A 57,333-nucleotide genomic window follows, 5' to 3' on the forward strand; every position below is an offset into this window, starting at 1 on the left:
CACTCGGCACCGGCAGCTGGCTCGACGCCGGGCTCGTCGCCGCGATCCTCGCGGCCGTCGCCCTCGTCTGGGCCCACCGCCACCGCCGCTACACCCGCCGGCCCGTGTCGGCCGACCTGCGCCTGGACGACCCCGACGTGGCGCCCATGCCGCCCGTGGTGAACCAGATCCGCCGCCGCCTGCGCCACGCCACCACGGCCCCCACCGATCCGGCCGGCTACGAAGGTCCGGACGACGACCTCGGGCTGTTCACCGACCCCGACGGCACCGAAGCGGACGACAACGCCTCCGTACCGGACAGCCCTGACACCTCCGATCAGGACGCCGACCTGCTCGACGACGACCGTCCGGAGATCGCCGGGCGGCACGACCAGAACGGCGCCCTCGACGACGCCGGTCTCGACGACGAGGACCACCACGAAAAGCCGGCGCCTGCCGCGGACCCGCGCGCAGGAGACGACACTGCGCTCCGCCCGGTGGTGCCGTCACTGGCGCACCCGCTCGCCGCGGTCTGGCCGCCTGCCGGCCTGGGGCTCACCGGTCCCGGCGCGGAGGCCGCCGCCCGCGGGTTCATGGCCGCCGCCCTGGCCGCCGGGGGCCTCGACGCACCAGAAGACCGCACCTGGCTGGTCATGCCATCAGCGACCGCGGCGACGCTGCTCGGCGCCGGTGCCGTCGCGCTGCCCCGCACCCCGCGGCTGACCGTCACCGGTGGCCTGGACGAGGCACTCGACCTGCTCGAGGCGCAGACCCTGCACCGCAGCCGCATCGCCTACGCCCACGAGGTCGACACCGCCGCCGAGGCCCGCGCGGCGGACCCGACCGGGGAGCCGATGCCGCCAGTCCTGCTGCTGGCCGACGCCGACACCCGCCACCAGCGCACCCGTATCGCCGCGCTCCTCGCCCAGGGCCAGCGCCTTGACATCCACGGCGTGCTGCTGGGCGCATGGCCCGACGGCGACACCGTCGTCGTCGCCGAAGACGGCACCACCAGCCGCGCCCAAGGGAAAGGCTCCCGCCACGGTGGCCACCCGGCCGACATCGGCCGACTGGCCGTCCTCACCCCGTCCGAGACCAGCGACCTGCTCGTCACCCTCGCCGAATCCCACACCGGCCAGCCGCAGGCTCCCGCCCCGATCGAACCCGTCACCACCGCCCAGGCCACGACCGCCGCACCCGATGCGCAACCTTCTCCCGACACCGAGCCGGCGCCAGCCGACGTCCCCGTCCGCGAGGGTGACCACCTGCCGGCATCCGGCCCCGAGCCCGTGCCCGCCGCCCCGACAGCAACAGCGGGCAGCGCCAGCAGCGAGACCGCCCCGGCCACCCAGGCAGCTCCGCCCACCGACGCCCATGCCGGCGGCGCGGACACTGCCCGCGACGGTGCGCCCCCGCCCGCCGTGGAGGAACCGGACACCGACGGCGCGGCCGAGAAAAGCCAGGAGACCAGCCACGGGAGGGTGCAGGTCTCCGTCCTGGGCACCGCCGCGATCGTCGACGTGCCGCCCGGGCCGACGCTGCGCAAGAAATCCCTCGAAGTGCTCGTCTACCTGGCCGTGCACGACGGCGACGCCTCCGCCGAGGCGATCCTCGACGACCTGCTCCCCGACGCCCCCGCCAACAAAGCACCCGGCCGGCTCTACACCTACGTGTCCGACCTGCGCACCATCATGCGCCGCACCGCAGGACGCGGCACCTACCTCACCCACCCCCACCAGCGGTACGTCCTCAACCGCGACGCCGTCGACGTGGACCTGTGGCGCATGCGCGCCGCGATCCGCGACGCCAACCAGGCCACCGACCCAACCGAGCGCCTCGCCGCGCTACGCCGCGCGGTCGACACCTACCGCGGACACCTGGCCGACGGCGCCGACTACGAATGGATCGAGCCCTACCGCGAAGCCGTCCGGCAGCAGGCACTCGACGCCTACCTCGCCCTCGCCGACGCCCTCGCCAACAACCCCGCCGAGCAGCTCACCGTCCTCGACGCCGCGATCGGCCACAACCCGTACGCGGAAGAGCTGTACCAGCAGGCGATGCGGGCCCGCGCCGCGCTCGGGCACCTCGACGCGATCCGCAGCCTGCGCCGTTCTCTCACCCGCGCCCTCGGCGAGATCGACGCCGAACCCAGCGATGACACCATCGCCCTGGCCGACGAGTTGGTCGCCCAGGTGCAGCGCCCCGGCCGCCGGCCCGACCTGCGGCCGGCGCCCCGGCCCGGTGACGGAGCCGCCGCGTGACCGCCACACTGCTACCCCGGCACACCTCCGCCCGTACCCCGGAGATAACAGAGGCCGACCTCCGGCACCTGACCCGGCTGCGGTGGGCCGTGCGGGCGGTGCTCGCCCTCGGCGTCGCCGCGTCGATCGCGGCGAACGTCCTACACGCCCGGCCGAACCTCATCAGCCAGGTCATCGCCGCGTGGCCGCCGCTGGCGCTGCTGCTGACCGTGGAACTCATCTCCCGCGTACCCGCGTACCGCCGCGGCCTGGCCGCCGCGCGGCTGATCGCCGCCGCCGTCATCGCCGGCATCGCCGCCTGGGTGAGTTACTGGCACATGGTCGGCGTTGCCGCCCGGTATGGCGAAACCGACGCCGCCGCCTCCTACCTCCTGCCCATCTCCGTCGACGGGCTGGTCGTCGTGGCCAGTATCAGCCTGGTCGAGATCGCGGGCCGGATCCACTCCCCCTCCGTCAGTCGGGGCGATGGCCAGCAACCCGCCACCACGCCAACGGAGACGCCGTTCCCAACGGCCGAACCCCCGAGCCTGAAGGCACCGGCCCCCGCATCAGGGCCGCCCCAAGCGCGGCAGGCCCGAGGCTTCGACGTATCGCCGACGGACAGGCCGCAGGCTGCGATCCGCGGCGACGAGGGCGAGCGTTCGAATGCGGACGCCACCGGGCACTCGCCGACCGACGCGCGCGACACCAAGGAAGTTGCACCTGAGCCCCCGCGGGACGAGGCACGGAACCACGAGGACGCTCACCTTGTCCGGACCGGTAACGACGCCTCGGCGTCGCCGCACACGGCGCCGTTGCGGGGCACTGACCTCTCTCACCACGACACGGACCGGTCCGGAAGCAGCAGGTCCCGCCCCACCGGCTCTTCAGTCGCGCCGGTCGAGAACTCCGGCGAGCAGGACAGAGTCAATACTCCGGACGCTGCCCAAGAAATTGAACCGGACCCCCTCGAGGGCCAGGGACATGACCCCGACCCGGACGACGGCACAAGCAGCACAGAGGTGCCACCCGACACCGCCGGGGCCGTGGCCTACTGGTACCGCCAGGACCCGTCCCTACACCCAGCCGACATCGCCACCAGAATCGGCCGGTCCGAGCGCACCGTCCGCCGGTACTGGCCACCCGTGCCGCGAACCGCGAACGGACACGGAACCAGCCGCGTCACCGAGGAGGTTGGAGCCTCGTAACGCCCTCTGAGCCGGCCGCAGAGGCCCTGACAAGCGCGCGAAAATGATCTTTCTACCGGCCCAGTGGCTGTGCCACGCTTCAGGGGTGGAACCGAGAGAGCGGGTTCAACGGCTAGTCATGGCCGCCGAGCTGTACGCCATCGAGGTGAGTACGGCATACGACGAGGTCATCAAGCAGGTCATCGCCCGGGTGGCTGATGCCGGGAGTCTGGGCAAGCTCGACCTGGGGGCTCTGAGCGCCTGGAAGCGATTACGCGCGGACACCCCTTGGATGGCGCGTCTGATGAGCTGCCCTGAGCAGGAGATCCGGCAGCATACCGAGCGGGCCGTCACCGCGGCACAGGACGAGTCACGAACGGTTGCGGAGGCAGCAGTGGCCGCCCGCTCCGCTCTCACACCACTGCCAGGCTTCAGCAACGGAGATGCCCTGGCATCGGTCGTGTGCTTTGTAGCGGCACCGACGCGGCTCGCCGTATACGACAGTCGAGCGCATTCAGGCCTGCAGCAGTTGGGCCTTATGCTCGACAACCGGCCGGGTCGTTACGGTCGCTACCTGGCGCTGGTGGAGCGATGTCGCGCCGAGTTAGCCGGCCAAGGTTACGAATGGTCAGCGCGTCAGGTAGACCTTGCTCTCTACCAGCTCGGTGGTCAGAAGCAACGGTAGATCTTGTCGCGGCGTGCCGTGCCTCGGCCCCGCAGCGCGGTCATCGATCGGCCGTCGACATGGCCCGCGCTTGCGCACGGTACAGGCATCAGCTGGCACCCAGCCGTACTTTGCCACCAACAAAAAGAGAGCCGCCTTCTCACTCCATGCCCGGCGAGCCGCCGGGAAAGCCGGGCATTCGCTAATGCTGAGTGACTGGCTAACGGTGTGTTGATCCCAGCGACGGCCTTGACATCGGTGACGGCACAGCACGAGCCGACGTGGGCCAGCGCATCCGGTCGTGGCCGGAATCCGAGCGCCGGTAGAGGCGCCCGGATCCCGGTGGACCGCAGTTGGCCTGCCCTGTTACAGCTGCGCGATCAGCGGCTGTGCGTGCCGGTCGAAGTTGTATCCGTCGTCCCAGGGGAACCGGCCCTCCTGGTCGGGCCACACCATCTGCTGGAGGCGGATCTGGTCGCGGCCGTAGCGGTTGATCGCCATCGCGGGTAGCAGTTCGTCGGTGGGTGGCCCGTCGATGATCATGGCGTCGTAGTCGGCGATGAGGTCGCTGATGCGTTGGCCGTGGGTGAACCGTTCGGCCTTGTCGTAGACCCGGCGGGCCAGGTCGTTGAGCAGGCTGTGGGCGACCTCGGGTGGCAGTCCGGCGGTGATCAGTTCGGGGTAGTCGTAGGCGGTGAGTCCGACGGTATAGGCGAACGGGGCGGTGGTGTCGGGGTCGTCGTCGGTGGGCAGGACGTGGGTGACGGCCCAGCCGGTGGTGTCGATGATTTGGTCTTGGCGTCGGAGGAAGTCGTTGATGTCACGCATGGTGGGTGTCTCCTGGGCATCCGGGGGTGCGGGCGGGGTCCGGGTCGGGTGGCTCGATGTCGACGAAGCCCCAGAGTCGTTCCATGACCTGGAGTTGCCAGGTGCGGTAGCGGTCGGCGAAGCCACGGCAGAGCGCGGGCGGGACCGGGCTGCCGGCGTAGGGCAGCGTCGAGTGGCAGATGATGTAGCCGGCGTCGCCGCGCGCTTCGGTCACCATCTGCTTGAGCCGGCCGGGGTCGAGGTGCATCGGGTTGCCGGGCTTGAAGATGCAGGTGTCGCACTCGCGGGCGAGTCGTCGGGTCTTGCGTAGTTCCGGGTCGCCGACGTTGAGTCGGGGTGACCGGTCGGCGTCCGGTTCGTCGGCGGGTTTGAACATGCTGTCCATAGTCAGCTCCATCTCGTTGCGGCGCGGGGCCCGCATGCGTGGATGCGGGCCCTGCGGATCCGGGTGAACGGAGTTCCTCGGTGCCGGTATGGCCTGGTCAGAGCTGACCCAGCCAGGTCAGCACTGTGGCGACGTCGGCACGGCGCAGCCCGTGGTACGGGTCGACCGGGTGCAGCAGGGTGGGTGCGCCGCTGGCGGTGCGCTGGTCGGCGGTGGTGGGGTCCTTGCCGCCGAACTCGTCGTCGAGGACGGCGAGTGGCCGTCGCGCGGCCCAGGCATACAGGTCGGTGAGTTTGTTCTGGTGGCCGAAGCGGATTCCGCCGGCGTGCACGGGGACGTGCGTCCAGGTGGTCGGTAGGCCGAGCCGTGGCGCGATCCATGTGGCGGCGAGGTGGTTCCAGCTGGTGCACCACACCGGTTGGGCGTGCTCGGCGAGTTCCCGCAGCCATGGCCCGTGGTGGGGGTTCAGCCAGACGGTGCCGGTGACGTGCCGGCCGTCGGGGGCGGGCCCGTCGTAGCGGTGTGGCCGGTAGCCGAGTGTCTCGGCGTGGGCCGGGTTGGCGGGGTTGAGGACGCCGTCGACGTCGATGGCCACGATGGGTGAGGAGGCGGGGTGTGCCAGCGGTCGGGTGTTGGTCATGGCTGGGCCTGCTCGATGGTGATCGGGTGCAGGGGCACGGTGAGCCGGTCGGCGGTGTGGCCGGGCCGGTCGGCGGGTTGCCACGTGTCGGCGGCGGCGTGGGTGGGGAACGGGCCGATGGCGGCGAGCCTGCCGTCGGTGCGGTCGAGCAGAACGAGAACGGCGGTGCGGGCGTCGTCGAGGGCCGGGCGCAGGACGTGGGCGAGGTCGGGTGGTAGGTCGACCCAACTGGTGGCGGGTAGATCCGTGACGGCGGGGTCGTGCAGCGGTACGGGCCTGGTCAGGGCTAGCGTGGTGCTGTTGAGCGTGGCGGCGTGGGAGTGGGCTGCGTCGGCGCCGCTGGTGGGGCCGTGGGCGCCGAGCTCGCCGCTGGTGTGGACCGCGAGCAGCGCGTGCGGGTCGCGGATCTCCAGGGAGTCGAGGACGGCGAGGGTGACGGTGTCTCCGGTGCGCATGTCGCGCAGGGTGAGTAGGACCGGCCGTCCGTCCGGGTCCCGGGTCCAGGTGATCGTGTCGAAGTGTTCGCTGGTGACGTCGCTGAGGCGCCGCCAGGCGCGGTTGTCGGTGTCGAAGGGGTGTTCGTCGTCGGTGCCGTAACGCATGAGAACTCCTTGTTGGGCAGCGTCGTACCGCGTCCGGACCCGGGGTCGGTCAGGACGCGATGCATGCACGCTTCGATGGCGGGGGGTGGTCAAGTCGCGGGGCAGCAGTGAGGCCGTTCGGCAGCGGCCCTCCGCGGGATGCGGGTGGGGCCGCCTGGGGCAGCCCCGCATTCCAGGCCCTGGTATGTCGTGGATCCCGGCGTGCGGCGCTGCGCGGGCCGTAGCCGGCGCGCAGCGCCGCGGCGCGGATTGGGACTGGTTGGCTGCCGGATCGGGGCCTGCTCGGCCGGGGTTCAGGCCTGAGTGAGTGCGGTGACGGCGGCGTCGGCGATCGCCGCGATGGCCTCGGTCGGGTCGGTGACGGTCAGGGTGGTGGCGTGGGTGAAGGTGTGCCCCCAGACCTGGTCCGGGTCGGTCGGCTCGCCGCCGGTGGGCGGGTCGGCGGGGTGGAGCCACAGCACGGCGCAGCCGGCGCGGTGCAGGGTGGTGACGAGTTGTTGCCCGGCGGGGATGTCGTCGAGGTAGCCGTCGGAGACGACGGCGAGCATCCGCAGGGTGCGGCCGTGGCGCAGGTCGAGGAGTTGGTCGGCGACCTTGACCGCTTCCGGGAAGGTGGCGGTGGCGAGGCCGGTGCGCATGTGCATCACCTGCCTGGGGTAGGTGCGTGGGGGCACCAGGACGGTGGTGCGGTCGCCGAACCCGATGGTGGTGGTTGTCGCCTCGGCGCGGCGTGCCGCGTTGGCGAAGATCCACGCTGCGGAGGACATCGCCTCGGTGTAGCGGCTCATCGACCCGGACAGGTCGACCAGGATCGCCAGGTGCAGGCGGGGTTTCTCGGGCGGCAGTTGTGCGCGCTGCTGCCACGGGGCGGCGGTTGGGAGTTGCCCGGCGGCGGTTTGCGCTTCGGCGGTGATGGCCTGCCGAGTCCGGAGCCGACCGGGTGGGATCGCCGAGGGGCGCCGGCCGGGTTCGGGGTGGCGGGTGCGGGCCTGCCGCAGCCGATGGGACAGGTCGCGGGCCGCGCGGTGCTCCTGCTCGGTCGGGTCGGTGCGGGTCCACTCCGCTGGTGGGCTGTGCCGGTGGGCCAGCAGCGCCGTCGCGTACTCGGTCGGGGTGACACCAGCGGCGACGGCGAGGTAGTCGACGAGGGCCGCGGCGAGCCTGCCAGGGAACAGGCCGGCGTCCGGCACGGGCGGGTCGTATTGCTGGTCGGCGTCGATGCAGAGGACCTGACACCACCGCCGGGCCAGGCAGATCATGGTGTCGGCATCGGCGTCGTCGCAGGTGTGGGCCTCCCGCCAGATGTCCCGCAGTTGCCGCAGGCGTTTGCGGCCGAGGACGCCGGTGACGGCGGCCCGGACGGGGCGGACGTCCTTGCTGGTGACGATGCGGGCGTCGACGCGGGCCAGGAGCAGGGCGGCGAGTTGCCCGGCGTGCCACGCGTCGTCGACGGCCGCGTCGCCGGGGTCGAGGAGGGTCTTCACGATGTGGCGCAACCACCGGCGGTCGCCCCGGCGGCGGGCGCGTTGGCGTCCCTCAGCCCGGGATTCCTCCAACATGTCGGCGACAGCGGCGAGGATCGGCGGGGTGCCGGGCGGGGTGGCCCAGCGGCTGTGCGCGGCGTGCGCGGCGCCGTGCACGAGCAGCCCGTAGCCGGTGGGCACGAGGCGCTTGTGCCGTGCCTTGGCCGGGTCGGTGACGTCGGGGCGCTCGGCGATGTAGGTGGCGTCGACCTCGATCCGGTTGAGGTCGGGGTAGAAGCACTCGGGCGCGTTCCCGGCGGCGCCGGGGGCGACGAGGACAGTGAGGTCGGTACGGCCGGTCAGCAGCGGGACGTGCTTGGTCCACGCCGCGGACCAGTCATGCCAGTCGCTGGCGCCGGCCGGCGTCGGCGGTGCGCCCTGCTGGAGGTGGGTGCTGGGGTGTGACACGGCTTGGCTCCTTCCAGAAATCTGAGGTGAATGGCGGTTAGCGCTTGCCGAGGGCGAGCGCGGTGATGGGCGTGCCGGTGTGTCGGGACAGGGCGGCGGTGACGTCGTCGCGGGCGTCCTCGGGGGCGATGCCGGCCAGGTTGGCCAGGGCGGCGGTTATGCCCAGGTGGTCGCGGACCTTGACGAAGCCGAGCAGTTCGCGCAGCTGCGGCGCCCACATGGTCTTGCCGGCGGCGAGGTCGGCGTTGAGGTCGATCGCTGCGGCCACGACCTGCTTGGGGACGCCGAGTTGGCGGGCGAGGTCCCAGTCGGTGGTGACGTGCAGGTGGACGGTGAACCGGGAGGCCAGGGCCTCGGTGAGGACCGCGCCGTGCACGCCCGGGTTGTGGCCGGCGACGATGTAGAACCCGTCGACGGCTTCCACGGTCTCGTTGCCGTGGGCGGGGATGGTGATGACCCCGCGGCCGTCCATGGCCGGGTACAGCACGGCCAGGACGCGGGGCGGGATGAGGGTGGCGTCGTCGACCAGCAGCACCCGCCCCTCCCGCATCGCGGTGACGAGCGGTCCGTGGATGAACTCGTAGCCGCCGCCGGGTACCGGGTTGTAGGAGCCGAGGAAGTCGTCGACGACGGTGTCGCCGGTGCCGGCGACGGTCAGCAGGTCGGGGAAGGCCGCCTCGACCATGGCGGTCTTCCCGGTGCCAGGCGGCCCGTACAGCAGCACGGGCACCTGCTGGGTGCGCAGCCGCCGGAGTTCCTCGACGTCCCAGCCCTTGCCGAGCCGGCGCGGGTGGTACAGCGTCCCGTTCGGTCGCGGTACCGGCGCGGGCCGCGCCTGCCGGCCACCACCAGCACTGCCGCTGGAGCGGGTGCGGGGTGCGGCGGGTGGGAGGGTGCCGGCGGCGTCGATGCCGGCCTGGGTGATTTGGAAGCGGTGGTGCGGGTCGCGGTGGTGGGTGGCGTGCCCGGCGGCGGCCATCTTCTTCAGCGCCTCGAACACCGCCCCGGACGACGGTGCCCCGATCGCCCGGGTGATCTCGCCGACCTTGAGAATCTGGTCGGCGTGGTCGGCCAGGTGCAGGGCGACCTTGCGGTAGAGGTAGCCGGACCGGCCGGAGCCCGCGCCGGTGGTGGGAGTGGCGGTGCCGCTGGTCGGGGCCGGATCGTTCTGCGGTGAACCTGCCGGTGGGTGTGGTGTGGTCATGGGATTGCCTCGATTCGGGGTCGGGCCCGCGCACCCGTCTCCGGGTGCGCGGGCGGTGGGTACCGCACAGCGGAGACGGGCGGGGTCAACCCCTGCCGGCCCTCATCGGGGCCGGGCAGGTCGGCGACCCCACCCCTGGTGGTGCTGAAGGGTTACGGCGACACGTCAGGTCGCCGCTGGTACGTGCTGGTCGGTGTCGAGGCCGCGCGGGCGGTGTCGGCGCCGACGATGGAACCTCCGCCAGGCCAATCGATCAAGTCGAATGGGTGCGCGGGTGCGGGAGCGCCGGCTGACTACGTGTGCACCGTGGCAGCGGGAGGTGGTGCTGGCGGCGGGCTCGTGGTCAGTCGGCGCAGCCCCGTTCGCAGCCCTGCGGGTCGCACTGCTGTCCCTCGGCCATCCGGGCCAGGGCCAGCCTGTCGTCGCCGTCGAGGTCGTCGAGGAACGGCCAGCCGAACCCGTCGGCGAACGCCTTGACCTTGGGCGCCCCGTACATCGGGTAGCCGGGGTGGTCCATCGCCGCCACGATGTCGTCGCGGCCGAGGAGCCAGGCGAGTTCGCTGAGCTTGTCCACCGACCGGCTCGCCGAGTTGCTGCGGTGGTCGAGGATCTTCCCGACGGCGAATCGCAGGTAGTCCCGGGCGTAGGTCTCGTGGTCGACCCGCTGGGTCCACTCGCCTGGGTGTCGGGGGGCGATGACCTGGCGGGCGTGGTCGAGGTCGAGTGCCTCCACGAGCACCTCCTCGCGGAAGCCGAAGATGTCCCCGCGGTCGGCCCGCAGAGCCCAGATCCGGGTGACGATCTCCTCTTGGGTACGGACGGTCACTGGGTTTCCTTCCTGTTGGTCTTGCCTGTCGTGGGGTGTGTCGGATGCCGCCGCCGAATTCGGCTCAGCCTCGGCAGGCGCGGCGGGGTCTGGTTGGGGGTGCCGGCCTATGCCTGGTCGGTGTCGGGCAGGTCGCCGACGATCCGGTCGCAGGCGTACGGGTCGACGGCCTCCCAGCACCAGCTGCGGCCCATCACCACGTACCGGCCGTCGCCGTCGGGGGTGATGCGTTCGATGGCGTCCGGGTCGTCGGACAGCGCGCGCTGGTCGGCGACGATGACGTCGCCGTCGAAGGACAGGTCGGCCAGATCCGCGTCGACCCGCCGGTCCAGGTCGTCGGCCGGCACGCCCTGCTCACGCAGGCGGTCGCGGTACCGGTCGCGGTGGCGCTGCTGGTCGGCGACGATCGCCTCCGCCACCGGGCGGGTGCAGGAGAACACCGCCCACCCGTTCCAGTGGTCGATCAGGGTGCCGACGAACCCGACCTCGATCCGGTCGTCGCCGTCGGGGCCGGTGGTGCGCGCCCAGTCGCCTGCGAACACGCCGACGTCGCCGATACGGACCCGGTCGGGGTGCAGGTGGGACACGTCGCGGCCGGTGGGGCTGGCCGCGAGGTGAGACAGGTCCGCGACGCGGTCGGTGGCGGCGGTGTCGTAGGCGTCGCGGTAGACGGCCATCGCCTCGTCGCGCTGCTGGATGCGCAGCCCGAACCAGCCCGTGGTGTCGCCGGTGGCGTCGGCGAACAGCTCCCACCCGGCGATGTCGACCGACTCTCCCGCCGAGGAGAAGTGGGGCAGGGCGTCGAGGACGGCGGGATCGCCGTCCGCAATGCCGGCGAGGATTCGGCGCGCGGCCAGGCGGGTGTCGCCGCCGACGCGGGCGCCGATGGTGTCCTGCGCCCACCACTCGGCGGCGGTGCGTCCGGCCTCGGTGCCGGCGGCGCGCATCCGCTGCAGCGCGGCGGCCCATCGGGTGGCCTCGCCGACCAGGCCGCCGGGGCGAGGCGGGGTGGTGGTGACCGGTGCGATGCGGTCGCCGGCGTCGAGGCACATCGACAGTGTCGAGCCGCTGTCCCAGGTGACCTCGACGATGTTGTGCCGCTGGTCGTGGCGGCGGACGGTGCCGGTGTCTCCGGGGCGCAGCAGGGTGTGCGGGTCGCTGGTGCGGACCAGGACGACACGCTGGCCGGCCTTATAGCTGGTCATGGTGGTCTCCGATCGGTCGTCGGGGTCGGTGGAAGGGCGGCCGTTATCGGCGGCCGGAGCGGGCATGTGGTCGGTGTTCACCTGGCGCTGCCCGTCGCGTCACCGGTGGCGGGCTGCTGCGGCGGCCAGGGCTTGCGGACGACGTGGTCGCCGAACATCGGGTCGGTGGCGACCGAGGAGCCGCAGCGGGTGCAGCTGGTGGCGGTGTCGTAGCCGTAGCCGGCCATGGACGGCACCTCGACGTGGTCGATCTCGTCGACCGCGCCGCAGACGGTGCACACCGTCATCTCCGGGCCGCCGTCGAGGGCGGGTGTGGTGACGAACAGGTCCTCGACCGGGTCGAGGTGGTGGGCGCTGTGCCGCAGCCAACGGCCGTGGACCGTCGCCTCGTACACCACCAGCCGCCGCTGGTCGAGGTGCAGCAGATACAGCCACTCGAGGAACCCGTCGAGGTGCTCCCGCAGCGAGCCCCGCCGGATCGCGTCGTCCTCGGTGACGACCGGGTAGCCCAGCCCGGGCACGGGCGGCTGCCGGTCCCAGCGCCGGGCCTTGGGGTTGATCGCAAGGGACCACCAGTCGCGGGCCAGCAGCGCGGCGGCCATGGCGTCGGTGTCACGACCGAACGTGTCGGTCCAGATCCGGCGCAGCAGCGGCACCAGAACCTCCGGACCCTCGCCGAACTGGATCAAGCGGGCGGTGTACCTGCCGCGAAACGCGGCAACGCCGATCAGCGTGGGTGTGCTCACGTGCCTTTCCTCCTCAATGTGGGGTTGCGGCGGTCGTCCCCGGGCGGGACGGCAGCCGAGCTTGGGTGCCATGGATCCGCCGGCATCGCCTCTAGGGCCTTGTGCCGAGCGGGGCGTTCTGAGCCGCCATGAAGGACACCGGGTCGATCGCGCCGTTCGGGCTGGCATCGCCGTTGTGGTGCACCTCGTAGTGCAGGTGCGGGCCGGAGCTGTGGCCGGTGGAGCCGACGACGCCGATGGGCTGGCCGGCGGCGACCGGCTGCCCGATCGTGACCATCGGGGGTTGGTCCATGTGGCAGTAGCGGGTGAGCAGGCCACCGGCGTGGTCGATGTCGACGTACCAGCCGCACCCGCGCGTGAGGTCGGGGTGGCCGTCGCGGTCGCAGCCCCATTCGGCGCCGGTGTCGGCGTGGACGGCGTTGCAGCGCACGGTGCGGACGGTCCCGGCGGACGCGGCGCGGATGACGGTGCCGCGCGGGGCGCTGAGGTCGACGCCGTCGTGGCCCGGCCGGTCACCGGTACGGAACCCTGATCCGACAGGGGCGAGGACCGGCTGCGTCCACGGGCCGGTGGCCCCGCACCCGGCCAGGCCGTCGGTGGGGAGGCCGGCGGTGTCGGCGATCGCGGTGACCAGCTGGGTGGCCGGTGTCTCCCATTTCGCGTAGGCGTCGGGGAAGGCGCTGACCTGCACGGCCTGGGCGGCCTCGGTGAGCGGCATGGTCTGCCAGCCGCTGATCGTGACCAGCTTGCCGAAGAACTTCTCCGACGCGTAGACGGGGTCCTGGAGTTGGGCGGGGCTGCCCCACCCTTGGCTGGGGCGCTGCTGGAACAGCCCGACCGAGTCGCGGTCGCCGCCGGCCAGGTTGCGTAGCGTGCTCTCCTGCATGGCGGTGGCGACCGCGATCACCCAGCCGCGGGCGGGTAGCCCGAGGCGGGCGCCGGTGGTGACTATCGCGGCGGCGTTGCCGACCTGGTCGCTGTCCCAGTCACCGATCGCCGGCCACCCGGCGGGCGGTCCGAGCGGGGACGTCGACGGTGATGGTGATGCGGCGGGCGATGCGGACGCGGGGATGCATCCGGCGGCGGCGTTGCCGCCGAGGAATCCGCCGAGGCCGCCGGCGCAGAGGATGACCACAGCGACGAGCGCGACGGCGAGCGACACCAGGGATCGGAGCTTCATCCGGGCCTCCGGCGGCCGGTACTGGGACGGCGGGTTCGGCGTGCTCGCGTGGCGGCGGTGTGGTCCGGCGTGGCTGGCTGCGGCCGGTTGCGGGGCGCGGAGCTGGGCACGGCGGTTCTCCTGGCTCGTCAGTCGAGGGGGTAGGCGCCGACTGGGTCGCCGTCGTCGCTGTGCACGGTGACGGTGTCGTCGGCGGGGTTGATCAGGTAGATCCACGAGGCGGCGAGGTCGGTGGCGCGGTGAAGTGGGAAGACGGTGGCCGGCTCCTGGCTGGTGTCGTCGAGCGTCACGCCGACTCCCGCGACCGGGTGTCGGCCAGGCACCGACGCCGGGCCGGGCGTGACGTCGGCTTCGAGGTGGTCCCAGTCGTGGGCGAGGACCGCGTTGATGAGGGCTGTGGTGTCGCGGTGGGCGGTGCTGGCCCAGATGCCGCGCAGCTGCGGGATAAGAGATGAGGGGTAGCCGTCGGCATGGACGTAGCGGGCGCGGACGATGCTCGGCTGGGCGGGGTCGGCGGCGCCGACGTAGCAGGGGGTTCCCACGGGTCTGTCTCCTCGTGCTGGGGTGGTGTCGAGGTACGGGCACGGCGACGACCGCGCGGCCGTGGTGGGCCACGCGGTCGTCGGTGTCGGTTGGGTGCTGCGGCTAGCGGGCAAGGACGGCGACTTTCTCGCCGTGCAGCAGCGGCGCGTCGCCCGGTCCCTTGATGTGGGCGTGTATCCAGATCCGGCGCGCCAGCCCGTGCTTGTCGGTCAGGCGGCGCCATAACCGCGTACGACGAACCGGACGCGGTAGTGCCACCTGGCGGGTCCGTCGGCGGGTTCGGTCAACGCTGAGGTGCGCCGCAGCATCACGACGCGTGTGTCGTGCACGATGCGGGCGCGGGCGGCGCGGCGGCGCGCGGGCCGGTCCAGTGGCGCGGGCGCGGCGACGCTGATGGGTTGGGCCTGGATGCGCCAGAACGCGTAGGCGATCGCCGCGCAGACGCGGGTGCGGGCGGCGGCGTCGGCGATCACGCACCGGCCGTCGGGTGCGGTCTCCCAGTCGCGGTCGGGCTCGTCGACGTCCGGGGGCGCGACGGCGGGCACGGGCGCCGCGATCGGCAGCCTGTCCAGGTTCGTCAGCACGTACGGACCCAGCCGGGACCGTAGCGTCGGATCCTGGTGGGCGTAGCCCTGGATGCGGGCGGCGTGGGGGTCCTCGGGGTCGTCCCGGTCGGCCCAGCCGCAGATCAGCCATGACCGTCCGCTGGGGGAGGCGATGGTGGCCCACGTGATCGCGGCGATTCCGCTGACCTGGCCGATCAGGTTGCGGTGGTAGATCGGTTCGGGCAGGAAGAGCACGCCGCTGTCGGTGGGGGCGGCGTCGGCGGTGAGCAGGTCGCCGGTGAGGTCGAGGGCTTGGGCCGCTGCCGCGACGACGGCGGTCATGGCGGGGGCGAGGACGTATGCCTCACTCTGTGCCCACACTGCGCTGTTGGCACGGTTGATGACGCCGACGAGTTCCTGGTGGGCGTAAGCGGTGTCGTCGTCGGGAAGGCTGGCGAGGAGGGTCTCGACGAAGGCTCGGGTGTACTCGCCGCCGGCGGTGCTGGCGCAGTACTCGTGCATACGGGTCTTCATCTCGACGGCGGCTCGGGCGTATCCGACGAGGCTGGTCTCGGTACGGAAGGTCATGGGGCTCCTCGTCCTGATCGGGTTCGCGTGGCGTGTGGGGGGTTGCGGCGTGGGCTGGACCTACGCGGCGTACGCGGCGGTCAGGGTCGCGCCGGGAACTCGGCGAGGCAGCCGCTGCGGAATCCGCGATCGCAGGTGCGTGGCGGTGGCGGCGAGACCGGCGGTGAACCAGCCGACGAATCCGCCGGAGTTGCGGACTGGCCGCTGTGGCGCTCGTTCCCGGCTAGGAGTCGGCTGCGGCAGGCGTGGCCGTCGCGCGGCGCGCATCGCCCGTTGTGCCTGCCGGGCGGCCGAACACGGCCCGACCTGGTCGGCGCACTGCAGGTTGGCGCACCGGTCGCCGGGCCCGGGTTGGTGGGCGGTGAGGACGTCCACGGCCAGCCGCCACAGCAGGGGGTCGGTGACGTCGCCGGGGAGCAGGGCGCGGTGAGACGGGCGGATTCGGCTGCGGTCAGGCATGGCGGGTGACCTTTCGTCGGGTTCCGGGGCAGGGTCACCGTCCGACCAAGGCCGAGCGTGTTGTGCCTGATGGCCGGCTCGAAACAGTGACCGGTGTGATCGACGCTCTTCTCTCGGCCAAGGTCAAGTCGTCTACCGGAAGTGGTGTGGAGGGCACTGCGCTCGACGCGCGGGGACAAGGTCGGGAGGGGCGGTTGTCGGCTTGGCGTCGGCGGCTGTCAGGAGGGCGTCGGCGTGGATCAGCCGGGCCGGCACGTCGTCTCGACGAGGCGCGCCAGTCCAGGGCGGATGGTCGCCGTGCCGTCGTGGTCGAGCTGATCGTCGATGCAGACCACGGGCTGCGCATCGCCCCGCAGCCTCGTGATCTGGTAGCCGCGGCGGTCGGCGTCGACCGCGTCGATGCGCCGGATCTCGTGCAGGTCGTCGGGCTCGACGAGGACGTCCTCGTAGCAGACGGCCCAGGCCAACAGTCGAAGTCCGGGAGTGGGATCGGCGAGGAGGTCCGCGATCAGGCTGATGTCGACGCAGGCGGCCAGGGCGGGCCTGGCGACCGGCTGGTTGACCTCGAGCGCGGCGGCGAGATCCGGCAGGAGATCGGCGAGTCCAGCGCGGTAGCGGCCCATGTGGGTGTCGTTCAGCGGTAGGTGCACGGCGCGCATCTGGCGCCTCGTGCCGTTAGGTGCTGCTGGCACCGGCCGGTCCTGCACGAGCAGCAGGAGAGGCGGGCGGCCCCAGCCGCGAAGGTCAGTGCCGGCCTCGATGTTCAGCAGGCACCCGGTCAGGGTGTGGACGGCGTTGAAGGACATCACGGGGATCGGCTCCTTGACGGACGCGAAGCCCCGCAGGCCGATCGGCCTGCGGGGCTCCAGGTGGTTGCGGAGGCTGAGTGCTGCGCCGGGTGCGTGTTACCGCAGGTCCCGGTAGCGGGTGACGGGACACGGCGGCGTGGCGTGGTGAGGGTCGTGGGCGCGGATGCCGCAGCGCTTGCGTTTGGCCAGGTACATGGCCTGGTCGGCGGCGTGCAGGAGGTCGCGGGGCGACATGCCGGGTTCGGCGGCGGCGTAGCCGACGCTGGCGGTGACGGTGACTTGCTGGGCGGCGATCTCGTAGGGGCGCTTCGAGATGCGCCGGTGGGCGGCCTGGGCGGCGGTCTCGACCTCGCCGTCGTCGCCGTGCACGACGAGGGCGAACTCGTCGCCAGACAGGTGCGCGGCCAGGGCGACCGACGGACCGAGAACGCTGAGGCGGCGCCCGACCTCGTGCAGCAGGTCGTTGCCGTGCTCGTGGCCGTAGGTGTCGTTGACCTGCTTGAACCGGTCGAGGTCGATGAGGACGAGCCCTAGCGGTTCCCCGAGCGAGAACGTGGCCTCGAGGTGGGTCCACAGGGCCCGCCGGTTCGGCAGGCCGGTCGTGTCGTTGCGCGTGGCCAGCCGGTGCCAGTGCGACCGGTCGCGGTCGCGGGCGGCCAGCGCCTGTCGCTGGTGATAAATGATCCGCCGCTGCCGGACGAGCAGTGCCGCTGCGACGGCGAGACCGGCGAGGACTCCGCCGGCCGCGGTCAGGTAGGAGGTCAGATGAGACACTCGATGTCGCTCCTTGTCGGTGAAGGAGCACCGGGGCGGGCGTGAGCCGCCAAGTTCGACGCCCGCCCCGGGCTACCAGATCAACGGGTTAGTTGGTTTTCGGGGCGAGTTGGAAGGCCGCTGGCTTCTCGACCACCTGGACGGCGAGGTTGTCGGCGACAAGCTTGTGCACGGCGTTGACGACCGCGCCCGCGCTGGCCTTGGCCGAGCCGCTGCCCTCATTGGCCTTGTCGATGGCCTTGCACAGCTGGCTGGTCTTGAACGCCTGGTCGGGATGAGCTTCGAGCACGTCGAGGATGGCCCCGCGCAGGCTGCCCTTGGACCGGCGTGGATTCCCGCCACCCGACGCGCTCGCAGCCTCGGCTGGGCTGCTGGGCCCGGTGGAGCCGTCGCTGCCTTCCGGGTCCGTGCTCGGCTCGGAATCTGCCTCACCAGATGTGTCGGCCGCGACCGGAGCCTCGGCGTCAGCCGGGGTGGCCTCGGCGTCGGTTGTCGCCTCGCTCAGGCCGCTGTCCGCCTGAGCCGGCTGGTCCTGTGGGGTCGGCCGATCCGCGTCGCTGTCCGGCGTTGGTGGGAGTGCGTCGTCCGGCTGGATGCCGGTTGACCCGTCGTCGGATTCCGCCGCTACGGCGGCGCCCGTCTCCTGCGCTGGTGCGGGGGGCTCGTCCGATCCCTGAGGCGCGTTCGCGTCGTCGTCGCTCGGTGCGGGTGCGTGGGGCGGGTCGCCGCTGGCGTCGGTCGTGGCGGCCGGCGGGTCGCCGCTGTCAGTGCTGGCCGCCGCGTTCGCGGTGTGCCGCCAGAGCGTGCGGCCGTCGGCGGCGCGGAACGGTTCGGCCTGGCCGTCTTCCTCCAGCTTGCGAAGCCGCTTGGTGGCCGTCGAGTAGCCGACGCCGGCGCGCTGTGCGATCGCGGCGGCCGTTTCCTGGCCGAGTTCTGCCAGAGCTGCGGCGACCTTGTCCAGGGCGCTGGGCGCCGGAGTCTGGCCGGTTGTGTGGTCCATCTGTCCTCCCCTTGGGGCTGCTGTTCGATATGCCGGGATGTGGCGTGCTTCCATGCACGCTTCGACGGCGCTTCGAGATCAAGTGCGATGACCGGATCCCGCCGACGCGTCGACGCTCGGCCGGGGCCTTGCGCGCCCCGTGGTGCTGGGTCGGGCGGCTACGGGTGGCCGAAGACGCGGTCGCAGCGGCTCGGGTCGACCGGGCGCCACGGCAGGCCCCAGCCGATCCGGTACCGCCCTGCGGTGGGCTGCACGAGGTGGACGCCGCCGCCGAGGGACACCGGCCGGGCGACGGTGAGGGTGTGCCCGTCGAAGTCGACGGTGTGCCAGTCACCGCCGACGTAGTTGCCCATCGCGGCGAACGTCTGGGCGAGGGCGGTCACCGCCTCGCGGTCGAGGGTGAGTTCGAAGGCGCCGTTCCACCAGCCGGTCACCGTCGCGAGGTAGCCCTCGTAGTAGCGGTGGAAGCCGGGGACCGGTTCGTAGCGCAGCCACCGGCCGGAGAACAGGGCCGTGCTGCCTCGCGGCGGCGTGTAGTCAGCAGTGGGCATCGGCCACCGCCACCGGCCACTCGACCGGGTCGAGCCGGGCACCCTGCGCTCGCGGGCGGCCGGGGCACCGCCACGGCGGAACCAGATCGGCTGGTCTCGGCCGGCGTGGCGCCGACCGGCCGGGGTCCGGGTCGCGGCGGCCGGCGCCCAGGTCGTCGAGGACCTGCCGCCGGCGCGGCGGGATCCCGCTAAGGTCGTAGCCTCCCCTGCGCACGCCGAAGCTGCGGTCGGTCAGTGCCGTGTCCCGCGGCGTGTCGGCGCCTTCGCCGGCGTGGGCGCTGCCGCTGGTCACTGCTGCTCCTCCGGGGGCTCAATGCCGGCGGTGGTGGCGGGCGATCCCTCCTCGCCTCTTCGCCCGGCGGAGGTGGTCAGGGCAGCGATCTTGCGTGCGCTGGACCAGGCGGCACCTGTCTCCTGCGCCGCCTGGGCGGACCAGTTGGCTGCGACCTGCAGCCACGTGCCGACGTCGATGACCTCGTCGCGTACCTCGCTGTCGTCGTCGAGGCCGGTGAAGTGTGCCTGGCTGGCCTGGTCGAGCAGGTAGGACCCGGTCTGTGCGTGCACCCGGGCGAGCAGCCGCGTGGTGCGGTGCAGGTGCCCGATCAGGGACGCGACGTCGGAGGGCGTCGGGAGGGCTAGCATCGCGCTGAATGGCCCGGTGGCCGTGTGCAGCCAGCGCATGAGGTGCTCGGCTGCGGTGATGGCGCTGCCCAGCCGGGCCGGGTTGTAGGGGCCCTCGATCGCGAACAGGTGGCCCATCGCGTCAATCCAGCTGCCGGTCTCACTGTCGACCGGGAGCCCGTCCTCGACGAAGGCCGCCTGGGCGTAGCTGCCGTCGGCAGCCGCGCAGATAGGCGTGTTGTCCGCCAGATGCCACCACGGGGCGGCGCCGCCGCGGTAGGCGCTGGTCCAGTCCTCGGCGGGCTGGTCTGTCACCGGCTCGGTGCACACGGGGCAGATCGGGAGTTGGGTCATGTTGCTTTGTCCCTTCAGACAGGGTGACGGCGGCGACCAGGGATTGGTCGCCGCTGGCTTTGGGTGGGGGTGTGACCACGACCTGGTGACAGGCGCTCGCCGGATCCGAGGCCGCGCTGGACCCGGAAGAGGGAAAGAGCGGCCGTCTCGCCCGGCCAAGTAGCGCAGTCGGCGCCCCCGCCTGGGGCGGCCGGCGGGCTCAGGCGAGGTGCGGCGCCTCGGACACGTGGATGGCCGGAACGGTTGCGCTGGTCATCGCAAGTGGCGATGGTCAAGGCACCATGGCCAGTGCTGCTTGCGGCGGAGCTGCTCGATGAGGTCGGTGCCTGGCCGGGCGCGACGGCAGGGGGCGATCAGTAGGTCGTCCCGGTCGTCGACGGGGTCGGCGTGCTGCGCCGCGGCTCGGCGAACTCCCGGACGGTGTCGGGGATGAGCGTGAACCGGGAGACCGGAGTCTCATGCTGGGCCGGTCCCCTCCCACTCCGAGAGCGGGGCGTGAAGTGGTTGGCGGAGCCGACCGGGCAGCAGCGCGCCTCCTTCGGGTACACCGATGGCGGCTGCTGGCCCGGCCGGTTCCGGCAGGTGTGTCAGCGCGGGGCGTGGAAGCGCCCGCGGCCGACGCCGGGGATGACGGTGTCGTCGAGGTAGTCGACGACGAAGGTGCTCCAGCCGGCGTCGACGCCGGACTGGATGAGGTGCAGCAGGTGGTGCTGCGGCCCGTACAGCGGGATGTCGCCGAGACGGCCCGGGTGCAGCCGTCGGTAGCGCCTGCCGGTGAGCTCACCGGCGAGCACCGGTGTCTCCCGCCAGCCAGCGAGGCTGGAAGTGACGGGACGCAGGCGGTGACTGTCGCCCGTGTAGGTGCTGGCGCCGGTCAGATAGATCTGGTGGAACTCGTCGTGCATTACGCGCAGCGCCGGTGGCGCCGGGTGGGGTGCCTCGCCGTTCGCCGCGCTGCGGCGCTGGGCGCGGACGCAGGCGTCGGCGAGGTGCTCGACCTCGTCGAGCAGGAACATGACGCGGCCCATCAGGGGTGTTTCCTTCCTGTCCGGCGGGGTCAGAGTGCGACGGCGAGCAGTCGCTGGTCGGGGTCGATGGCAGCGAGCAGGCGGTTGGCCTGGTCGAGGTAGGTCACCCGGTCGGCCATGGCGTCGCTGGCCGGGGCCAGCTTCGCCCCTTCGGCGGTGATCAGCGCGTCGCCCGCTAGGGCGGTCAGGGCGCTGTGGTGCTGGTAGGCCATGCAGCCGGCCTGGTACATCTCCAGTTCGTTGAGGGCGATTTGCCCGGCGCCGTAGGTGGCGGCGTTGTGCATCCGGATCGCGTTGACCCGGGGCTGGTTGGTGAAGTCCGCTACGGCCTTGTCCCGCGGGTACTCCTGCGGGTTCGCCAGGTGGCGGGCCTCGTAGACGTGCCACGGATTGGCGTTGCGGGTGCCGTGCACGGCGCGGTTGAACAGTTGGTGGCGGATGCCCGCCCCGACGGCGGCGGCGTGGCGCATGCCGGTCAGGTCGAGCAGTCGCGCCGGTCCGCCGGCGCAGTAGGCAGGACGGCCCTTACGCAGTCCGAACATCTGGCTGCGCTGCCACAAGTGCACCGCGGGGCTGGCCCAGAAGCGGGGCGACAGCGTGCCCTGCACGCCGAAGTTGCGGTCGAGCTGGTGTGCGGTCAGGGACTCGCGGGGCAGGTCGCTCGGCACACAGACGATCATGGTGCGGATCGTCGCCGCCGAAGTGACAGCAGGCTCGGTGACCTTGCGGGTCGCGTTCTTGGCCATGAGGTGTCCTCCTTGTGAGGTGGGCGCGTCAGGGCGCGCGGAGATGACCGGCCCACTGGGTGCGTGGGTCGGTTGCGGGGAAGGTGTGGTGCGGGTTGGTGCGGTGCGACCTGGGGTCGCCGCGCGGCGCGGCGCCGACCGGCCCCGGGTGGGGCGGGTGGGCGTGGCGCACCGGGTGGGTGCGGCGGTGGTTCCGAGGTGGGACCGGACCGGGGTGGAGATATATGAGGTGGTGTTGGTGCCGTGAACGGTAGCGGCCTGTTCTGTCAGGCCGATCCGACGAGTTGATCGCCGGAAAGGGCCGCTGGCCTGCACTGTGAGGCATTCCGGCCCGCTCGGCGATGTCGTCGGTGCGAACGCTGTGAGACTTTCCGGCTCTCACAGACGGTCTCGTTTCCTGACAGACGCGGACGGTGGCCGGCCTGTGCGCAGGTGCCCAGGCTGGCCTGTCTGCTGGCCTGCGGTGTGAGCCCTACAGGTCGTCGAAGCGCTGCGGGTTGGTGACCGTGTCGGGTCCGTGGTCGCAGGGCAGCTCGTGCAGGTACCGCCGGTGGGTGGGGTCTGAGACGAGGGTCCAGACCCGACCCGCCGGGTCCGGGCCGTGGACGGCGGTCGCGATCGGGCTGGCGGTGCGCAGCCCTGCGAGCACCCCGAGCAGGCTGGCCTCGCGGCGGTGGCTGGGGACCCAGAACAGCACGGGGTAGCGGGGGCCGAAGGTGGTGAGGCGTTCGTATCCGCGCAGCTTGGCCACGACCCGGGCGAGGTTCTCGGTGTCGTTGTCGTGCTCGAGGAAGAAGCCGGTCGAGGTGCCGCCGACGGTCCACACGCCGTGCCCGTCGGGGCGGATGCCGGCCTGGGCGTAGACGGTGGTGGCGTGCTGCTCGGACCACCAGCGCGACAGTAGGGCGTCGGGCGTGTGGCGGGCGGTGGCGATGAGGTCGGTGAAGAACTGGTTGACGCCGAGCAGGTGGTTGACCTGGCCGCTGGCGGCGATCCGCTTGGCCCGCTCCAGGGAGCTGCGGGGCGCCTTGCCGCCGAGCCCGTTCGGGTCGTGGTAGGTCGTCGGGTGCAGTTGCAGTCCGACGGGTCCGAGGGTGTAGAGCAGTGATCCGTACCGGCCGTGGGCGCCGCTGCGGCCGAAGCGGTGCAGCACGTCGAGGCGGTGCAGGATCGTCAGCCGCCGTTGGGCGGTGCGCCGGGTGTCGAAGAAGGCGTTGGTGATCTGGTCGGTGGACAGCAGGTAGTGCTCGGCGAGCAGCCCGAGGAGGGCGTGGTCGCGGGGGACGATGCGACCGAACACCGCGAGCGGATCCGGGCTGCTGGAGGCAGGAGGAACACGGGAGTACACGACGTTTGCTCCTAGGCAGGATGGGGCTCCCCTCCCGATCGGGAGGGGTGTCTGGGCAGGGGGAGGTCGGTGCGGAGGGCCTGTCAGGGGCGTGTGCGGCACTGACAGCCCAGGTCAACACTGTGCTGCGGATGTCCGACGGTCACCGGTGACGATCCCGCTGGCGAGCCGGTGCGCGACCCGGGCGACGCCACCGCCTGACAGACTCCTCAGCTGCGGTCGCCCTTCGGACGGGAGCGCCGCTTGTCGTCGGGCTTGCGGCTGAGCCGTTCGACGAGGTCGTCGACGGCGCTGGTGTCCTGGCTCGGTACCGCCGCGGCGGCGGCCTGGCGGATGGCGGTCGCCTCGCCGACTACCGGCCTCGGAGGCCGGGTCTTCATGGTGAACGCGGGCGTCTGCCGTCCGTTGACCACGAGGCGCGCGGCGGCGGTGTACGCGTCGAGGTGGGCCAGGTCGTGCTCGCCCAGTTCCGGCAGGGTGTGCCGGGCGAGCTGCCTGGCGTCCTCCGGCGCCACGGTGAAGTACACCTTGTTGCGGGCGTTGGCCGACGCCGCTGCCAGGAGGTCGCGGGGAAACTGGGCCAGGTCCTGGTGGGCGAGCACGAGCGACAGCCGGTACTTGCGGGCCTCGGCGAGCATCGTGTCCAGGCTGTTGGCCAAGGTCAGGAAGTTCTGGGCCTCGTCGATGATGAGGCTGGCGTCGCGGCGCCGGTCGGGAGCGACGCCGGCGCGGGCGGTGGCGGCCTGCCACACCTGCGCAAGGACGAGGGAGCCAAGCAGCCGGCTGGTGTCCTCGCCGAGCACGCCCTTGGGGATGCGGACGAGCAGCACCCCGCCGTCGAGCACGCGGCCCATGTCGAAGCTCGAGCGGGGGTAGCGCATGGTGCGTTTGACGAAGTCGCGCAGCAGGAACGCTCGCAGCCGGGCGAGGACCGGTCCGATGACCTGAGAGCGGAGGCTGTCGTTGAGGCTGTCGTACCACTGCCAGAAGCCGCTGAGCCCGGCCGGGTCGTCGAGGTCCACGGTCATCGCGGAGCGGAACTGGGGGCTGTTGAGTAGCGGAGGGATGTGTTGCAGGGTGACGTTGTTGTGGCGTAGCAGGGTCAGACAGGCCACCCGCATGACGTCGTCCATCCGCGGTCCCCACGCCTTGGCGAAGATGTTCCCGAAGATCGACACCAGGTTGTCGACCACCAGGTCGGGGTCGTCGCCTTCGAGGGGGTTCAGCGTCGGCGGGTTGTCCTGGTCGGGGTCGAACAGCACGACGCGGTCGGCGACGGTGGCGGGGAGCCGGTCGAGGATGTCCAGGACGAGGTCGCCGTGCGGGTCGATGACGACGGTGCCGCGGCCGGCCTTGATGTCGTCGAGGGCCATGTTGACCAGCAGGGTGGTCTTGCCGGAGCCCGTGGAGCCGATCACATGCATGTGATACCTCGCGTCCGGCACCGACAGCCCCACGCTGTGGCCGCCGATTTCGGCGTCGCCGAGCATCTTCACCCCACGCCCGCCGCCGGGGACGGCGACCGGCGCCGGCATCGACGCGGCCCGCGCGCGGTCGAGGCCGGGCACGGCGAGATCTTGTGGCAGGGCGGCCAGCGCGGCGAGTTCCGGGGCGGAGGTCAGGAATCCGGGGCCGAGCCGGCGGGCGGCCAGCACAGCCACCGCGGCGGGCATGCGGGCGCGGTGGGTGAGCCGGTTGCGGCCGGTGTGGATGGCGAACGCCGAGGCGATCGTGTCCGCGATGCCCCGCAGCCGGCCCCGCGGGTCGGCGCCGGGCCGCCGGCTGGTGCTGGCGACCGCGTACCGGATGCCGGTCTGCCACAGCGGGTGCGCTGTCTTATCCAGGATCGCCCGGACGTCGCGGTCGACGGTGGGATCCCGACGGGCGGCGGGCGCCGCGGTGCGGCCGGTGCCGCCGCTGCCGGCCAGGAACGCCTCCAGCAGCCACAGCACCGGCGCAGCCGGGTTGATCGCCGGCACGGCGCTCTTGCCGGCCCGCAGCCGCCCGGCCGCGCGGCGGGCCCGCGCCGCCCGCCGGGGGGTGGCCGGGCGGGCGAGGATCTGCACGCACGCGTGCTCGCCGGGTGTGAGCTGCGCGCCGGCCGCCATCAGCGGGCGCAGCGGGTCGGTGTCGTGGTCGGTGGCCAGCGGCAGCCACTCCGCGTACACGGGCAGCAGGTGCCCACCCGCCGCGGGACGCGCGTCCAGGGGAATGGGCGGTGGCGGGCTGTCGTCGGTGGTGGTGGCCGCGCCGGGCCACGCCGCCCGCACCGCGGCCTCGACCGCACCGGGCGGAACGCTGCCGGGCACCCAGATCGAGATGAGCAGTTGCCGGCCGGTCCACGTGTACTGCCACACGACGTGCGGGGCGCCGTGGAGCAGGCGCCGCCGCCGCGACGGGGTCAGCACGCCGGCCAGGTTCGCCCACAACGCTGGCGCGCTGTGCGGATCGACCTCCGGCGGCGGCGCGATCGTCACCAGCCGCGCGCCGCGGGCGTGGTGGCGGTGCCGCCACATCTCGACCAGGTTGCGGGCCGCGATCCACGCGATCAGCAGAGCGGCGGCGACAGCCGCCAGCCACGGCCGCTGTGTGGCCCACACGGCGGCGTCGACCAGCGCCGACGCGGGTCCGGTGGGGGGCGGGATAGGATCGGCGCCCGGGCCGATGGTGGGGCCGGGCGCCGGTGACAGGAGCACTGCTCTGAAGGCTTCGGTCGGTGGTGTCACAGGTCGTCCTCCTCCTCGTCGAGGTCGTCCAGCTCGGCCGGGTCGGTGGTGCACAGGGCGTGCTCGGCATCGGAGGAGATCGACTCGAAGCTGGTCCTGCTCACCCCGGAGATCAACAAGCCGTGGCCGCGGCGGGCCGCCAGCAGCAGCCGCCGCTCGCCGTCGGTGAGCCCGAACGCCTCGCCGACGGCGTCGATGGCCTGCGGCGCCTGCCGCAGCAGCACCTGCGTGGCGGCGTTGGACACCACGGCCTGGCCGAGGTCGGTGCCCAGCACGTCGGCGGCGTCCTGGGTGATGACGGTCAGCCCGGCGTTGCGCTTGCGTGCCGCCTTCGACATGCGGAACAGGAAGCGGGCGCCCTCGCCGTCGCGCATCAGCAGCCACGCCTCGTCGACCACCACGAGCCTCCGCCGTGACGGGCGGTGCGGGGCGTCGACCGTGCGCCAGATCGCGTCGAGGGCGAGCAGGGTGCCGACGGTGCGCAGTTCATCGGGCAGGTGCCGCAGCGACCACACGACCAGGTGTCCGACCGGGGCCTGGGTGGTCGGTGCGTCGAACAGGTCGGCGAAGCTGCCCTGCACCCACGGCGCGAGCCGGGCGGCCAGCGTCGCGGCGGCCGGGTCGTCGTCGGCGCGCAGTGTTTCGGCCAGGTCGCGCAGCAGCGGCGCGGGCCGGTGGTGGGTGGCCGGGTCCGCGGTGATGCCGGCGGCCCGATAAGTGGCGAGGATCGCCCGGTCCAGCGCGGCGCGTTCCGCCGGTGGCGGCTGGTGGCCGAGCAGCACGCTGATGAGCGTGTGCAGGAACAGCCCGCGGCGGGTCAGCGTGTCGGGACGCCGGTCGCCGGCCGGCAGGTCCAGGGGGTTGATCTTCACGCCGGGCAGACCCAACCGGACGATGCTGCCGCCGACCGCGTCGGCCAGGCGCAGGTACTCGTCCTCGGGGTCCACCACCGCGACCTGCACACCCTGGTAGAGGTTGCGCAGGACCTCCAGCTTCACGAAGTACGACTTCCCGGCCCCGGACCTCGCGAGGACGACCGAGTTGTGGTTCTCCTGCGCCCAGCGATCCCACCACACGATTCCCGAGCTGGCGGGGTTGACGCCGTAGAGGACACCGCCGGTGGCCGGCGGGTCGCCGGGCAGCGGCGCGGGCAGGTCCGGGCTCGACAACGGGAACGCGGCGGCGAGGGCCTGGGTGTCCATGGTGCGCAGCATCCGCAGCCCGTCCGTCGCCAGGGGCAGGGTGGTGGTCCAGCCGGGAAGCTGCCGCCAGGTCGCGGGCTGCACCTCCAACAGGGTCGACGCGGCGGCGGCCCGGACCTGCGCGCACGCCTGCATCAGTTCGTCTTCGGTGCGGGCGTGCACGGTCAGGTACAGGCCGACGCGGAACAGCTTCGCCGCGCCTCGAGCCAGCCGCTCGGCCAGGTCACCGGCGTCGTGCGCTGCTGCGTCGACGTAGGGGTCGGCCAGCTTGCCGCGTTCGGAGTCGGCCCGCCGCGACGACTCCAGCCGTGCGCGCTGCTTGCGCAGCCGGGACGCGGCGATCGGCGCCGGCAGCGGCTCGATGTGCACCGCGAGGTCGAGGCGGCCCGGCCAGGACAGCAGCGGCTCCAGCCACGCAGGTCCCACCTCGGCCGGGTAGCCGGTCACCACCAGGGTGGCGGCGTAGCCGTCGCCCACGCGCAGCCACCGGGGCGTGACCTCGACGGTGGCTGGCGCGACCGCCGACGCCAGCGAGCCCGGCCGCGGTGCGCCGTCGTCGCCGGACCGTCTCTTCCTGATCATGAGCTCTTCCTCCTGGTGCGGGTGCGGGTGGGTGCGGCGGCGGTGATGACGGCGTCGGGTGCGGCCAGGCCGCCGGGACGCGGCGGCCGGTACGGGTCGGCTGCGGAGGCCAGGGCGGCGGTGACCGCCGGGCCGTCCAGCACCCGTGGGGTCACTCCGAGGCCGGACAGGGCGCGGACGGTGTCGTCGGCGCGGCGCCGCGCGGCGTGGTGGCCGTGCTCGCCTGCGGCGGTGCGCGCGACGATGAGGATCTGCCGGCGCAGCGGGTCGCGGCGGGCGGCGAGGTCGCCGAGGAACTCGGCGTGGTCGGCGCACGCCGCTCGCAGTTGCGGGTGCGGCTGGGCGTGCGCGGCGGCGGCGAGGGCCCGGCTGTGGGAGGCCAGGTCGACCGGTTGCGCGGACACGACGATCTGCGTCGGGGTCGACAGGCTGTTGAGCCACCGACCCCAGCTGTCGATCAGCGCCGTCTGCTCGACGGGGGTGCGCAGCGCGAGGTTCACGGTGGTGGTGCCGACGATCGCCGCCCGGGCGCTACCGAGGCTGACCTCGCCGTCGTCGTCGATGGCGTCGGCGGGTAGCCGCAGCGGCGCCGGCAGCGGCACGCGGCCGCTCTTGGGGGTCTCGATCCAGTCCGGCGGTGCGCCGTCGGTGGAGGTGGCGGTGGACAGCGATCGGGGGGTGCGGGTGTGGCCGATGGCGTGCAGCAGCCACACATCCATGGACAGGCCGTCGCGGCGGCCGAGAGCCAGGCCGGTGACCAGCCCGCCGAGCACCACACCGGCACCGATGAGGACCGGCGCCGGCACGACGTCGTGCAGGGCGCGCCACGCGGCGTAGAAGCAGAGCGCGCCGGCGGCGACGATCGCCAGCTGGTGGAACGTCAGGCCGTAGGCGACCTTGTCGGGGGCGTCGACGTCGGCGGACATGCGTGCCCTCATCGGCGCTTCGGATTCGGGTCGGGTCATCTGATGGTCCTCCGGAGGGTGTTCAGGCCCGGGATGGTGCGGGCGATCTGCTGCACCACGACGACGCGGACGACCGCGCCGAGCATGGTGCTCGTGCCGCGTCCGGTCTGGCCCGCCCAGCGGGCCATCAGCCCGGGGATCTTGACGGTGGTCCAGAGCAGCACCACCACGACCAGGAGGTTCAGCGTGCCGCCCGGGTCGACGGGCAGGCCGAACACCGGCAGCATGGTCGCCGGGTCGAGCAGTGTCTGCTGCCCCGCGGTGAGGAAGAACGCCTGCGCCACGGGGATCGCCAGGCATCCGCCGTAGGAGCGCCACCACAGCCGGGCGAGGCCGTCGGTCTGCGGCAGCGCGTGGCAGGCCAGCGCCAGCGGCGCGATGCTCGTCATCACCAGCAGCGCCACGAACCGGCCGATCAGCTGGAACGCGGCCGTCACGACCAGGACGGTGATGATGAGGATCAGGACCAGGAACAGCAGCGGGACGGTGCGCTCCTGCGCCGCCGCGAGGTGGCTGCGGATCGCGGTGAACGCGCCGTCGCCGTCGTAGCCGCCCTCGCTGATCGCCGCGGTCAGGGCGTTGGCGAGATCGATGAGCTGGTCGCAGGCCAACTGGGAGAAGTGCGCGGCGGTGAACCCGACGACCAGCCTCGGCAGGAGGTCCTTGACCGTGTAGCGGGACTGTTCGCCGCCGCCGGCGACCATGACGAGCACGCCGGCGGCGACGAACGCCAACACGAAGACGGTGTCCACGATCCATACCGACCGGCCGGTGAGCGCCTGCACCTGCGGCAGCCCGGTGACCTTCGGTGTGGTGAGCAGAATGCCGGTGATGAGGTCGAAGATCGCGTTGAGGCAGGCCAGGATCGCCGTGGTGAGCCAGTCAAGAGCCTGGTCGAGGACCCATCCCATGACGGTCAGCCCCCGACGATGCCCTGGATGACCTGCAGCAGGATCGGCGCGAGGACGGCCAGGCCGTAGCCGATCAGCGCGTTGCGCAGGGCGAGTTTGGCTTTCTCGACCTGCGACGGGTCACCACCGGCGGTGGCCCAGTACACGCCGGCCAGGACGAGGAAGAGGGTGGCGATGGCGGCCAGGATGCCCATGACCCAGTTCTGCAGGTTGGCGATCACCACCGGCAGCGAGTTCGCCGCCAGGTAGACGGCGCCGCCCGGATCGGCGTACGCGGAGGCCGGGACAGCGAGCGACAGGCCAGCGCCGGCCAGCGGTACGGCCACACGCAGTGCGAGACGAACGGCTCGCGGGATTCGGAGAGTGCGGTGTGGAGTGCGGGACATTGCGGTTCACCTCCCGCCGCGCCCCGGCCACGAACAGGCGTGACCGGGGGCGGCGATTGCTCGAAGCGGTCCGATGGGACCGCCGCCGGGCGCAGGCGAGAAGCGCGCGAACCGCGTGAGCCCCGGGAGGAGCTCGTCCTCCCTCATGGGTGGGTTGCGGTCATCAATGTGGTGTCAGCGCATCAACGTGGCGCGGCACCCGAGGCGCGTGGATCGCGGCTCCTCGCATCGCCCGGCGGCGGGCGGGACCGGCGAGCGGTACGGCTCGCGAAAAGTCCCGCACCCCCAAACCGGGATTTGTGAGCCCTGGCGAACACTTCCCGCGCCCACACCGCTCTGGTGCGGACTCACATCGCAGGTCAAGGCTTGTTTCACCGGCGACAAGGTGGGCGGAGGGCGAGGACTCACAGCCGGATCGGAATCGGATGCCTGGGAGCGGTGTGAGCGCCGCCGACGCTCACAGCTCTTGACAGGGCCGCCTCGGTCCACCCTGAGCCGAGTGCTCCGGACAACGGCGGACAGGTCCTCACCGCGGAAGCGGACGGGCCGAGCGGCGGCCTGCAGGACGCGACCCGTGACTGCGGGGCAGGTGACTGAGAAATAGGCACCATCCCTTCCCCCGTCAATCTGCTCCAGCGCAGGCGCTGCCTGTGGAGCAGCTGCGCCGCGAGCGGCACCGGGCACACGAGAACGGCCGTGGCGCGACGTTGCACGTCGGGCCACGGCCGTTCTCGGCCAGCGGGGTCAGGCGGCTGCTGCGGCGTGCTGCCGGGCGGCTTCGCGGCGGGCAGCGGCGGCACGACCGGCTCGGCGCCGACTGCGCTGCTCCGCCCGCTGCCGCAGCCGCGCCGTGGTTTCCGGCGACGCGACCCCGGTCAGCAGCCCGTCGGCGAGGGCCTCGGCGAGGCGGCTGTCGATGCGCGACAGCCGCATGCGCAGGGCGTCGACGCTGAGGCCGTTGCTCGCGGCGATGGGCTCGATCGCCCGGCGCCCGAGCCGCACGTCGATGTAGGCCTGCTCGTCCTCGGGGTCAAGGACCCCGAGAGTCACCGCGCGGCGGACCAGCAGGTCCGGATGCCCGTACGGCACCCGGGGGGTGCGCGGGCCGGGGGCGATGTGCTCGATGTCCTCCACCGGCATGTACTCCTGCTGCTGCAGCCGCAGGTCCCGCCCGGCTCGCCACGCCGCCTTGCACAGGCTCGCGTACGGCGCGGGTTTGGTCAGGTCCGCCCGGTCGCGTATCGCGGCCAGGAACCCGGTCAGGATCTCGGCGTCGATATCCGCCGGGTCGCCGTCGTAGCCCTCGCACAGCTGGCCCGCGTACTGCTGCAGCGCCGGCATCGCCATGCCGACCGCGGCGACGACCCAGTGCGGCCCGTCGAGCCGCGCGCGGCGGATCAGCTCCCGCCACACCTCGTCACGCGCCGTGTAGGCGCGGGGGTGGCGCAGCAGCCAGTCCCGCAGCGCCGGCAGCGCCATCACCGGCTGCGGGAGCTTCGTGTCGAAGAAGAACGCCGTGCAGTCAAGGACCAGCGGCGCGGGCTCGCAGGTCAGCGCGGCGAAGGCGGTCTCCGCCGCGTCGAGGGCGGAAGTCGGCCAGTTCGTAGCGTCGGACACGCTCATGTCAACACTCCTGTGACACCGAAGGGATGGGATGCCGTCGCCGGCGATGTCACGGCGACCGGCGGCTTCGATTGCGCCACAGACGGCTCACAAGGAACTGACAGAGCTGTTCAGAGCGCCGATCACCGCCGTCGTCCCGGCCTGCTGTCAGTGGCCCCTACGCACGACGTTCCATCGCCGCTGATCGTTGGCCGGGAGTCTGACAAAGGCCGGTTGACCTGCCCTGTGACACCCCTGACAGAGCCTGTTACCGCGCGGTTCGCAGGCGGTGGCACAGCCGCGCGCCGCGACCGCGTGACACGGCGTCCACGACCTCACCGGCAACGCGCAAGGTCCCTTGTGACAATCCGGTCGCCTCACAGCGCCACTGTCACGACCCTGCCGCCGACGACCCGCGCGGGCTCGGCAGTGCCCGTGACAGTCGCAGGCGCGCTGTCACCGCTAGACATCCCGCACCCTGTGACAGGCGATGCCGCGTCGATGACATCGCCGCCGGCACGCGGCGCCCGACGCGTCTCACAGTGCTGGTCACAGCGCTTGTCCACGTCGACGTCCGAAGCGTTCTCCGCACCGGCGTCCGCACCCGTCATCACTTCTGTCAGTGACACAGCGTCACTGACAGAAGGTGGTGAAGTGACCCCCTGAAGCCGGACACCTCCTGACTTGGCATTCTGCCGAGGAGGAGGAAACGCTGTGGCTCGACAGAGCAAGTACCCCGAGGAGTTCCGGCGCCAGGCCGCGGCATTGGTGCTCGACTCCGGTCGCCCGATCCGTGACGTCGGTCGGGAGTTGGGCGTCAACCACGAGACGCTGCGCAACTGGGTCGACCGGCTGCGGCAGGAGCGCGACGGCGGCCGGCCCAGCGACCTGGCCGCTGACGAGCGGGCCGAGCTGATCCGGTTGCGGCGCCAGGTCGCCCAGCTGGAACTGGAGAAGGAGATCCTGAAAAAAGCCGCGGTCTTCTTCGCACGCGAGACGGAGCGGTGAACCGTGCCGACGTGTACCGGTTCATCGACGCGGAGAAGACCACCTACCCGGTCCGTCTGCTCTGCCGGCTCCTCGGCGTCGGCCACAGCGCCTTCTACCAGTGGTTACGCGCCGGCCGGCAACGCGCCACCGACAGAGAACGCCACGACCACGCCCGGGTCGAGCTGACCCGGCAGGCCTGGTCGGAGCACCGCGGCGTCTACGGCGCCCGCCGGCTGACCGCAGAGCTGCACGAGCGCGGCCACCGCTGGAACCGCAAAGCGGTAGCGAGGCTGATGCGCCTGGCCGGCATCGAGGGCGCCCACCGGCGCCGACGCGGCAAGCCCCGCCGCAAAGCCGCCTCGACCGCGACCGCCCCGGACCTGGTCCAGCGGCAGTTCAGCACGACCGCACCGAACCGGCTCTGGGTCGCCGACATCTCTTACCTACGCACCTGGGAAGGCTTCCTCTACCTCGCGGTCGTGGTCGACGCCTACTCCCGCCGCGTCGTCGGGTGGGCAATGGCCGATCACCTGCGCACCGAGCTGATCCTCGACGCCGTCGGCATGGCCATCCAGCACCGCCGACCCGCCCGCGAGCAGCTGGTTCACCACTCCGACCGCGGAACCCAGTACACCTCGTTCGAGTTCGGCCGCACCCTGCGCTCCTGCGGCGTCCTGGCCTCAATGGGTTCGGTCGCCGACTGCTACGACAACGCCATGGCCGAGTCGTTCTTCGCCACCCTCAAGACCGAGTTGGTCTACACCCGGGCCTGGCCATCGCGGCATGAACTGGAGATGGAGGTGTTCTCCTACATCGAGGGCTTCTACAACCCTCGCCGTCGGCACAGCCGTCTGGGTAACGTCAGCCCCGACACCTACGAGAAGCTCCACCAAGAGTCCCTGACAGACATCGAGGTGTCCGGCCGATAGGGGTCACTTCAGTGGCCGGCGTGAAGCCGGGCCCCGTCGCGGTAGGGCGGCTGCCGACGGCTCGTCACGTCGCGAGCGACCGACAACGTGACGGAAATCAGCACAAGCTGATGGCGGGTCGAGCGTTGTGAGTGCTTGTGGGTTCGGCAAGTGTTCGCAGGGGCTCACAAAACCCGGTTTGGGGGTGTCAGCGCTTCACGGCGCGGCGCGGAGCCGACAGCACATGAGCGAGCACACGCCGCACCCGCACCACCCGGCCGGCCACACCGAGCCGGCCGACTCCACACTGATCGACCTGGTCGCCGGCGATCCGCCGGTGCCGATCACGGTCTGGCGCACGGCCCGTACCGACGCCGAAACCCACACCAGCCTACCCACCCGTCTGGCCTACCGCCTCGTCGCCGCGTACAGCCGGCCGGGGGAGGCGGTCGTCGACTTCACCACCGATCACGCCCTGTCCCCGGTCTGCGCCCGAGGCGGGCGCCAGCACCACCGCGCCTGGTTCACCGACAGCTCCACCCTGGTCATCGGACCCGCCACCACCGGCCTGCCGGCGGCCACGACCGAGACCGGCCCACTCACCGCGCCCGGCGAGCCGGATGGCGGCGACGCGCAGGAGCCGCCCGAGCTGGTCGACTGGTTCGGCGACGACCTCACCGACCCCGACCTGCCCGGCGCCGACGCCGCGGTCGTCCGGCCGCCCGACGACGGTCCGCTGGACGCGGCCCCCAGCCTGGTGGTCGCCACCTGGCCGCTGCACGAGGCCGACACGACCGCCCGGGTCCGCCTCGCCTGGCTGCTGGCCGCAGGCGCGCGGCTACTGCGCCCCGGCGGCTGCCTCGTCCTCGTCGTCGGCGTGCCCGCCGGCACGCAGCCCACGCCGGAGGACTTCGGGCCGCTCGTGGCCGCCGCCTCCCGGGCCGGACTGGGCTACCTGCAGCACATCGTCGCCGTGGAGGCCGACACCGAGGGCGACCAGTTCGTCTACCACGTCGCCGACGAGGAACTGCTCACCCTGGCTCACGCCGACCCCGAGCAGTGGTCGGTCGCCCACCTGCGGGTGCACGCCGACCTGATGGTCTTCACCCCACACCCGGCTCCCGCAGCCGAGTCGCGGCGGCGCCGCGACGGCGGTGAGCGCCGTGCCTGAGCACACCACCACCGGACCATCCGACCCGAACGAGCCGGACACCCGCAGCCCCGCGGCCAGCGAGGACTACCCGGGCCGGCACCGCGACTACGAAGGCCGCCACCGCGGGTACGACGGCCGCCACCGCGCCGACCCCGAGGGTCTGTCCGTCTGGGCCACCGCCCAGTCGACCGGCCCCGTCCAGCGACGCGGACGCTACGTGCCGGAATCGGTCAAGCATCCCGCCCGGATGCTGCCCGCCATCGCCGCCCACGCCATCGCCGCCTACACCCAGCCCGGCGACCTGGTCCTAGACCCGATGTGCGGCATCGGCACCACCCTGGTCGAGGCCGTCCACGCCGGACGCGACGCCTTCGGCATCGAGTACGAGCCGCAATGGTCGAACATCGCCGACGCCAACATCCGCCACGCCCACGACCAGGGCGCCAGCGGACGCGCATCGGTCATCCGCGGCGACGCGACCCGGCTGATGTCCCTCGTTCCGAAAGCTCTCACCGGGCAGGTGGCGCTCGTGGTCACCTCGCCGCCGTATGGGCCGACCGTCCACGGCCTCGTCCGCCCCGGCGAGCACGGGGTCGTCAAGTACGACGACCGGTACAACGACGGCGAGGACCGGGGCAACCTCGCCTACCGCGACCTGACCGGCCTCGCCGACGGCTTCGCCCAGATCCTGGCCGGCTGCGCCGCCCTGCTGCGACCCGGCGGCGTCGTCGTGGTCACCGCCAGGCCGTGGCGCAAGCGCGGCGAGCTGGTCGACCTGCCCAGCGCCGTCATCGCCGCCGGGCTGCGCGCCGGGCTCGTGCCGATCGAGCGGTGCGTCGCCCTGCTAGCCGCGGTCCGTGACGGGCAGCTCGTCGCCCGCCCGTCGTTCTTCCAGCTCCAGCAGGTCCGCAAGGCCCGCTCGTCCGGGGTGCCGATGCACCTCATCGCGCACGAGGACGTCCTGATCTTCGCCAAGCAGGCGCCGCCGCAGGACGGAACCGAGGTGGTCGTGTGAGCGCACCCACCCACCGCTACCTGTCCCTGGGCGCCGGCGTGCAGAGCTCCACGCTCCTGCTGCTCGCCGCCCACGGCGCGATCCCCGGGTTCGACGCGGCGATCTTCGCCGACACCGGCTGGGAGTCGGCAGCAGTCTACCGGCATCTGGACCGCCTGACCGGCATCGCGCGGCAGGCCAGCATCGAGGTCGTGCGCGTCAGCACCGGTGACATCCGGGCTGACGCGCTCGACCCAGGCCACAGGTTCGCCTCCATGCCCCTGTTCACCCTGGGACCCAACGGTGAGCGGGGCATGGCCCGCCGGCAGTGCACCGGCGAGTACAAGATCAAACCGATCAAGGCGGAGGTGCGGCGCCGGCTGGGCTACCCGCACCCGACGCGAGTGCCGGCCGGGGTTTGGGTGGAGGTCGCGATCGGGATCAGCCTCGATGAGATCGGCCGGGCCCGTGACTCCGACGTCGCCTACATGCGCAACGTGCACCCGCTGCTCGACCTGGGCTGGCGGCGCACCGACTGCCTGCGCTTCCTGGCCGAGCACGGTCTCGCCGACACCCCGAAGTCGTCGTGCGTGGGCTGCCCGTTCCACGACGACGGCTTCTGGCTCGCCATGCGCGAGCACAGCCCGCAGGAGTGGGCCGACGCGGTCGCCTTCGACCGCGCCATCCGCAACGGCTCCGCGCGGGCCAACGCCGACGGGCACCCGCTGCGCGGGCAGTTCTTCCTGCACCGCCAGCGGGTGCCGCTCGACGAGGTGCAGCTGCGCCCACGCCCCCGACCAGGGGATGCGCCGGGCTGTGGGCCGTGGACCTGCCCCCACGACGAGCCGGCGACAGCGGACGCCGGGCGCGGGGAGGTGGCGTGAGCATTGCCCACACCACCGCCCCCCGGATCGGATCGGTCTGCACCGGCTACGGCGGGCTCGACATGGCCGTCGAACTGGTGCTCGGCGGCCAGCTCGCCTGGTACGCCGAGACTGACCGGCACGCCGCCACCGTCCTCGCCCACCACTGGCCCGACGTCGACAACCTCGGCGACATCCGCACCGTCGACTGGACGCAGGTCGCGCCCGTCGACATCGTCACCGCAGGATTTCCCTGCCAGGACATCAGCAACGCCGGAAAACGCGTCGGTATCACCGGCGAGCACTCCAGCGTCTGGAACCACGTCGCCGCAGCCGTTCGCGTCCTTCGACCGCGGCTGCTCTTCGTGGAGAACGTCGCTGCCCTCCTGCGGCGAGGACTCGACGTCGTCCACGCCGATCTGGCCGCGATCGGGTACGACACGAGCTGGCTATGCCTACGCGCATCCGACGTCGGTGCCGCTCACCGCAGGGACCGGCTGTTCCTGCTGGCCACTCCCGCCGAGCCAGTGGGAGGGGGTTCGGACGTTGCCGACACCGTGCGCCCGTGACGGCAAGGGCCCCGGCCACCCGTACGGGCTGCCGGACCTGGTCGAGCCGACCGGCACCCGTCACAGCCTGCTGCCGACGCCGACCGCAGTGGCCCACGGGTCGAACATGTCCCCCTCGGCGGGGGCGGCCCGCCGGCCGTCCCTGGCCGGCATCGCCTCGCGGTTGCTGCCGACGCCGACGGTGGCCGACAGCCGGTCCTCGGCGATCGCCACCGCCGGACGCACCACGCCCACCGGGCGCGCGGGCCGGGCGCCGAGCGACGCGGCGCGGCTGCTGCCGACGCCGAGAGCCAGCGACACCGGCACCCCGGGCCGACGGGCCGGCGTCGGATGGCGACCGCCGCTGTCGCAGGTACTGCTGCCCACCCCCAGGGCAACCGACGGCACCAAGGGCTGCCCCGGGCAACGCGGGTCGCACGGCGACCTCACCCTGCCGTCGGCAGCCGTGCAAGTTCCGGTCCGGACGCTGCCTACTCCGCGCGCCTCCGACGCACACGGGCCGGGTAAGCACGGTGACGGTGGCGCGGACCTGCGCACCACCGTGGCCGGGCTGGGCCAGCCCGACGCCGACCGGTGGGGGGTGTACGCCGCGGCGGTGGCCCGGTGGGAGCTGCAGCTCGGACGGCCCGTGCCGGAGCCGACCCAACCGGGGCGGCACGGCAAACCGGTCCTGGCGCCGCCGTTCGTGGAATGGCTCATGGGCCTCGACGAGCACTGGGTCACCGACCCAACTCTCGGGCTGCCGCGCACCGCCGCACTACGGGTTCTCGGCAACGGCGTCGTCCCCCAACAGGCTGCCGCAGCGTTGCGGCTATTGCTGTGCCCCCGTCGGTGGGAGGTGCGCGCGTGACCAGCGGTCGCCGCAGGTGGAACGCACTACGACGGATTCTCCGTCCGGCCTACCTGCTCGGTGCTGTTGGCAGATGGTGCGCCCAGCCAGGCGTGGACCGTCGCGACCTCATCGTCGGAGAACGTGATCTCCGCTGCGTCGGCGCGGCTGAGAACGTTGCCGACGAACGCTACTGCGATCTCGTCGGCTGTCGGTGGAGGTTGGCGGTGCAACGGGCAACCGCCGAACGACGTGCCCCGCACGACGAACCCGACGGCGTTGCGGCTGACCGGCAGCCCCTGCTCACGAAGGTGGTCACGAGCCCAGCTGGTGCACTGGGTCCAGTTGAACCGCTGAGACTGGGCGTACTCCGCGAGTGTCCGGTAGATCGCCGGCCACCAGGGTTGCGGCATCCGCGGCAGATCGAGCTGGTCGCCCAGGCGCTCGACGGGATCCGGCAGGGCGACGCGTGGTGGCGTCGCGGTGACGGCCTTCGGAGCCGGATGGCGGCTGGTGTCCCAGAGCAGGTGCTGCGACATCCGCAGGTCCGGCAACGTCAGGCTCGCCACGGCTCGGGCGAAGCTGCCAAAGCCGAACCAGTTGCTGTCGCTGACCGACGGACCGAGCTGCGTCCGCAGCCGGGAAGCGAGCGAAGCCATGTTCAACGGCTCGGTCGCTGCGGTGTACTCCTGGGTCACGATTGACCGGAAGGCCTCGTAGGCCTCGCTCTGACCAGAGGCAGGAATGTCACCGTCGACAGCGGCCACATGTTCGTCGAACCCCTCCTCCACCTCACTGTCGGGCTCGTCGTCGAGGTCGACCGACTCGCCCTGCACCAGTGCCAGCAGTTGCTGGCTGTCGAGAACCTGGTCGGCGATCGCGGTGAAGGCCTCAGCCGCGTCGGCCGGTGACACGATCATCGTTCGCCGGTCGGAGCGGCGCAGGCGTTGCAGCAGAGGGGTCATGTCGGAGTCGCCAGAGGCGATCACGAACTCGTCGTACCGGGTGTCGGCGGACAGCGCGTCGACGGCGTCGACGACGATCCTGATGTCGGCCGCGTTCTTTGTGCTGCTGTAGCGAGGGCAGTCGATCACGTCGAAGCCGGCTCGAACGAACGAGGGCCGAAACTTCGAGAAGTACAACCGCGTCTGCTCCCCGCCCGGGTCTGGGCGGTACACCCAGCCTGCGGGATTGAGGTAGCAGCGCAGGACCAGCCAGCGCCGCGCGCCATCCGTCGTGGCCGTCGTCGCCAGCCTGCGCAGCCATCCCGCCGGATCCTCGGCGAAGTGAACTGCCACGTCCGGATCCAACTTGTAGAGGCCGCTGAACACGTTATCGAAGTCGAGGTAGAGCGCCGCCCGAACGTGACTCACGAGCGCAACCTACCAACCCTGAGCAAGGACGCCATCACACGTACTGCCCCGCGGCAGTACGTGTGGTGGCGCGTGATGGTCCGCCACAAGCGAGGCCCACACCTGTCCGACCTGACTCCACTTCCCTCTCCCCTTTCGACGATTCGGAGTAATCACCGTGACCAGCCACGACATCGGTCCCCCAGAAGCGCCCAGCACCCCCGCCAGCGGTGGCGGAGTGTGGACCGAAGAGCGCATCCGCGCACTCGGCGCGATCACCGACCTGCCCACCGCCGGTCGTGTCTTCGGCCTGGGACGAGCCCTGTCCTACGACCTCGCCCGCACCGGCGAATTCCCAGCGCCGGTCCTGCGGGTCGGCGCCCGCTACAAGGTGCCCGTCGCCGGCATCCTCACCGCCCTGGGCCTGCCGCCGTCGCCCGGCGACTTGACCCCGAGCGGGATGCGAAGCGTCGATCACCACGACGAAATCAGCAGCATCGACCCGCCGCACACCGGCGGCGACGGAAAGAAGGAACCGTGACCCGCGCCCGTAACCCCGAAGGGGCCCTCACCAAGCGCTGCACCTGCACCGACCCCGACACCGGCAAACGGCTCGGCAGCCAGTGCCCGAAACTACGCCGCCCCGGCGGCGGCTGGCACCCCACCCACGGCGCGTGGGGCTACCAACTCGAACTGCCCGTCCGGCCCACGCAGCCGCGCCGGCAACTGCGTCGCTCCGGCTTCGACAGCCGCGACACCGCCACCGCCGAACTGCGCCACGCCCGCGCGCTACTCGACCTCGCCGGCGGCGAGGCCGACCTCGCCATCGAGGTCGGGGACCTGCTGCACGCCTGCCGGCCCGGCACGCCGCTGCCCGACCGCGACGCGGTCGCCGCCCGCATCCGCGCCGGCGTGCCCGCCTCCGTTCCCACCACCACCGGCGAATACCTGACCGCCTGGCTGGAAGGACGACGCGGGTTGGCGGAAAAGACCGTGCGCGGCTACTCCGACCACATCCGCCTGTACCTGGTCCCCCACCTCGGCAAGATCCCCATCCAGAGCTTGCGCACCGCCCACATCGAGGCCATGTTCACCGCGATCGGTCGCCAGCAGGACGCCATCCGCGCCGCCCGCGCCAGCACCGACCCCGACGTACGCGCGCGCGTCAAAGGCGTCCGGCCGATGGAAGCCTCCAGCATCCAGCGGCTCTACGCCACCCTGCGCAAAGCCCTCAACGATGCCGTCGTCCGGGCCAAGCTGATCCCCACCAACCCCGCCCTCGGCGTCGAACTACCCACGGCCAAGCGACCCAAGGCGCGGGTGTGGACTGTCAAGGCGGTCGAGCACTGGCATGCCACGGGCAAACGGCCGAGCCCGGTGATGGTGTGGATGCCCGCACAGGCCGGGCGGTTCCTCGACTACACCGAACGACACGACATCGTCCTCTACGCGATGTTCCTGCTCATCCTGCACCGCGGTCTGCGCCGCGGGGAGGCGTGCGGCCTGCGCGACCACGACGTCGACCTCGACGCCGGCTACCTCACCGTCGTCGAACAGATCACCACCGTCGGCTACACACCCATCACGCGACCCGTCAAGAGCGACGCCGGTGACCGCATGGTGCCCCTCGGCCCGAAAACCATCGCCGTCCTGCGGACCTACCTCGACATGCGCCGCCGGTGGAAGAGTGTCAGCGGTGACGACTGGCCAGACACCGGCCTGTTCTTCGTCCGCCCCGACGGCAAGCCGTGGCACCCACAGACCATCAGCGACCGGTTTGACCACCTGGTTGCCAAGGCGAAGCTGCCGCCCGTGCGGCTGCACGACCTACGCCACTGCGCCGCCACCTACCTACGCCACGGCGGCGCCGACATGAAGGAGGTCCAGGAAACCCTCGGCCACTCCACCATCGGCTTGACCTCCGACACCTACACCAGCGTCATCCTCGAACTCGAACGCGGAAGCGCCGACGCCGTCGCCGACCTCATCCCCCGCGACGACACCGCCGCCTAGCCCTGGTGCGGGGCGACAGGCGGCTCTTGCCGCAGGGCAGTCGATGAAGCCGCGATCCGTCAACCTACCCGCCCCACGCCTAATCGAACATACATTCGACGCGGCTGTGAAGGTGGTGCGGAGTTGGTGGCACAGCAGCTGTGGACGGCTCGCCCGCCGCGACGTATGGCTGGTACGCCACACCCGGTGGCAGGTCGTCGCCCGCGCCGGCGACCTCATTGGAAACCCCGCCACGAGGCTTCAGGCTCCTGGCGCTATCGCTGATGGTTTTCCGGTGAGGCGCGACCGCTGTCCGCTCGATGAAGCGCCTTTGCCACAACTGCCTCGGCCAGCGCTGCTGATCTGGAGATTTCCTGCACGGCCGTTTCCGGCAGCCCTCCTGGGGCAAGGCCCGCGCCGACGGTGATGCGACGCAGATCGGCACACTGGTCGGGCGTGGTGCCACCTATGGGTCCGCAGAAGCTGAGAACGTCCCGAGCGGCGTAGCCGTCGGCAATGTCGATGGCCTGCTGGGCGGTCTGGTAGAGGATTTCTGCCGCGAGTTTGGGCCGAGTAGGCGTGGCGAGGATCGCGGTGGCGAGTCCGAGTCGTGTGCGGTAGGACGCGTAGTTGGGCGCAGATATAGGCGCCGCGAGTTGTTCGGTGGCGACCGTGAGGTGGTGAGTGGCGTTTGCGTCTGCCGGTCCTATACAGATCACGTTGAGGCAGGTGGCGACCTGGTGCTCCCATAGCTGGGTGAGTGTGCTGCTGCCGAGGATTTTGCGTCCTTGATCGGGTTTGCCCTGGATGCAGGCGGCGATGACGGCTGCTTGTCGTCCTTCCATCAGGTGGCCGCCGATGCCGTTGTGCTTGCGAGCGTGCTCGGCAGCGCCGGCCCAACGGTTGCTCAGGGCGAGGATGCGGATGCCTTCGCCGAGCAGTTGCAGCCAGACCCACTCGCGCAGCTTGCGGCGTTCTCCAGCGTCGCCGTCGAGGGTGGCGGTGGGCAGGGCGTGTTTATCCAGGATGAGAGCGGTGCGGTGGGTGACGGCGTCGTACATGGCTTCGAGGAGGCGCAGTGCTGGCACACCGTGGTCAGCGCGGATCTGGAGGCGGGCAAGGTTAAGGACCGGTTCGAGCATGTACCGGGCTTCGAGGATCGAGAGCGGCCGGGCCGTGCGGCGGTAGGCGTTGATGTGTTGCCAGCACAGCTTCCTGGCTAGGTCAGGCATGCCGGCGTCGCTGGCGATGAGGGCCGCCTTGTTGAGGGCGTGTGCCGCGTCGGGCATCCCGTGCTCGCGCTTCTGGACTGCGGTGTCGGCCGCGTCGGCGATTTCCTTGATGCGCAGCGGCAAGGCCGGACAGTCGGGGCGCGGGCGACCGAGGAGCGGGAAGTAGCGCAGGGCGGCGGCGACGCTGGCGTGGTACATGGTTCAACTCCTGGGCAGGATGGCGGCGGTCGCGGCGTGGGCGAGGATTCCTTGTGCGTGGGCTGGTAGGTCGAGCCGGTTCCAGTGAAAGATCACGATCTGGGCCAGGACGGCGCGGATGCCTCGGCGGAGACGTCCGGCGTGGGTCGCGTCGGCGAGCTGTTGGCCCGCTGCGGCGAAGGCCGCCTGCCAGCCGCTGGCGTCACTGAGAGGTCCGCCGGGAGTGAACATCGCCGTGCGCGCGTTCGCCGGAAGCGCGAGGAGGGGCCGCATCTGCGCGGCGAGTCGGTCGATGCGGGTCGCGTCGGCGGCTGCGGGGACGGGTCGCATCTGGGCTACCTGGTCGAACATGTCCGCCGCCTCGTACCAGTCGAGTCCCGCGTGGTGCTGCAGGGTTCGGATGAGCAGCACTGACAGCTCGCGGCGGCCGATCAGTGGCGCGTGGTGTCGGGTGTAGTTGAGGACGGCTCGGCTGTCGGCGCAGAACAGCTCATGCACGATGGCCGTGCTGGTGTCTCCGCCGAACGCGGCGGTTTCGGGTTCGTAGATCCCTGGCTTCCACCCCGCGGTCACACCGTCGGCGGTGAGGTCATCGAGCAATGCGCGAACGGCTCCGTGGTGAGCGGCGCGGATCCGGAACCGCCAGTACGGATGTTTGCGCAGGAACCACCAGCCGGCCTGCCCGCCACCAAGTCGATCGAGGTGCGGGGCGAGGCTCGACCGGAACACGGCCTCGGCGGTGTTCCAGTCGATCGGCCTGATTAGGGCCTGCTGCCAGGTGTCGTCGTGCCGGCGTTGCAGAGCGGTAAGTCCGGCGGTGCGGTAGGTCTGCACGGCGGCGTCGAGGTCGTCCACGTCGACGTCGGCCCCGGCAGCCGCAGTGGCCATCGGAGTTCCCGCGAGGACCGCCTCCACGAGAGCGGCCATCCGGTGCGGGCTGACGGTCAGGCGATCAGTAGACATGTGTCCCACCTGGTGCGGGGAGGCGTGCTCGTACGCGCGGCTTCTAGCGCGAGGGACCAGCCGGACTGGCCTGTGAGAAGCCCGGGGTGATCAGGGCTAGGGCCTCGCTGGTTGAGGCGTTCAGCGAGCGTAGGGAGCTGGGCGGCGATGTCGGCTGTGCGGGCGTCGCGGACCGCCCGGTGCGCGGTGGCGTAGAGCCCGGCCAGGCCGTGACAGATGCCGAGTTCGGTGAGCCGGTCGAGTTGAGGCCCAGTCATGCTGGCCGCGAGGGCGGTCTCGGCCGCTACCTGGCGGTCGGGTTGGTTAGTGGCGATAGCCGCGAGTTGGAGGGCGCGGGCGATGCCGGGCGCGCCGTAGCACCACGACGGCCTACCAGGTACCTCTTGTTTGAACCGGCCGGCGCGTAGTTCGTCGCGGGTGAGCCATTGCGGCCACCACGGTCCGTGGGTGGTGTCCTGCTGCCATTGGTCGAACCAGGCGCACAGGCGCTCAATCGCCTCCTCCTGCCCCTTGACCTGCCGGCCGTTGCGCGTGGCGAGGGCGAGCAGGGCCAGCAGGCCGGCGGCGCCGTGGGCCATACCGAAATTGGCGTGGCCGCCCGGAGTGGGCATGAGCGGATCGGGGTCGTGGTCGACCCACCAGCCGGGAAGTTGCTGTCCGTCGTCGGTGCGGGGCTCGGTGAGCCCTACGACGTAGGTCAGCGAGTCGCCGAGTTCGTCGCTGTCAGGCAGGTCCCGCAGCAGGAGTGCGCCGAGCCCGGTGAGGCCGTAGAACAGGTCGTACTCGTTAAACGTGGCGGGTTGGCCGTGTCGGAGGCGATTGTCCGCGTCGGTGAGGCGGTCGCGGACGAGCCGCCGGACGTGCGGGGTGAGGTGTTGTCGGGCGGCGGTGTACCGGTCGCGGCCGTCGGCGGTGGCGGCGTTGAGCATGAACAGGATGGCCGGCGCCCCGTAATACAGACCGGCGTGGCGACCAGCGTCAACGCGATCGCCAGTGGCCTGTGCGACGAGATGACGCGCGGCTGTCCAGTCGCCAGTGCCGGTGAGCGCTCGCTCGATCGCCAGGAGCGCGACGCCGACCCCGCCGGTGGCGAGCGACTGCCCATCGGCTTCATCCGCTGCGGTGACGGGCTGCTCGGTGGCGGCGGTCATCGGGTATCTGCCGCTGCCAGGCAGCGCATCGCCGCCGCTCGCGCGGCATGGTTAGTGGCGCGCTCGAAGTCGGGGTCTACACCGACAGCACGCACGTGGTGCTCGTGCAGGAGGGTCCGTAGCACGGTGGTGGGGTCGCGCTGCGGCAGCAGACGCTCGTAGTAGGCCGACAAGGCGTGGTCGCGGGCCCGCCAGGCATCGGCAATGGCGTCCCCGCCGGGCAGAGCCCGCACGCTGCGGTAGTCGGTGGTGGGGTCGGCCAGCCGGCGGGCCAGGTCAGTGATCGTGCGCTCCGCTGGTGCCGCGGCTTGTTGGAGGCAGGCCAGCAGGGCGCCGTATCCGGTGTCCGGGTCGGGGGCGAAGGCGGCAGCCAGGCGTGCCATGGACGCTGCGGCGAGCGCTTGCGCGGGTATGTCGGTCTGCTCGGCGGTGCGGAGTTGAGCGATGGCGGCGGTGGTGTCGGCAGCGAAGACCTCTTCGGCGGCATGTTGGGCGGGGCCGTGGCCGTAGCGGGCGGGATGCTGGTGGTACGGGGCGAAGATGAGTTGGGCGGGTAGTGCGCGACGGGCGAGGTCGGCGGCGAACTCGGCCAGGATCGCGCAGGCGGCGGCGTGCGCGGCGGGTTCGTTGAGACGGAGGAACAGGGACAGGCGCTGGTCGGCTTCGACGCGGATGGTGTCGCGGTCCCGTCTGATCCACCAGCGCTGCAGGCCGAGGCCGGCGAGCCGGTCAGCCAGCCGGGGTAGGTGTGTGGTGAGTAGCTCGTCGAACCGGGCAGGGTTGCCGGCTATCTGCGTGTGGATGAAGGTGGAGGTGCCAGGCCGGAGCGTGTCACCCGGGGGTGCGGTGACCGGTAGTCGTCGGGCCGGCGGCGCGGTTGGTGTCATCGCGCTGAGGAATTCGGCCGGGTGGCCTCCGGTCCAGCCGTAGCCGTCTGCGGGGGCGTCTTCGCGGAGTTCGAGCCGTTCGGCGCCGCCCAGTCGGGCGCGCAGGAGAGCACGGTCGAGCGGACTGTCCAGGTCGAGGGGCAGCTGTAGCTCGTTCTGGCAGGCCACCACGCGGGCGGGCACGCGCCAGCGTCGCCGCCACTCGGTTAGAGCCGCATCCCACCGGCCCTCGGTGTCGCCTGCGCCGGGTGGCGTGTGGGGCGGTATATCAGCGGCGTTCAGCAGCCAGCGCGCCGGGGCAAGGATGACGCGGCGGTAGCGGATGCGGGGGATGTAGGGCAGGTTGCGGGCGGCTGCGCCGTGATCGAGGGGGCCGAAGGCGATGCTGCGGGCGTCGGCGACCTCGGCGAGGAACCGGGCAAGCGGTGGGGTTTGCACGATGGTGTCGAGGGCGTGCGGAATGTGCGGGACGATCCGGCGACCCGTCGGCTGGTGGACGAGGTACATCTGTTCGCTGTCGGCTGTCACGGCCACGTCGTCCAGGCTGATGTCCGGCCAGTCGGGCTGCTCGGACAGCGGAAGCACGAAGGGCAGGATTCGGCCGACGCGGGTGACGTTCTGGTTGCGCGGAAGCCGGGGCGGGAACGACACCTGCACCGCCAATTCCTCGTCAGCGTCCCGACCGCGGGTACTGAACGAGGCAGTGACCTGCTCCTGCTCGGTCGGTTCGAGGAGGTAGGAGAATCTGCCGGCCATGCTTGACGGGGTGCGTGGGGCGCCGGTGACCTGCACCGTGAACTCGCCCCGGTCAATGGCGTCGGCGGCGGTGGCGTGAACGGCGAAGGCCAGCTCGACTCGGGGCGGCCTGACGGCGGTGTGGTGATCGCCGACCGTGAGCGCCTCGATGTCGGCGTCGGTGAGGTGGATCTCGCCAGTGTTGTCGAGGATCGCCTGCTGAATCAGCGCCTGCAGGTGCGTGTCGCGTTCGGTGATGACCCGCCAGGCGGGGCGGGCGCGGGGTGCGCCGAGGTAGCCGGTCGGGTAGCCGAGGCCGGAGTCGGCGAGCAGGTCACGCACGGGTACCAGCGCGCCGGGGCCGTAACGGTCGCGGAAGCGGGCGTGGTAGTCCAGCCACGCCACCGATCCGAAGGGCTGAGTGCTCAGGCGCAGCAGCAGGTCGACGGCGAGCGCCGCTTCGGCCAGCACCGGCGGCGGGAGGCTGATCTGTGCGTCGAGGCGCACGTCGATGGCGAGCTGGTGCTCGGCGTTCGGCGCCAGCACGGTCATCGGCTCGGTTACCGCAGCTCGGATGAGCATCGCCTCCGAGCCGTCCACCTGCGCATCGTGGCGCGCCAGCTCCTGGCGGATCGCGCAGAGCTGGTCGAGACTGGCCGTCACCTGGGGCAGCTCGGCCGCCTCGGCGCTGTGCAAGGCGTCAATGACGTGGGTCAGGCCGTCCACGGCGGTCATGGGTGGGCGAAGGTTGGTGATGAGGAAGCCTCCATCGATCAGGCCGTGCAACATCGCCTCGACGGTGGCGACCGCCACATGAGGCACCTCGTGCATGATCTGTGCGAGGAGCCGATCGAACCGAATCGGCCACGCAGCGACTTGCAGGGCCAGCCTTACCGCTGCCGTGTTCCTGGTGGACGTCTCACGCAGCATTCCCGGCGTCCGCTGCCCCACCGGCGGCCAGGCGGCGACGATGACGCGGCCATCGCGCACCACGGCGGCGCTGTCGGCCACCACGAACAGCCGCCGCCGCAGAGCGTGATGCGCCTCCAAGCGGTCAACAACGCACGTGAGCCATTCGCCGTCTACCCGTGCCACCGCACGATGCTTGTCTCCGAACGTCGCGGAGGCCGGGCCGACGGTGGCGGTCGTGACGGCGGCGAACAGCCCGAATGGTGTTGTCCGTCGCTGCCAGCGCAGCAGGTAGCCGCAGGTAGCGAGGACCGCCCGACGCACGGCGGCGGCCGTCGTGCCGGACGCGTCGGCGGCGAGGAGCTGGTCGACGCGGCGGGCCAGGTGCGGGCTGGCTATCGAGATGGCGTCCCGGACGTCAGGTCGGCTCCACTGGCCGGCCAGCCAGGCGAGACCGGCCTCGGTGCTCGCCGCAGGGCCGATGAGGTCCGGCCCGGGTTCGGGACCGAGGTTGCCGGGATCGGTGCTGGCCCGGACCAACGCCGGGCCGACCGGTTCAAAGGTGCGCTGGGGCAGCATTCGACGCCTCCTGCCGCAGGGAAGGGGGGATGGCCGCCGGAGCCCGCGAAGCACGGGCTCCGGCGGCACAGAGGTGTTGCGGGGGCCTGGTGGTCAGGCCGGGTCGTACGACGAGGTGGCGCAGGCGCTGGTGTTGCAGGTGCTGCCGCAGCCGTCGCTCGTGCTGCAGGCCATGATCACCAGCGGCGTGGTCGCCTCGATCACCCGCATGTCGAGCACGAAGTCGTCGTCGGTGACGACCTCGGCGTCGATCGGCGGGGCGTCGAGGACCGCAGTCGGCGGAGCCATCGACATCACTCTCCTTCCCTACAGGGGTTGTGTGGTGCCACCTGGTCGTCAGGACCAGGAGATCGAGATAACGCCGTGCGTCTTGTCCATGACCGCGGCGTCGGCGGGGATACGCGTGTGGTCGCTGTCGGAGGGCCAGTAGCCGAAGCGGGGCTCGACGTGGCGCCCGTCGCGATCCCAGGCCCGGATCTGCTCGACCATCGCGGCGGCGGCTCGCTCGCCGTCGGGGCCGAAGGCGCGGGCCCCGAACTCGAACCCCTCCCCCTCGGTCGCGGGTCGCACCGCCAGGTAGGCGAAGCCCGCGCCGTGCACGACACCGAAGGGAAACCAACGGCGTTCGGCGGCCAGGTCGGTTCCCTCGTCGGCCGCGACCCGGCAGAACCCGGGCAGGAACCACGCGAACCACAGGTGCAGATCGGCGAACGACACCCCGTTGCCGATCGTCACACCGGACCACAGCTCGGTGCGCTCCATGGCGAGGACGCCATCGAGCCGGTCCAGCCGGTCAGGCACATCGGAGTCGAACAACAGCCGGACGTGCCGGCCGTTCGCGTCGGGCAGGAGGAACACCCGGTCCGGGCGCGCGCCGGCACCCTGCATCGGTACGAACCCAGCAACCTCCACCGACGCGCTGATGAGGTGATCGCCGTCGCGGCGGAACCCGATCGTCCTCGTCACCGCGTTCATGATCAGCGGCAGGACGATGACGCCGCCCTCACGGAGCTGGTCGAGCAGGGCGGGGGCGATATCCCACGCCCCGACGGTGACGATGATCGCGTCGAACGGTCCCTCACCGGGCACGCCGTGCTCGGCATCGGCGACGAGGACCCGCACTCGGCTGCCGTAGCCGTTTTCTTCCAGCAAGGTCGCGGCCCGGTCGGTGACCTCCGGATCGATGTCCACGCTGACCACCCGACCCTGCGGCCCGACGATCTCAGCGAGGTACGCGGCGTTCAGCCCACCAGAGCCGACCTCCAACACCGTCATGCCCGCCGCGAGGTCGGCCTGCTCCAGCATCCGCGCCTGAATGTAGGCCGCGGACACCGACGAGATCGCCACACCGTGCTCGTCGCGCTTGGTCACCACGGAGTTGTCGAAGCCGTAGGCGACGTCGAGGTCGGTGTCGGAGGGCATGAACCGCTCGCGCGGCACCCGGCGCACCGCCGCTTCCACCACCTCCGAGGTGATTTTCCCCTGGGCGCGCAGGTCGCCCACGAGAGCCGCGCGCAGCTCGGCGGCGCGGTCGGCGGCGAATCCTGTGTCGGCTGTCTGGCTCACTCGCTACTTCCTCTTCCTCGAAGCGGGTCGGTCGGGTCGGGTCGGAACACTGTTTTCCGCTGGCAACGGCCAGGACAGCATCGACGGTGCGGCCAGCGGTGCTATCGGGTCCGGGTGGGCCGGCGGCAGGGGGACGGGGGTGCCCGCTGCCGCCGGCCCGTGACCGACCATCCCGTGGACACCCCGGTCACGGCGGCCGGTCAGGTAGCCGCCTCGCGGCGACTACGGGTGAGGGCTGATGGATTTCGGGTCTCCTACAGCCCTGGCCATTTGGAGGCTCAGCGCTCGGCGGGTGGGGAGGCTGAAGTGGCTCAGCGGCTCGCCTCGCCGGCGCGGCGGGCCTCATTGGTTCAGGTCCCCTTGTGGGCGTGCACGGCGCGGCGTTCGTACGAGCCGAGGAGCACGCCGGGGTCGGCCATGAGGTCGATGAATCGGCCGAGATCGGCGTGGCTGAGTTCGGGCTGGATCAGCAGGGGCCGGAGGTGTTCGGCCGCGTCGGCGAGGATTCGGCAGCCGGGACCGCCGCCGGCCCAGGTCTCGATGCTTCGGTGGGTGCACACGGTCTTCATGCCGTTGGCGACGAGCAGCTCGGGAACGTCGTTCGGCCAGGTGGCGCGTCCGCCCGGATCGGTGACGAGCCCGTAGATCCTCGTCACGAGATGCTGAATCAGGTCGGCGTCCTCGCGGTGCGGGCGGCGGAAAACCCGAGAGGGAGTGAAAGGAAGGTCAGCCAAGATAAGCCAGCCGTCGGGACGCAGCCGGTCGATCATCTGTCGAATCACGGCGTTGGAGTCGGGCAGGGCGCCGTGTAGCCACCGCGCGACGGCGAGGTCGAAGGTGTCGGCTTCGCCGGGCAGCTCGTCACCGTCGAGGTTGCGCTGGTAGACGTCGATGACGGCGGTCGGAGCGAGATAGCTGGTGTCTTTGTCGACCGCGGTGACCCTGCCGCTTGGCCCGACGAGGCGGGCCAGGAGGGCGGTGATCTCGCCGGTGCCGGCGCCGATTTCCAGGATGCGGTGGCCGGGCCGGATCTCGAGGCGGTCCAGTTCGTGGCGGATGGTTGGGTCGAGCAGTTCGAGCAGTTGTGGCGGACGCAGCCGGCCGTTGTGGGTTGTCGTCATCCCGATGCTCCTTGTCGATCCGATTCGCAGGGCGTGTAGGCGAGGGTGAGCACTACCGGGGATGCGCGGGGCATCTCGCGCCGGTCCAGTGGTGGCGGCGGGGGTGCGGTGGGGTCGACGGGCGGCGGCTCCCACCATCGGCCCGGGGAGTAGGTGCGGGTGAGCAGGAGCAGGTAGGAGCGTGTCCGCCAGCCGGCGGACGTCAGGCGAGCGTGCTCGTAGGCCAGGACAGCGCCGGTGCTCGGGTGCAGAATGAGCAGGTACCGCTCCCGGCCGTCACCGCTGATCGTGCGGATGCCGATGCCGGAGCGACCGGCGTGGTCGAGCGTGTCGGGATGCGCGGTCAGGCCGGCGGTGTCGGCGAGGACCCACGCGGTAAGGCCGCGTCGCAGCGGGCCAGGGTTGTGCCAGGTGTTCAGCGTGGCTAGACCGTCCATGAGCGCCGCGTTCTCGCTACGCCGGGAGGTCTGCAGGTGTGCCTGCGCTAGGAGCCAGTCGGTGCTGTGGTAGGCCCGGAAGAGGTTCTTGTCGTGGAGCCATCCGGACGGCCAGAAGTCGCGGCGAAGGTTGGGGTGACGGGTCAGGGGTGGGTACCGCTGTGCCAGTTCCGCGCCGGAGTTGTCGTCGGCGTACCAGCGCACGACGTCGCGCATGCTCGGTTCACCGCCGCTGTTGAACCAGGCACGGTGGTACACCACGTCGTAGGTGCCCTCGACCGCATCGCAGGTATCCGGGGTGATCCGGGCTGCGAGGTCGAGCAGGACCGGGCGGGCTGGCTGGCCGGACCGCAGCCTCGTCGGCGGTGGAGTGCGGGTGATCCCGACGAGGTAGCCCTTCGGCATCGGCACGCCGCAGCCGTGTGGCGGTGAGGCCAGTAGCGGGAACTGTCCGCGAGCCGGTGGGGGCACACAGCCTACGGCGAGGGCTGCGGCAAGGACAGCCACGACGCTGCGGCTTGTCCGCCGGCTGCCCGCCACGGCGGGTGTCCGAGCCGCCGTCGTGCGCGTGTGTACGTCGCCGGGCTGGGCACCAGGCGCGGCGGCGACACCCTGACGTGAACGACTCTGGCTGCTATGGGGTACGGAATTCATGACGTCCTACCTGGCGTCAACTCGCCGTGACGGGCGTGCCGAGGCGTGATACGAGCTGCGCGGCCTCGCTGATTGCGGCCTGCTGCTGGGGTGTGAGGGGCTCGGCGGCGTAGCCGGCGACGACGGCGGCGAGCGGGTCGGTGACGTGGGTGGTGGTGCCGGCGAGTTCTTCGAGGAACGCGAGGGCGCAGTAGGGGACGTACCAGGGGTTGTATCCGCCTTCGTGGGCGGCGATGAGCCGGCCGTGGCAGAGCCGGTCGGCCGCGTCGATGAGCAGCCGGGTCATTTCGCGGTAGGAGGCGGCGGTGAGCATTTGCCGCGCCAGGGGGTCCCATACGTTGGCGTCGAAGCCCGCCGCGAGCAGGATCAGGTCCGGTGCGAAGCGGTCCAGCACCGGCAGGACCACCTGGTGCATCGCGGACAGGTAGGCGGCGTGGCCGCTGCCGGGCGGTAGGGGCACGTTGAGGGCGTAGCCGGTTCCGTAGCCGGTGCCGTTTTCGTGGGTCCAGCCGGAGTCGGGTGGGAAGCACCCGGCTTGGTGCAGGCTGATGGTGAGCACGCTCGGGTCGTCGTAGAAGATCGATTGGGTGCCGTTGCCGTGGTGGGCGTCGAAGTCCACGACCGCGATGCGGGCCAGTCCGAGTTCGGCTTGGGCGTGGCGGGCGGCGACGGCGATGGAGTTGAACAGGCAGAAGCCCATTCCGGCCTCGGCGGTGGCGTGGTGTCCGGGCGGGCGTAGCAGGGCGTAGCCGTTGGTGATGTCGCCGTGGACGGCGGCGGTGACGAGTTCGATGAGCCCGCCTGCGGCGAGGCGGGCGATGTCGTAGCTGCCGTGCCCGACCGGGGAGAATCCGTCTCCGGCGTCGCCTCCGGCGCGTAGATCGCTTTGGGCCTTGATGTGCTGCACGTGCGCCTCGGTGTGCACGCGCAGCAGTTCCGCGACGGTGGCCCTGCGAGGCTCGATGCTCATCAGCTCGCCGAGCAGCCCCGAGGCGTGGATCAGCTCGTGGACCCGCCGTTTGGCCTCGGGATTCTCGATGTGCGCGGCGGGTGGGATACCGGCGGCCGGGTTGGCGGGCAGCAGGCCGGCGCTGGTGCCGGTGTCGTGCCACAGGTACTCGGGATGGAAGACGTAGCCGGTGGTCATGGTGGGTGCCCTTCGTTAGTCGGGGCCGGTGCCGAAGCGGGACGGGTCAGTGCGCGGGGACGCTGGTGGGTGTTGGCGTCGCGGGCCGGGGTCGCGGGATCGGTGGCGGTGCGGGGGCGGCGGCGAGGTCGGCGACGAAGGCGTCGATCTGTCCTCGGGTGATGCCGGGCATGCAGATGAGGTGGCTGGTGTCGCCGTCGGTGGCCAACAGCCACTTCCTGCGTACCTGCCCGGGTGGGGTGGGTAGGACGACGGTGAAGGCGTGCGGGTGTCGCCAGGCGGGCCAGCCGGCGGCGTTGAGCCGGTCGGTGGTGTAGGCGGCGAGGCGGCGGGCTGCGGTGGCCCGCCACCGGTGCCCTTCGCGGCCGTGGGTGGCGATGGCGTGCCACAACAGCGCGGCAGCCAGCCCGCACCGAGAACCGGTAATGGTGGTGTCCGCCATGGCGGTGTAGGCGACACGGCTACCGTGAATGCGCAGGTGGTCGCGGATGAGCACGATCCCGCACGGGGTGGGAACGCCGAAGAACTTGTGACCCGATACCGCAATGCTGCTGATGCCGCTGGCGTCATCGAGGCGCAGCCGCCCGTCGAGGGCCAGGGGGATACCGGACAGGGCGGCGTCGACGTGCAGGTGCCCGCCCGCGTGGTGCTCGTCGAGGACCGCGCGGATGCGGCCGGTGTCATCGACCGCCTCGGTCATGGTGGTGCCGGCGGTCGCCACGACGATGGCGGGCCAGCGACGCCGCCTGCGTAGCTGTGCGGCGAGGTGCGTGTAGTCCATCTCCCCGTCGGGCTGCGCGTGAACGGAAACGCCTCGGGCTCCGAGCAGGCGCACCACCTTCGGTACGGAGTAGTGGGCGGCGGTCGAGTAGTAGATGCGGGCGGTGGGGTCACGCCGGTGCGCGGCGTGCAGGGCGGACAGGTTGCCTTCCGTGCCGCCGCTGCTCACGTAGCCCCACCGGTCGTCGGCGGGCATGGCGAGCAGGTCAGCGACCCAGGTGATCACCGCGCGTTCCAGGGCCCGCGTGTGGGCCACGCCGCCGGTGTCGGTGGGGTCGCCGATGTTGTTCCACAGCCTGCCGCCGAGGCGGGTCATGACCTCGGTGTGGTCGAGGTCCACGGCGCCGGGGAATCCGATGCTCGTGGCCGCCGCGGCGTCGGCCTCGCGTACGAGGTGATCGAGAACGGCCGTGATGTCGATCTGCGCGCGGCTCAGGTCCGCGGCGTCAGGGAGGTTCAGAGTGTGGGTCACGCCGGCAGCCCGTGAAGGTGCGCGGTGAGGGTGTGGTGCAGCGCGCCGAGGTGCCGCCACACCGCTCGGGTGGCGTCGTCGCCGTCCTCGGTGAGGTTCTCGTGCCGGTTGTAGTAGGTGACGCGGTCCGGGTCGAGGGTGCGGTTGCAGCGGATGCCGTCCACGCCCAGGCACGCGTGCGGGTCGCGGTCGATGTGCAGGGCGGTGCCGTCGGTCAGCAGCACGTACGCCTGACCTTTGAGGTCGAAGACCGACAGGCGGTGTCCGGTGGCGGGTAGGTCTCGCAGGGTGTGGGCGAGCTGGTACCAGCGGCCCTGGTCGGAGTCGAGGGTGCTGACCCCGGCACCGACGTAGGTCGCGTGCTCGGGCAGGCTCATGTCCCCGCCGTTGACCATCGAGCCCTCGGGGCCGAGGGGATGCCAGCGGCGCCGCGCGGAGGCTGCGCGGGTGATGTTGTCCCGGGCTACGCCGTCGAGGTCCGCCAGCAACCTCGGGAGGTCGTCCGCGTCTGGGGAGGCCAGCCACAGCCGGTAGGCGGTGTGCAGCCGGTAGCCGTGGGGCTCGCCCGGCGCGTCGGAGACGAAGAACAACACCACCCCGTGCGGGCCGAGCGCCTCACGCCCACCGAACCGTTGATCCGCCTCGACCATGTGACCGGTGTTGATCCGCTTGCACCGGTACGCGACCTGCTTGCGCAGGTCGGCCCAGCGGCGGACCTCCGGCGGCACCCTGTCATCGACAGGCACGTGCTCGTACGGCGGAGCCGACACGGTCGGGTGCATGGGCTGCGCGGACGGGGGCGGGGGAAGCATGGTCTCCGGCGTTCGCGAGTAGTCGGCCGGCATCCGCGCCGTCCCGTAGCCGGGCCCCGGCGCGGGGGCGGTAGGCCCCGGCGGGTGAGCGGCAGGCCCTAACCCGTACGCCGGGTGTTCCATCGGCACGGCGGGCGGTGCCGTCTGCGGGTGCTCCGGTCGCCATCCGGCTTCGGCTTGCTCGACGCTGTAGTGCCTGCCTGGAGGCGGTGTGGCCGCGTGGGTCATCATCGTCGCCCCCTTGTCAGATCGAGACGCTGATCGCGTCGGGAACGGCGTGCGTGCTCGGGGTGCCACGGCCGATACCGGCGTAGACGTCCGGACGGGACTGCCGCAGATGCCCCGCCCACACCCCGCCGAGGACGGCGGTGGCGGCGAGGATCGTGGGCAGCAGGAACGGATACAGCGAACCCGGCGCGGCACCGAGCAGGGAGCCGGCGTTGCCGACCATCAGTCCCAGCAGCACCAGCCCGCCCAGCACCCCCAACGCGGGTGCGAGCCGCCACTCCCACGCGCCGGCCTGTGGGCCGCGCACGCTCGCCGGTGCCACCATCGCCGCGACAGAGGCGGCCAGCAGCAGGCACAGCAGGCCCATCGCCCCCAGCGTCGACAGCCACGTGAACATCACCGCGATCGGCTCAGCGCCAGCTAGCGCGAACGCGCCCACCACCACCGAGGCGATGGCTGTCTGCGTCAACGAGCCGCCGCGCGGCGCGCTGACCCGGGCCGTGCTGCCGGTGCGCGCGAGAGCGGCGGGCAGGACGCCTTCGCGCGCCAGGGCGAACACATACCGGGCGACAACGTTGTGGAAGACCAGCTTCGAGGTGAGGATCGCGAGGATCAGGACCAGCTCCGCGAGCACCACCCACCCACCGCCGAGGCGTTCCAGGATCGAGAACGGCAGCCCTGCCGCCGGGTTGGCAGCCACCTCGCCGACGGCGTCGGGGCCGACCGCCACGCCCATCGCCCACGCCGCGAGGGCGTACACGCCGCCGAGGACGACCACCGCGCCGATCGTGGCCCGGCCTACCGACCGGCGGTCGACGGCCTCCTCGACCATCGATCCCGGGGCGTCAACGCCCATCAACGCCGCCACGCAGAAGGCCACCGCGCCGCCGACGCCGCTGACCGCCAGCCCCAAGGCGTCGAAGCCCGCCCACGACAGCCCGCTGTCAGCCGGCTGCCCCACACCTGCAAGGACGAACGCGGCGACGATCAGCAGCGACACCGCCAGCACGGCCACCAGGACCCGGGTGGATAGCACGATCGCCCGCGTACCGAAGGCCCCGATCACGGCCAGGGCGAGGCCCGCCCACACCCACCAGGCCCCACCGAGTTGCCCGGCCAGCGTCGCCCCGACCAACCCGTACAGACTGATCTGAATAGCGTTGTAGGCAACCAGGGCGACCAGGCCGGCGGCGACACCCCAGCCGCGCCCGAGGCTGTTGGCGAGGATGCCGTAGTAGGCCGCCGGGTGTCCCACCTGCCGGGCCATCGCCGTATACCCCACCGCCAGCAACGCCACCACCGCCGCGACGAGCACGAACACCAGTGGCAGCGCCGTCACCCGCGTGGTCGCGTAGGTGGCGACGATGCCTCCGGCGAGCACCACCGTCGGCGCCGACGCCGCCGCCCCGAACACCCACAACCCGACAGGAGTCAGCGTTCGTCGGGCGAGCGCCACCTGCATGTGCGTCGAGCTCACCGCTGCCCCCGCTCCACCAAATCCGGGCAACACGAGAGCCGGCAGCCATCCACCGGATGCCTGCTCACGTCCGCCGCATTCGCTGGGACGAGAAACACCGCCGCCGGACGTACCGGGCCGCCGCGCCAGTAGCTCCGGTCACGGTCGAGCCGCCGCTGCGCGGTCTCGACATCGGGGGTGAAGCCGAACAGGTCGTGAGAACCATTGGCCCACTCCCGTCGGATCGCATACCCCCACGCGAACTCGTCCGACGTCACGTCTCCCGCGTCCGTCACGGCGGCATCGACACGCGCAGAGGACGGCCAGGGTGGCAGCCACCGTCCGGCGTTGCACCGTGGCGGGGCCAAGGCTCGTATACGGGTCAGAGCGGACAGCATGAGGGATGCCTCCTTCGATAGCAGGGCGCGAAAGGGTGAGCCAGCGAGGTCATCGCCAGCAGGTGCTCAACCACGGGGTGGTCGGACGATCAGGGAGAACGAGGTGACGCCGGCACGGCACGACGACGCAGCGGCATAGCGGAGCGATGCGCGCGCACGCGGCACGGCAACCCGTCGGACCGACGGTCGCCAGGAGCAGGCCGCCACATCCGCCACAGCGCCGGACCGCCGGGCTCCAACAACACCGGCGACCGCGGCTCATACCCGAGCCGAGCGAACACGCTGTCTCGCGGCCGGGCACCGCTGACCTCCGCGTACGCCGGCAGCCCCTCCGCGTCGAGCCTGCGGTGATAGCTGGCCAGCAAGGCACCTGCAGCACCGCTCTGCCCGGGACCAGCCGCGAGATGAGCCAGGTAGTGATGCGGCGTATGCGGAAGCACCGCATCGACGTAGGCGTGCAGCAACGCGAACCGGGGTGCGTGCGATCCGAGGATCCGTTGCAGGTCGTACACCCACCACGCAGCCGGCACCGGCGGCTCCAACCGCGAATACCAAACCGCTACAGCGGAGTGGTCGTCGGTCGCGGCAACCTGGCCCTCGT

The 57,333-nt window shown here is 71.7% G+C and carries 55 protein-coding genes (2 of these 55 running past the window's edge); 12 read left to right on the top strand and 43 right to left on the bottom strand.

The window, feature by feature from the left end; genetic code table 11:
- The 3 genes from MICAU_RS30350 to MICAU_RS30360 all read left to right on the top strand — a co-directional run.
- Positions 1-2,240, top strand: partial view of a BTAD domain-containing putative transcriptional regulator gene (locus tag MICAU_RS30350; protein WP_041799145.1) — the 3' portion only. 1,120 nt of this gene lie to the left of the window's left edge; 2,240 of the gene's 3,360 nt are visible here — the last part of the coding sequence; its start codon lies beyond the left edge, outside the window; the stop codon is at positions 2,238-2,240.
- Positions 2,237-3,427 carry a DUF2637 domain-containing protein gene (locus MICAU_RS32190; protein ID WP_013289178.1) on the top strand — a complete coding sequence of 397 codons (1,191 nt, stop codon included), beginning with the start codon at positions 2,237-2,239 and terminating at the stop codon, positions 3,425-3,427. The genes MICAU_RS30350 and MICAU_RS32190 overlap by 4 nt, the downstream gene beginning before the upstream one ends.
- A gap of 118 nt (positions 3,428-3,545) precedes the next feature.
- Entirely contained in the window at positions 3,546-4,091 is a 546-nt protein-coding gene (locus MICAU_RS30360) for a hypothetical protein (protein ID WP_013289179.1), read from the top strand.
- Between the two features lie 345 nt (positions 4,092-4,436).
- Here MICAU_RS30360 and MICAU_RS30365 read toward each other — a convergent pair whose 3' ends face one another.
- The 28 genes from MICAU_RS30365 to MICAU_RS30500 all read right to left on the bottom strand — a co-directional run bounded on the left by MICAU_RS30365 (position 4,437) and on the right by MICAU_RS30500 (position 31,378).
- On the bottom strand, positions 4,437-4,898 hold the full coding sequence (locus MICAU_RS30365; RefSeq protein WP_013289180.1) for a DUF4262 domain-containing protein: 462 nt from the start codon (positions 4,896-4,898) through the stop codon (positions 4,437-4,439).
- A complete protein-coding gene (locus tag MICAU_RS30370) occupies positions 4,891-5,283 on the bottom strand; it encodes a hypothetical protein (protein WP_041799146.1) in 393 nt (130 codons plus the stop codon). Before MICAU_RS30370 ends, MICAU_RS30365 begins: the two co-directional genes overlap by 8 nt.
- Before the next feature lie 97 nt (positions 5,284-5,380).
- Positions 5,381-5,923 carry an HAD domain-containing protein gene (locus MICAU_RS30375; protein ID WP_013289182.1) on the bottom strand — a complete coding sequence of 181 codons (543 nt, stop codon included), beginning with the start codon at positions 5,921-5,923 and terminating at the stop codon, positions 5,381-5,383.
- Entirely contained in the window at positions 5,920-6,525 is a 606-nt protein-coding gene (locus MICAU_RS30380) for a hypothetical protein (protein ID WP_013289183.1), read from the bottom strand. Before MICAU_RS30380 ends, MICAU_RS30375 begins: the two co-directional genes overlap by 4 nt.
- 293 nt (positions 6,526-6,818) lie before the next feature.
- Positions 6,819-8,456 (bottom strand): VWA domain-containing protein, encoded by a 1,638-nt coding sequence (locus tag MICAU_RS30385; RefSeq protein ID WP_013289184.1) that lies wholly within the window; start codon positions 8,454-8,456, stop codon positions 6,819-6,821.
- Between the two features lie 37 nt (positions 8,457-8,493).
- Positions 8,494-9,660 (bottom strand): AAA family ATPase, encoded by a 1,167-nt coding sequence (locus MICAU_RS30390; RefSeq protein ID WP_013289185.1) that lies wholly within the window; start codon positions 9,658-9,660, stop codon positions 8,494-8,496.
- A 343-nt stretch (positions 9,661-10,003) separates the two neighbouring features.
- Positions 10,004-10,486 carry a hypothetical protein gene (locus MICAU_RS32890; protein WP_013289186.1) on the bottom strand — a complete coding sequence of 161 codons (483 nt, stop codon included), beginning with the start codon at positions 10,484-10,486 and terminating at the stop codon, positions 10,004-10,006.
- 107 nt (positions 10,487-10,593) lie between these two features.
- The gene (locus MICAU_RS30400) at positions 10,594-11,691 is read right to left on the bottom strand and encodes a DUF4314 domain-containing protein (protein ID WP_013289187.1); all 1,098 of its coding nucleotides are present in this window, start codon (positions 11,689-11,691) and stop codon (positions 10,594-10,596) included.
- A 77-nt stretch (positions 11,692-11,768) separates the two neighbouring features.
- A complete protein-coding gene (locus MICAU_RS30405; RefSeq protein ID WP_013289188.1) occupies positions 11,769-12,437 on the bottom strand; it encodes a hypothetical protein in 669 nt (222 codons plus the stop codon).
- A 91-nt stretch (positions 12,438-12,528) separates the two neighbouring features.
- Positions 12,529-13,617 (bottom strand): M23 family metallopeptidase, encoded by a 1,089-nt coding sequence (locus tag MICAU_RS30410; protein ID WP_013289189.1) that lies wholly within the window; start codon positions 13,615-13,617, stop codon positions 12,529-12,531.
- A gap of 128 nt (positions 13,618-13,745) precedes the next feature.
- The gene (locus MICAU_RS30415; RefSeq protein WP_013289190.1) at positions 13,746-14,159 is read right to left on the bottom strand and encodes a hypothetical protein; all 414 of its coding nucleotides are present in this window, start codon (positions 14,157-14,159) and stop codon (positions 13,746-13,748) included.
- Between the two features lie 210 nt (positions 14,160-14,369).
- On the bottom strand, positions 14,370-15,293 hold the full coding sequence (locus MICAU_RS30420) for a hypothetical protein (RefSeq protein ID WP_013289191.1): 924 nt from the start codon (positions 15,291-15,293) through the stop codon (positions 14,370-14,372).
- A gap of 60 nt (positions 15,294-15,353) precedes the next feature.
- Positions 15,354-15,752, bottom strand: a complete 399-nt coding sequence (locus MICAU_RS30425) for a hypothetical protein (protein ID WP_013289192.1) — start codon at positions 15,750-15,752, stop codon at positions 15,354-15,356.
- A gap of 239 nt (positions 15,753-15,991) precedes the next feature.
- On the bottom strand, positions 15,992-16,558 hold the full coding sequence (locus MICAU_RS30430) for a hypothetical protein (protein WP_235437554.1): 567 nt from the start codon (positions 16,556-16,558) through the stop codon (positions 15,992-15,994).
- 99 nt (positions 16,559-16,657) lie between these two features.
- Entirely contained in the window at positions 16,658-17,335 is a 678-nt protein-coding gene (locus MICAU_RS30435; RefSeq protein ID WP_013289194.1) for a GGDEF domain-containing protein, read from the bottom strand.
- Between the two features lie 88 nt (positions 17,336-17,423).
- Positions 17,424-18,335: a hypothetical protein gene (locus MICAU_RS30440; RefSeq protein WP_013289195.1), complete on the bottom strand. Its 912-nt coding sequence runs from the start codon at positions 18,333-18,335 to the stop codon at positions 17,424-17,426.
- Between the two features lie 158 nt (positions 18,336-18,493).
- Entirely contained in the window at positions 18,494-18,886 is a 393-nt protein-coding gene (locus tag MICAU_RS30445; protein ID WP_013289196.1) for a hypothetical protein, read from the bottom strand.
- The gene (locus tag MICAU_RS30450; protein ID WP_013289197.1) at positions 18,873-19,178 is read right to left on the bottom strand and encodes a hypothetical protein; all 306 of its coding nucleotides are present in this window, start codon (positions 19,176-19,178) and stop codon (positions 18,873-18,875) included. Before MICAU_RS30450 ends, MICAU_RS30445 begins: the two co-directional genes overlap by 14 nt.
- On the bottom strand, positions 19,175-19,861 hold the full coding sequence (locus MICAU_RS30455; RefSeq protein ID WP_013289198.1) for a hypothetical protein: 687 nt from the start codon (positions 19,859-19,861) through the stop codon (positions 19,175-19,177). Before MICAU_RS30455 ends, MICAU_RS30450 begins: the two co-directional genes overlap by 4 nt.
- Before the next feature lie 587 nt (positions 19,862-20,448).
- On the bottom strand, positions 20,449-20,889 hold the full coding sequence (locus MICAU_RS30460; protein ID WP_013289199.1) for a hypothetical protein: 441 nt from the start codon (positions 20,887-20,889) through the stop codon (positions 20,449-20,451).
- A 29-nt stretch (positions 20,890-20,918) separates the two neighbouring features.
- Positions 20,919-21,635 carry a hypothetical protein gene (locus MICAU_RS30465; RefSeq protein ID WP_013289200.1) on the bottom strand — a complete coding sequence of 239 codons (717 nt, stop codon included), beginning with the start codon at positions 21,633-21,635 and terminating at the stop codon, positions 20,919-20,921.
- 472 nt (positions 21,636-22,107) lie between these two features.
- Positions 22,108-22,983: a replication-relaxation family protein gene (locus tag MICAU_RS30470; RefSeq protein WP_013289201.1), complete on the bottom strand. Its 876-nt coding sequence runs from the start codon at positions 22,981-22,983 to the stop codon at positions 22,108-22,110.
- 209 nt (positions 22,984-23,192) lie between these two features.
- On the bottom strand, positions 23,193-25,679 hold the full coding sequence (locus MICAU_RS30475; RefSeq protein ID WP_425311437.1) for a type IV secretory system conjugative DNA transfer family protein: 2,487 nt from the start codon (positions 25,677-25,679) through the stop codon (positions 23,193-23,195).
- 26 nt (positions 25,680-25,705) lie between these two features.
- Positions 25,706-27,493 carry a VirB4 family type IV secretion system protein gene (locus MICAU_RS30480; protein WP_013289203.1) on the bottom strand — a complete coding sequence of 596 codons (1,788 nt, stop codon included), beginning with the start codon at positions 27,491-27,493 and terminating at the stop codon, positions 25,706-25,708.
- Positions 27,490-28,419, bottom strand: coding sequence for a PrgI family protein (locus MICAU_RS30485; RefSeq protein WP_082171425.1), 930 nt, complete (start codon positions 28,417-28,419; stop codon positions 27,490-27,492). Before MICAU_RS30485 ends, MICAU_RS30480 begins: the two co-directional genes overlap by 4 nt.
- A gap of 35 nt (positions 28,420-28,454) precedes the next feature.
- A complete protein-coding gene (locus MICAU_RS30490; protein WP_013289205.1) occupies positions 28,455-29,369 on the bottom strand; it encodes a conjugal transfer protein TrbL family protein in 915 nt (304 codons plus the stop codon).
- Between the two features lie 5 nt (positions 29,370-29,374).
- Positions 29,375-29,755, bottom strand: coding sequence for a pilin (locus tag MICAU_RS30495; protein ID WP_013289206.1), 381 nt, complete (start codon positions 29,753-29,755; stop codon positions 29,375-29,377).
- A 744-nt stretch (positions 29,756-30,499) separates the two neighbouring features.
- Entirely contained in the window at positions 30,500-31,378 is an 879-nt protein-coding gene (locus tag MICAU_RS30500) for a hypothetical protein (protein ID WP_013289207.1), read from the bottom strand.
- Between the two features lie 693 nt (positions 31,379-32,071).
- On the opposite strand from MICAU_RS30500, the gene MICAU_RS30505 reads away from it, so the two are divergent.
- The 7 genes from MICAU_RS30505 (at position 32,072) to MICAU_RS30535 (ending at position 37,684) form a co-directional block, all read left to right on the top strand.
- Complete coding sequence (locus MICAU_RS30505; RefSeq protein WP_013289208.1) at positions 32,072-32,365, top strand: transposase; 294 nt, start codon at positions 32,072-32,074, stop codon at positions 32,363-32,365.
- 11 nt (positions 32,366-32,376) lie between these two features.
- A complete protein-coding gene (locus MICAU_RS30510) occupies positions 32,377-33,276 on the top strand; it encodes an IS3 family transposase (RefSeq protein WP_158614776.1) in 900 nt (299 codons plus the stop codon).
- 223 nt (positions 33,277-33,499) lie between these two features.
- Positions 33,500-34,426 carry a hypothetical protein gene (locus MICAU_RS30515; protein WP_013289210.1) on the top strand — a complete coding sequence of 309 codons (927 nt, stop codon included), beginning with the start codon at positions 33,500-33,502 and terminating at the stop codon, positions 34,424-34,426.
- Positions 34,410-35,423: a TRM11 family SAM-dependent methyltransferase gene (locus MICAU_RS30520; protein ID WP_041799148.1), complete on the top strand. Its 1,014-nt coding sequence runs from the start codon at positions 34,410-34,412 to the stop codon at positions 35,421-35,423. Before MICAU_RS30515 ends, MICAU_RS30520 begins: the two co-directional genes overlap by 17 nt.
- A complete protein-coding gene (locus MICAU_RS30525; protein ID WP_013289212.1) occupies positions 35,420-36,286 on the top strand; it encodes an adenine nucleotide alpha hydrolase family protein in 867 nt (288 codons plus the stop codon). The genes MICAU_RS30520 and MICAU_RS30525 overlap by 4 nt, the downstream gene beginning before the upstream one ends.
- The gene (locus MICAU_RS30530) at positions 36,283-36,834 is read left to right on the top strand and encodes a DNA cytosine methyltransferase (protein WP_013289213.1); all 552 of its coding nucleotides are present in this window, start codon (positions 36,283-36,285) and stop codon (positions 36,832-36,834) included. Before MICAU_RS30525 ends, MICAU_RS30530 begins: the two co-directional genes overlap by 4 nt.
- On the top strand, positions 36,812-37,684 hold the full coding sequence (locus MICAU_RS30535; RefSeq protein ID WP_013289214.1) for a hypothetical protein: 873 nt from the start codon (positions 36,812-36,814) through the stop codon (positions 37,682-37,684). Before MICAU_RS30530 ends, MICAU_RS30535 begins: the two co-directional genes overlap by 23 nt.
- Before the next feature lie 26 nt (positions 37,685-37,710).
- On the opposite strand, the gene MICAU_RS30540 is transcribed toward MICAU_RS30535, so the two are convergent.
- The gene (locus tag MICAU_RS30540; protein WP_013289215.1) at positions 37,711-39,036 is read right to left on the bottom strand and encodes an NYN domain-containing protein; all 1,326 of its coding nucleotides are present in this window, start codon (positions 39,034-39,036) and stop codon (positions 37,711-37,713) included.
- A 157-nt stretch (positions 39,037-39,193) separates the two neighbouring features.
- On the opposite strand from MICAU_RS30540, the gene MICAU_RS30545 reads away from it, so the two are divergent.
- On the top strand, positions 39,194-39,556 hold the full coding sequence (locus MICAU_RS30545; RefSeq protein ID WP_013289216.1) for a hypothetical protein: 363 nt from the start codon (positions 39,194-39,196) through the stop codon (positions 39,554-39,556).
- Positions 39,553-41,028, top strand: coding sequence for a tyrosine-type recombinase/integrase (locus MICAU_RS30550; protein ID WP_013289217.1), 1,476 nt, complete (start codon positions 39,553-39,555; stop codon positions 41,026-41,028). The genes MICAU_RS30545 and MICAU_RS30550 overlap by 4 nt, the downstream gene beginning before the upstream one ends.
- A 254-nt stretch (positions 41,029-41,282) precedes the next feature.
- Here the strand turns inward: MICAU_RS30550 and MICAU_RS30555 are convergent, their stop codons facing one another.
- The 14 genes from MICAU_RS30555 to MICAU_RS30620 all read right to left on the bottom strand — a co-directional run.
- The gene (locus tag MICAU_RS30555; protein WP_013289218.1) at positions 41,283-42,437 is read right to left on the bottom strand and encodes a hypothetical protein; all 1,155 of its coding nucleotides are present in this window, start codon (positions 42,435-42,437) and stop codon (positions 41,283-41,285) included.
- 3 nt (positions 42,438-42,440) lie between these two features.
- Positions 42,441-43,364: a thiopeptide-type bacteriocin biosynthesis protein gene (locus MICAU_RS30560; protein ID WP_049794855.1), complete on the bottom strand. Its 924-nt coding sequence runs from the start codon at positions 43,362-43,364 to the stop codon at positions 42,441-42,443.
- A 17-nt stretch (positions 43,365-43,381) separates the two neighbouring features.
- Entirely contained in the window at positions 43,382-44,551 is a 1,170-nt protein-coding gene (locus MICAU_RS30565) for a lanthionine synthetase C family protein (RefSeq protein WP_013289220.1), read from the bottom strand.
- Positions 44,548-47,661: a lantibiotic dehydratase gene (locus MICAU_RS30570; RefSeq protein ID WP_013289221.1), complete on the bottom strand. Its 3,114-nt coding sequence runs from the start codon at positions 47,659-47,661 to the stop codon at positions 44,548-44,550. The genes MICAU_RS30565 and MICAU_RS30570 overlap by 4 nt, the downstream gene beginning before the upstream one ends.
- A gap of 93 nt (positions 47,662-47,754) precedes the next feature.
- The gene (locus MICAU_RS30575; protein WP_235437568.1) at positions 47,755-47,949 is read right to left on the bottom strand and encodes an FxLD family lanthipeptide; all 195 of its coding nucleotides are present in this window, start codon (positions 47,947-47,949) and stop codon (positions 47,755-47,757) included.
- Positions 47,950-47,997: 48 nt separating this feature from the next.
- Positions 47,998-49,227 carry a methyltransferase, FxLD system gene (gene fxlM / locus MICAU_RS30580; protein WP_013289223.1) on the bottom strand — a complete coding sequence of 410 codons (1,230 nt, stop codon included), beginning with the start codon at positions 49,225-49,227 and terminating at the stop codon, positions 47,998-48,000.
- A 350-nt stretch (positions 49,228-49,577) separates the two neighbouring features.
- Positions 49,578-50,348, bottom strand: a complete 771-nt coding sequence (locus MICAU_RS30585; protein ID WP_013289224.1) for a class I SAM-dependent methyltransferase — start codon at positions 50,346-50,348, stop codon at positions 49,578-49,580.
- Positions 50,345-51,196: a hypothetical protein gene (locus MICAU_RS32830; RefSeq protein ID WP_161801645.1), complete on the bottom strand. Its 852-nt coding sequence runs from the start codon at positions 51,194-51,196 to the stop codon at positions 50,345-50,347. The genes MICAU_RS30585 and MICAU_RS32830 overlap by 4 nt, the downstream gene beginning before the upstream one ends.
- Positions 51,197-51,455: 259 nt before the next feature.
- Positions 51,456-52,586, bottom strand: coding sequence for a class II histone deacetylase (locus MICAU_RS30595; protein ID WP_013289226.1), 1,131 nt, complete (start codon positions 52,584-52,586; stop codon positions 51,456-51,458).
- Positions 52,587-52,632: 46 nt separating this feature from the next.
- A complete protein-coding gene (locus MICAU_RS30600; protein WP_013289227.1) occupies positions 52,633-53,838 on the bottom strand; it encodes a histidine decarboxylase in 1,206 nt (401 codons plus the stop codon).
- On the bottom strand, positions 53,835-54,608 hold the full coding sequence (locus MICAU_RS30605; RefSeq protein ID WP_235437570.1) for a hypothetical protein: 774 nt from the start codon (positions 54,606-54,608) through the stop codon (positions 53,835-53,837). Before MICAU_RS30605 ends, MICAU_RS30600 begins: the two co-directional genes overlap by 4 nt.
- Positions 54,609-54,894: 286 nt before the next feature.
- A complete protein-coding gene (locus tag MICAU_RS30610; protein ID WP_013289229.1) occupies positions 54,895-56,340 on the bottom strand; it encodes an APC family permease in 1,446 nt (481 codons plus the stop codon).
- A gap of 11 nt (positions 56,341-56,351) precedes the next feature.
- A complete protein-coding gene (locus MICAU_RS30615) occupies positions 56,352-56,612 on the bottom strand; it encodes a hypothetical protein (protein WP_152748329.1) in 261 nt (86 codons plus the stop codon).
- Positions 56,613-56,821: 209 nt separating this feature from the next.
- Positions 56,822-57,333, bottom strand: partial view of a hypothetical protein gene (locus MICAU_RS30620; RefSeq protein WP_013289231.1) — the 3' portion only. It continues 178 nt past the right edge of the window; 512 of the gene's 690 nt are visible here — the last part of the coding sequence; its start codon lies beyond the right edge, outside the window; the stop codon is at positions 56,822-56,824.

This window comes from Micromonospora aurantiaca ATCC 27029, from assembly GCF_000145235.1.
GTDB lineage: Bacteria > Actinomycetota > Actinomycetes > Mycobacteriales > Micromonosporaceae > Micromonospora > Micromonospora aurantiaca.

Bases quoted from the DNA above. Each gene is read 5' to 3' on its own strand.
- MICAU_RS30360 (WP_013289179.1), top strand. From the start codon at position 3,546: ATGGCCGCCGAGCTGTACGCCATCGAGGTGAGTACGGCATACGACGAG.
- MICAU_RS30365 (WP_013289180.1), bottom strand. From the start codon at position 4,898: ATGCGTGACATCAACGACTTCCTCCGACGCCAAGACCAAATCATCGAC.
- MICAU_RS30370 (WP_041799146.1), bottom strand. From the start codon at position 5,283: ATGGACAGCATGTTCAAACCCGCCGACGAACCGGACGCCGACCGGTCA.
- MICAU_RS30375 (WP_013289182.1), bottom strand. From the start codon at position 5,923: ATGACCAACACCCGACCGCTGGCACACCCCGCCTCCTCACCCATCGTG.
- MICAU_RS30380 (WP_013289183.1), bottom strand. From the start codon at position 6,525: ATGCGTTACGGCACCGACGACGAACACCCCTTCGACACCGACAACCGC.
- MICAU_RS30390 (WP_013289185.1), bottom strand. From the start codon at position 9,660: ATGACCACACCACACCCACCGGCAGGTTCACCGCAGAACGATCCGGCC.
- MICAU_RS30400 (WP_013289187.1), bottom strand. From the start codon at position 11,691: ATGACCAGCTATAAGGCCGGCCAGCGTGTCGTCCTGGTCCGCACCAGC.
- MICAU_RS30410 (WP_013289189.1), bottom strand. From the start codon at position 13,617: ATGAAGCTCCGATCCCTGGTGTCGCTCGCCGTCGCGCTCGTCGCTGTG.
- MICAU_RS30420 (WP_013289191.1), bottom strand. From the start codon at position 15,293: ATGACCTTCCGTACCGAGACCAGCCTCGTCGGATACGCCCGAGCCGCC.
- MICAU_RS30425 (WP_013289192.1), bottom strand. From the start codon at position 15,752: ATGCCTGACCGCAGCCGAATCCGCCCGTCTCACCGCGCCCTGCTCCCC.
- MICAU_RS30430 (WP_235437554.1), bottom strand. From the start codon at position 16,558: ATGTCCTTCAACGCCGTCCACACCCTGACCGGGTGCCTGCTGAACATC.
- MICAU_RS30440 (WP_013289195.1), bottom strand. From the start codon at position 18,335: ATGGACCACACAACCGGCCAGACTCCGGCGCCCAGCGCCCTGGACAAG.
- MICAU_RS30445 (WP_013289196.1), bottom strand. From the start codon at position 18,886: ATGCCCACTGCTGACTACACGCCGCCGCGAGGCAGCACGGCCCTGTTC.
- MICAU_RS30455 (WP_013289198.1), bottom strand. From the start codon at position 19,861: ATGACCCAACTCCCGATCTGCCCCGTGTGCACCGAGCCGGTGACAGAC.
- MICAU_RS30460 (WP_013289199.1), bottom strand. From the start codon at position 20,889: ATGGGCCGCGTCATGTTCCTGCTCGACGAGGTCGAGCACCTCGCCGAC.
- MICAU_RS30465 (WP_013289200.1), bottom strand. From the start codon at position 21,635: ATGGCCAAGAACGCGACCCGCAAGGTCACCGAGCCTGCTGTCACTTCG.
- MICAU_RS30480 (WP_013289203.1), bottom strand. From the start codon at position 27,493: ATGATCAGGAAGAGACGGTCCGGCGACGACGGCGCACCGCGGCCGGGC.
- MICAU_RS30485 (WP_082171425.1), bottom strand. From the start codon at position 28,419: ATGTCCGCCGACGTCGACGCCCCCGACAAGGTCGCCTACGGCCTGACG.
- MICAU_RS30490 (WP_013289205.1), bottom strand. From the start codon at position 29,369: ATGGGATGGGTCCTCGACCAGGCTCTTGACTGGCTCACCACGGCGATC.
- MICAU_RS30495 (WP_013289206.1), bottom strand. From the start codon at position 29,755: ATGTCCCGCACTCCACACCGCACTCTCCGAATCCCGCGAGCCGTTCGT.
- MICAU_RS30500 (WP_013289207.1), bottom strand. From the start codon at position 31,378: ATGAGCGTGTCCGACGCTACGAACTGGCCGACTTCCGCCCTCGACGCG.
- MICAU_RS30515 (WP_013289210.1), top strand. From the start codon at position 33,500: ATGAGCGAGCACACGCCGCACCCGCACCACCCGGCCGGCCACACCGAG.
- MICAU_RS30555 (WP_013289218.1), bottom strand. From the start codon at position 42,437: ATGTACCACGCCAGCGTCGCCGCCGCCCTGCGCTACTTCCCGCTCCTC.
- MICAU_RS30560 (WP_049794855.1), bottom strand. From the start codon at position 43,364: ATGGCCGCTCTCGTGGAGGCGGTCCTCGCGGGAACTCCGATGGCCACT.
- MICAU_RS30565 (WP_013289220.1), bottom strand. From the start codon at position 44,551: ATGACCGCCGCCACCGAGCAGCCCGTCACCGCAGCGGATGAAGCCGAT.
- MICAU_RS30570 (WP_013289221.1), bottom strand. From the start codon at position 47,661: ATGCTGCCCCAGCGCACCTTTGAACCGGTCGGCCCGGCGTTGGTCCGG.
- MICAU_RS30575 (WP_235437568.1), bottom strand. From the start codon at position 47,949: ATGGCTCCGCCGACTGCGGTCCTCGACGCCCCGCCGATCGACGCCGAG.
- MICAU_RS30585 (WP_013289224.1), bottom strand. From the start codon at position 50,348: ATGACGACAACCCACAACGGCCGGCTGCGTCCGCCACAACTGCTCGAA.
- MICAU_RS30595 (WP_013289226.1), bottom strand. From the start codon at position 52,586: ATGACCACCGGCTACGTCTTCCATCCCGAGTACCTGTGGCACGACACC.
- MICAU_RS30610 (WP_013289229.1), bottom strand. From the start codon at position 56,340: ATGCAGGTGGCGCTCGCCCGACGAACGCTGACTCCTGTCGGGTTGTGG.